This window comes from Gordonia sp. p3-SID1431 (assembly GCF_025143765.1).
In the GTDB taxonomy this organism is placed as follows: domain Bacteria; phylum Actinomycetota; class Actinomycetes; order Mycobacteriales; family Mycobacteriaceae; genus Gordonia; species Gordonia hongkongensis.
Map to the genome: position 1 here is coordinate 1 of NZ_JAMBDT010000023.1, position 56723 is coordinate 56723.

53 protein-coding genes (1 of these 53 running past the window's edge) are annotated in these 56723 nt (G+C 67.5%); 25 read left to right on the plus strand and 28 right to left on the minus strand.

The features are described from left to right. Positions 1-346 precede the first annotated feature (346 nt). Positions 347-1033, plus strand: a complete 687-nt coding sequence (locus M4D77_RS08125; RefSeq protein WP_159371718.1) for an EthD domain-containing protein — start codon at positions 347-349, stop codon at positions 1031-1033. Positions 1034-1042: 9 nt separating this feature from the next. Here M4D77_RS08125 and M4D77_RS08130 read toward each other — a convergent pair whose 3' ends face one another. From M4D77_RS08130 to M4D77_RS08190, 13 genes are all read right to left on the minus strand, one after another. Further along, positions 1043-1690, minus strand: a complete 648-nt coding sequence (locus M4D77_RS08130; protein WP_374193967.1) for a helix-turn-helix domain-containing protein — start codon at positions 1688-1690, stop codon at positions 1043-1045. A 94-nt stretch (positions 1691-1784) separates the two neighbouring features. Next, the gene (locus tag M4D77_RS08135; RefSeq protein WP_159371720.1) at positions 1785-2975 is read right to left on the minus strand and encodes an FAD-binding oxidoreductase; all 1191 of its coding nucleotides are present in this window, start codon (positions 2973-2975) and stop codon (positions 1785-1787) included. Further along, positions 2972-4303, minus strand: a complete 1332-nt coding sequence (locus tag M4D77_RS08140) for an FMN-binding glutamate synthase family protein (RefSeq protein ID WP_159371721.1) — start codon at positions 4301-4303, stop codon at positions 2972-2974. Before M4D77_RS08140 ends, M4D77_RS08135 begins: the two co-directional genes overlap by 4 nt. A gap of 175 nt (positions 4304-4478) precedes the next feature. Further along, positions 4479-5237, minus strand: coding sequence for a protein glxC (locus tag M4D77_RS08145; RefSeq protein WP_159371722.1), 759 nt, complete (start codon positions 5235-5237; stop codon positions 4479-4481). Then, complete coding sequence (locus M4D77_RS08150; protein ID WP_159371723.1) at positions 5225-6121, minus strand: glutamine amidotransferase; 897 nt, start codon at positions 6119-6121, stop codon at positions 5225-5227. Before M4D77_RS08150 ends, M4D77_RS08145 begins: the two co-directional genes overlap by 13 nt. Positions 6122-6185: 64 nt before the next feature. Then, positions 6186-7544: a type III glutamate--ammonia ligase gene (gene glnT, locus M4D77_RS08155; protein WP_374193966.1), complete on the minus strand. Its 1359-nt coding sequence runs from the start codon at positions 7542-7544 to the stop codon at positions 6186-6188. Positions 7545-7770: 226 nt separating this feature from the next. Next, the gene (locus tag M4D77_RS08160; RefSeq protein ID WP_065631120.1) at positions 7771-9141 is read right to left on the minus strand and encodes an ammonium transporter; all 1371 of its coding nucleotides are present in this window, start codon (positions 9139-9141) and stop codon (positions 7771-7773) included. Positions 9142-9197: 56 nt separating this feature from the next. Next, the gene (locus M4D77_RS08165; RefSeq protein WP_159371724.1) at positions 9198-10208 is read right to left on the minus strand and encodes a DUF3445 domain-containing protein; all 1011 of its coding nucleotides are present in this window, start codon (positions 10206-10208) and stop codon (positions 9198-9200) included. Then, on the minus strand, positions 10205-11203 hold the full coding sequence (locus M4D77_RS08170; RefSeq protein WP_065631121.1) for a PDR/VanB family oxidoreductase: 999 nt from the start codon (positions 11201-11203) through the stop codon (positions 10205-10207). Before M4D77_RS08170 ends, M4D77_RS08165 begins: the two co-directional genes overlap by 4 nt. Next, positions 11200-12732 carry a DUF3445 domain-containing protein gene (locus M4D77_RS08175; protein ID WP_159371725.1) on the minus strand — a complete coding sequence of 511 codons (1533 nt, stop codon included), beginning with the start codon at positions 12730-12732 and terminating at the stop codon, positions 11200-11202. The genes M4D77_RS08170 and M4D77_RS08175 overlap by 4 nt, the downstream gene beginning before the upstream one ends. Continuing rightward, positions 12729-13730: a PDR/VanB family oxidoreductase gene (locus M4D77_RS08180; protein WP_159371726.1), complete on the minus strand. Its 1002-nt coding sequence runs from the start codon at positions 13728-13730 to the stop codon at positions 12729-12731. The genes M4D77_RS08175 and M4D77_RS08180 overlap by 4 nt, the downstream gene beginning before the upstream one ends. Next, positions 13727-14311, minus strand: coding sequence for a dimethylamine monooxygenase subunit DmmA family protein (locus tag M4D77_RS08185; protein ID WP_159371727.1), 585 nt, complete (start codon positions 14309-14311; stop codon positions 13727-13729). The genes M4D77_RS08180 and M4D77_RS08185 overlap by 4 nt, the downstream gene beginning before the upstream one ends. 9 nt (positions 14312-14320) lie before the next feature. Beyond that, on the minus strand, positions 14321-14704 hold the full coding sequence (locus M4D77_RS08190) for an ethanolamine utilization protein (RefSeq protein ID WP_068972132.1): 384 nt from the start codon (positions 14702-14704) through the stop codon (positions 14321-14323). Between the two features lie 554 nt (positions 14705-15258). On the opposite strand from M4D77_RS08190, the gene M4D77_RS08195 reads away from it, so the two are divergent. Further along, positions 15259-15549, plus strand: a complete 291-nt coding sequence (locus M4D77_RS08195; protein ID WP_068972131.1) for a WhiB family transcriptional regulator — start codon at positions 15259-15261, stop codon at positions 15547-15549. Positions 15550-15674: 125 nt separating this feature from the next. After that, positions 15675-16007, plus strand: coding sequence for a hypothetical protein (locus M4D77_RS08200; RefSeq protein WP_159371728.1), 333 nt, complete (start codon positions 15675-15677; stop codon positions 16005-16007). A 25-nt stretch (positions 16008-16032) separates the two neighbouring features. On the opposite strand, the gene M4D77_RS08205 is transcribed toward M4D77_RS08200, so the two are convergent. Beyond that, positions 16033-17508, minus strand: a complete 1476-nt coding sequence (locus M4D77_RS08205; RefSeq protein WP_159371729.1) for an MDR family MFS transporter — start codon at positions 17506-17508, stop codon at positions 16033-16035. 122 nt (positions 17509-17630) lie between these two features. On the opposite strand from M4D77_RS08205, the gene M4D77_RS08210 reads away from it, so the two are divergent. After that, positions 17631-18254, plus strand: coding sequence for a TetR family transcriptional regulator (locus M4D77_RS08210; protein ID WP_159371730.1), 624 nt, complete (start codon positions 17631-17633; stop codon positions 18252-18254). On the opposite strand, the gene M4D77_RS08215 is transcribed toward M4D77_RS08210, so the two are convergent. Further along, on the minus strand, positions 18251-19591 hold the full coding sequence (locus tag M4D77_RS08215) for an amylo-alpha-1,6-glucosidase (protein ID WP_159371733.1): 1341 nt from the start codon (positions 19589-19591) through the stop codon (positions 18251-18253). The two genes, M4D77_RS08210 and M4D77_RS08215, sit on opposite strands and share 4 nt — an antisense overlap. A gap of 85 nt (positions 19592-19676) precedes the next feature. Here M4D77_RS08215 and M4D77_RS08220 point away from each other — a divergent pair, with 85 nt between their 5' ends. After that, positions 19677-20357, plus strand: a complete 681-nt coding sequence (locus tag M4D77_RS08220; protein ID WP_065631128.1) for an SDR family oxidoreductase — start codon at positions 19677-19679, stop codon at positions 20355-20357. Positions 20358-20562: 205 nt separating this feature from the next. Here the strand turns inward: M4D77_RS08220 and M4D77_RS08225 are convergent, their stop codons facing one another. Next, complete coding sequence (locus M4D77_RS08225) at positions 20563-20952, minus strand: nuclear transport factor 2 family protein (RefSeq protein WP_065631129.1); 390 nt, start codon at positions 20950-20952, stop codon at positions 20563-20565. Between the two features lie 373 nt (positions 20953-21325). Between M4D77_RS08225 and M4D77_RS08230 the strand changes: the two genes are divergently transcribed. The 5 genes from M4D77_RS08230 to M4D77_RS08250 are packed head-to-tail and all read left to right on the plus strand — an operon-like array spanning position 21326 to position 26547. Next, a complete protein-coding gene (locus M4D77_RS08230; RefSeq protein ID WP_205333799.1) occupies positions 21326-22210 on the plus strand; it encodes a glycerophosphoryl diester phosphodiesterase membrane domain-containing protein in 885 nt (294 codons plus the stop codon). Then, positions 22207-22887 (plus strand): DUF4129 domain-containing protein, encoded by a 681-nt coding sequence (locus M4D77_RS08235; protein ID WP_159371734.1) that lies wholly within the window; start codon positions 22207-22209, stop codon positions 22885-22887. Before M4D77_RS08230 ends, M4D77_RS08235 begins: the two co-directional genes overlap by 4 nt. After that, positions 22884-24176 (plus strand): DUF4350 domain-containing protein, encoded by a 1293-nt coding sequence (locus M4D77_RS08240; protein WP_203235877.1) that lies wholly within the window; start codon positions 22884-22886, stop codon positions 24174-24176. Before M4D77_RS08235 ends, M4D77_RS08240 begins: the two co-directional genes overlap by 4 nt. Further along, positions 24173-25255 (plus strand): MoxR family ATPase, encoded by a 1083-nt coding sequence (locus tag M4D77_RS08245; RefSeq protein WP_259935981.1) that lies wholly within the window; start codon positions 24173-24175, stop codon positions 25253-25255. Before M4D77_RS08240 ends, M4D77_RS08245 begins: the two co-directional genes overlap by 4 nt. Continuing rightward, complete coding sequence (locus tag M4D77_RS08250; RefSeq protein WP_259935982.1) at positions 25255-26547, plus strand: DUF58 domain-containing protein; 1293 nt, start codon at positions 25255-25257, stop codon at positions 26545-26547. Before M4D77_RS08245 ends, M4D77_RS08250 begins: the two co-directional genes overlap by 1 nt. A gap of 946 nt (positions 26548-27493) precedes the next feature. Here the strand turns inward: M4D77_RS08250 and M4D77_RS08255 are convergent. Beyond that, positions 27494-27952 carry an Hsp20/alpha crystallin family protein gene (locus M4D77_RS08255; RefSeq protein ID WP_259935983.1) on the minus strand — a complete coding sequence of 153 codons (459 nt, stop codon included), beginning with the start codon at positions 27950-27952 and terminating at the stop codon, positions 27494-27496. A gap of 683 nt (positions 27953-28635) precedes the next feature. On the opposite strand from M4D77_RS08255, the gene M4D77_RS08260 reads away from it, so the two are divergent. From M4D77_RS08260 to M4D77_RS08270, 3 genes are all read left to right on the plus strand, one after another. Then, positions 28636-28761, plus strand: a complete 126-nt coding sequence (locus tag M4D77_RS08260) for a hypothetical protein (RefSeq protein WP_259935984.1) — start codon at positions 28636-28638, stop codon at positions 28759-28761. Positions 28762-29784: 1023 nt separating this feature from the next. Further along, a complete protein-coding gene (locus M4D77_RS08265) occupies positions 29785-30252 on the plus strand; it encodes a nuclear transport factor 2 family protein (RefSeq protein WP_259935985.1) in 468 nt (155 codons plus the stop codon). Then, a complete protein-coding gene (locus M4D77_RS08270) occupies positions 30252-30818 on the plus strand; it encodes a TetR/AcrR family transcriptional regulator (RefSeq protein ID WP_259935986.1) in 567 nt (188 codons plus the stop codon). The genes M4D77_RS08265 and M4D77_RS08270 overlap by 1 nt, the downstream gene beginning before the upstream one ends. A gap of 259 nt (positions 30819-31077) precedes the next feature. On the opposite strand, the gene M4D77_RS08275 is transcribed toward M4D77_RS08270, so the two are convergent. From M4D77_RS08275 to acnA, 3 genes are all read right to left on the minus strand, one after another. Next, the gene (locus M4D77_RS08275) at positions 31078-31419 is read right to left on the minus strand and encodes a hypothetical protein (protein ID WP_247450687.1); all 342 of its coding nucleotides are present in this window, start codon (positions 31417-31419) and stop codon (positions 31078-31080) included. Positions 31420-31867: 448 nt separating this feature from the next. Beyond that, positions 31868-32161, minus strand: coding sequence for a hypothetical protein (locus M4D77_RS08280; RefSeq protein ID WP_159371740.1), 294 nt, complete (start codon positions 32159-32161; stop codon positions 31868-31870). Positions 32162-32253: 92 nt separating this feature from the next. Next, positions 32254-34851, minus strand: coding sequence for an aconitate hydratase AcnA (acnA, locus tag M4D77_RS08285; RefSeq protein WP_259935987.1), 2598 nt, complete (start codon positions 34849-34851; stop codon positions 32254-32256). A gap of 108 nt (positions 34852-34959) precedes the next feature. On the opposite strand from acnA, the gene M4D77_RS08290 reads away from it, so the two are divergent. From M4D77_RS08290 to M4D77_RS08315, 6 genes are all read left to right on the plus strand, one after another. After that, positions 34960-35640, plus strand: a complete 681-nt coding sequence (locus M4D77_RS08290; protein ID WP_259935988.1) for a GntR family transcriptional regulator — start codon at positions 34960-34962, stop codon at positions 35638-35640. 257 nt (positions 35641-35897) lie between these two features. Next, the gene (locus M4D77_RS08295) at positions 35898-36944 is read left to right on the plus strand and encodes a tripartite tricarboxylate transporter substrate binding protein (RefSeq protein WP_078113905.1); all 1047 of its coding nucleotides are present in this window, start codon (positions 35898-35900) and stop codon (positions 36942-36944) included. Between the two features lie 64 nt (positions 36945-37008). Further along, a complete protein-coding gene (locus M4D77_RS08300) occupies positions 37009-37407 on the plus strand; it encodes a universal stress protein (protein ID WP_259935989.1) in 399 nt (132 codons plus the stop codon). Continuing rightward, positions 37397-37966 carry a tripartite tricarboxylate transporter TctB family protein gene (locus M4D77_RS08305; RefSeq protein ID WP_078113904.1) on the plus strand — a complete coding sequence of 190 codons (570 nt, stop codon included), beginning with the start codon at positions 37397-37399 and terminating at the stop codon, positions 37964-37966. Before M4D77_RS08300 ends, M4D77_RS08305 begins: the two co-directional genes overlap by 11 nt. Continuing rightward, the gene (locus tag M4D77_RS08310) at positions 37966-39471 is read left to right on the plus strand and encodes a tripartite tricarboxylate transporter permease (protein WP_259935990.1); all 1506 of its coding nucleotides are present in this window, start codon (positions 37966-37968) and stop codon (positions 39469-39471) included. The genes M4D77_RS08305 and M4D77_RS08310 overlap by 1 nt, the downstream gene beginning before the upstream one ends. Continuing rightward, positions 39471-40205 (plus strand): RraA family protein, encoded by a 735-nt coding sequence (locus M4D77_RS08315; protein WP_259935991.1) that lies wholly within the window; start codon positions 39471-39473, stop codon positions 40203-40205. The genes M4D77_RS08310 and M4D77_RS08315 overlap by 1 nt, the downstream gene beginning before the upstream one ends. Positions 40206-40450: 245 nt before the next feature. On the opposite strand, the gene M4D77_RS08320 is transcribed toward M4D77_RS08315, so the two are convergent. The 5 genes from M4D77_RS08320 to M4D77_RS08340 are packed head-to-tail and all read right to left on the minus strand — an operon-like array spanning position 40451 to position 49015. Beyond that, positions 40451-41197 (minus strand): TetR/AcrR family transcriptional regulator, encoded by a 747-nt coding sequence (locus M4D77_RS08320; protein ID WP_058253744.1) that lies wholly within the window; start codon positions 41195-41197, stop codon positions 40451-40453. Continuing rightward, the gene (locus M4D77_RS08325; RefSeq protein ID WP_259935992.1) at positions 41194-42795 is read right to left on the minus strand and encodes an FAD-dependent monooxygenase; all 1602 of its coding nucleotides are present in this window, start codon (positions 42793-42795) and stop codon (positions 41194-41196) included. Before M4D77_RS08325 ends, M4D77_RS08320 begins: the two co-directional genes overlap by 4 nt. 10 nt (positions 42796-42805) lie before the next feature. Beyond that, positions 42806-44554 (minus strand): (2,3-dihydroxybenzoyl)adenylate synthase, encoded by a 1749-nt coding sequence (locus M4D77_RS08330; RefSeq protein WP_259935993.1) that lies wholly within the window; start codon positions 44552-44554, stop codon positions 42806-42808. Beyond that, positions 44551-46872 (minus strand): hydantoinase B/oxoprolinase family protein, encoded by a 2322-nt coding sequence (locus M4D77_RS08335; RefSeq protein WP_259935994.1) that lies wholly within the window; start codon positions 46870-46872, stop codon positions 44551-44553. The genes M4D77_RS08330 and M4D77_RS08335 overlap by 4 nt, the downstream gene beginning before the upstream one ends. Before the next feature lie 34 nt (positions 46873-46906). Then, positions 46907-49015, minus strand: coding sequence for a hydantoinase/oxoprolinase family protein (locus M4D77_RS08340; RefSeq protein WP_259935995.1), 2109 nt, complete (start codon positions 49013-49015; stop codon positions 46907-46909). A gap of 264 nt (positions 49016-49279) precedes the next feature. Here M4D77_RS08340 and M4D77_RS08345 point away from each other — a divergent pair, with 264 nt between their 5' ends. The 4 genes from M4D77_RS08345 to M4D77_RS08360 are packed head-to-tail and all read left to right on the plus strand — an operon-like array spanning position 49280 to position 52213. After that, on the plus strand, positions 49280-50035 hold the full coding sequence (locus M4D77_RS08345; protein WP_259935996.1) for a maleate cis-trans isomerase: 756 nt from the start codon (positions 49280-49282) through the stop codon (positions 50033-50035). A 29-nt stretch (positions 50036-50064) separates the two neighbouring features. After that, positions 50065-50727, plus strand: coding sequence for a VOC family protein (locus M4D77_RS08350; RefSeq protein ID WP_259935997.1), 663 nt, complete (start codon positions 50065-50067; stop codon positions 50725-50727). Next, positions 50724-50969: a hypothetical protein gene (locus tag M4D77_RS08355; RefSeq protein WP_058253750.1), complete on the plus strand. Its 246-nt coding sequence runs from the start codon at positions 50724-50726 to the stop codon at positions 50967-50969. Before M4D77_RS08350 ends, M4D77_RS08355 begins: the two co-directional genes overlap by 4 nt. Beyond that, positions 50966-52213: an alpha/beta hydrolase gene (locus tag M4D77_RS08360; protein WP_259935998.1), complete on the plus strand. Its 1248-nt coding sequence runs from the start codon at positions 50966-50968 to the stop codon at positions 52211-52213. The genes M4D77_RS08355 and M4D77_RS08360 overlap by 4 nt, the downstream gene beginning before the upstream one ends. A gap of 22 nt (positions 52214-52235) precedes the next feature. Here M4D77_RS08360 and M4D77_RS08365 read toward each other — a convergent pair whose 3' ends face one another. Together M4D77_RS08365 and M4D77_RS08370 are read right to left on the minus strand one after the other, a co-directional pair. Beyond that, positions 52236-52511 (minus strand): hypothetical protein, encoded by a 276-nt coding sequence (locus M4D77_RS08365; protein WP_065630873.1) that lies wholly within the window; start codon positions 52509-52511, stop codon positions 52236-52238. A gap of 78 nt (positions 52512-52589) precedes the next feature. Then, the gene (locus M4D77_RS08370; RefSeq protein ID WP_259935999.1) at positions 52590-53585 is read right to left on the minus strand and encodes a stage II sporulation protein M; all 996 of its coding nucleotides are present in this window, start codon (positions 53583-53585) and stop codon (positions 52590-52592) included. Between the two features lie 111 nt (positions 53586-53696). On the opposite strand from M4D77_RS08370, the gene M4D77_RS08375 reads away from it, so the two are divergent. Then, complete coding sequence (locus M4D77_RS08375) at positions 53697-54581, plus strand: RDD family protein (RefSeq protein WP_259936000.1); 885 nt, start codon at positions 53697-53699, stop codon at positions 54579-54581. Positions 54582-54641: 60 nt separating this feature from the next. Continuing rightward, positions 54642-55889, plus strand: coding sequence for a lipase family protein (locus M4D77_RS08380; protein WP_259936001.1), 1248 nt, complete (start codon positions 54642-54644; stop codon positions 55887-55889). A gap of 131 nt (positions 55890-56020) precedes the next feature. Here M4D77_RS08380 and M4D77_RS08385 read toward each other — a convergent pair whose 3' ends face one another. Continuing rightward, positions 56021-56723, minus strand: the 3' portion of a protein-coding gene (locus tag M4D77_RS08385; protein WP_259936002.1) for an acyl-CoA dehydrogenase family protein. The gene runs 491 nt beyond the window's last position; the window shows 703 of its 1194 coding nt (coding positions 492-1194); its start codon lies off the right edge, out of view; it ends in the stop codon at positions 56021-56023.

Consider the following 56723-nt stretch of genomic DNA (forward strand, 5'->3'; position numbering starts at 1 on the left):
CTACGACCCACACAAACTCGGATACGACGTCACCATCACACCCCACGGAGCGGCCTGAGCAGCCACCTCACCTAACTCTTCGGATTAGGGAGCAGGGGGCTGTCGCTTGCGCTCCTCACAGCTCAGGGAGCAGGGGGCTGTCGCTTGCGCTCCTCACAGCTCAGGGAGCAGGGGGCTGTCGCTTGCGCTCCTCACAGCTCAGGGAGCAGGGGGCTGTCGCTTGTGCTCCTCACAGCTCAGGGAGCAGGGGGCTGTCGCTTGCGCTCCCCACAGCTCAGGGAGCAAAAGCGCGGATGGATCTGCGAATCGGCGACCGGCGCGCGGAACGACCGGTACCGTCCGCGGGATGACGAGTTCCAAGGTGATCGTCGCCATCCGGGGCGGCGGGCCGAGCCGCACCGACGCCGACGATCTCGTCGAGCGCTGTATGGCAGCGGGGGCAACGCGCGTGCAGGTCAACCTCAGCGACGACGCGGTCTCCGGGGCCATGCGCATCGACGAACTCGACCCGCCCATCGTCGCGGTGCTGTCCTTCTGGGCGCCCGACCCCGACCCGGTCCTTGCCGTCGTCGATGACGAACTCGACGGTCCGATCGCTGCCTGGGCGGTCACCGCGCGGGCGCCGCTCAATCCGGACCTGCCCGCGGACGGGACGCGGATCGACGCCCTGTCCAACGTCGCGTTCCTGCGGCGACCCGACGAACTCGACCACGCCGAGTGGTTGCGCCGCTGGTTGGACGATCACACCCAGGTCGCCATCGACACCCAGGCCACGTTCGGTTACGTCCAGAACATCGTCGAACGACCGTTGACCGAGGACATCCCGCCGGTCGCGGCCATCGTCGAGGAACTGTTCCCGATGGCGGCGGTCAGCGACATCCACGCGTTCTACGGAAGCGGCGGTGATCAGCTGGAACTCGAGCGCCGGATGACCCTGATGCTCGAGAGCGTGTCCCGCTTCGGCGCGGACCGCCACCTCGACGTGGTGCCGACCTCGCGCTACGACTTCGACCTCAGCCGGTCGCGAACCTGAATGGGGCTGTCACACGGCCGAATCCGGGAACGCGATCACCGACAGGAAGCGCACCGGCAGCTCGACGAGTTCGACGGGTCCATGCGCGCCCTCGCCGTCGATCTGTAGCGAGTCGCCTGGATGCATCCGGTACACCGAGCGACTGTGGGCGTAGTCCATCACGCCCTCGAGGACGTACAGGAACTCGGTTCCCGCATGCTGGAACAACGGCTGGGTCACCGACTTCTCCGTCAAGGTGACGAGGAGACATTCCAGGCGTTTGTGCTCACCGCGCAGCGACCCGAGCAGCTCGTACTCGTGACCCTCCCGGGACCCCTCGCGCACGATCTCCGAGCCCTCGCCCGCCTTGACGAACACCGCCGACCGCTCCATCTCGGCGCCGCGGAACAGCGAGGTGACCGACACGTCGAAGCCGTTGGCCAGGCGGGCGAGCGTGCTGAGACTGCACGAGGTCTGGGCGTTCTCGATCTTCGACAGCATCGCCTTGGAGATGCCGACGCGAGTGGCCATGTCTCCCACCGACAGTCCCTGCTGACGTCGCAGGCGACGCACGTTGTGCGCGATCGCCGTCTCGAGCTCCAGCTCCTCGACCGACTGGTCGACAGGTCTCTCTCGCGCGGTGCCGGACTGATTCCGGATCAATGGGTCGTCCGTCACGCCGCCAGCATAGTGAGAAACAACGTTTCCTGACAGTTGACACACGATTCCACCCCTGTCGACGGCCACGGCCTCGGATCATCCGGCGTCCCGGTCAGCGCATCTCGCCGGCTCCCACATACGGGAAGCGCGTCGTCAGCAGGTCGCCTTCGGCGAACCGCGTGAACCGGAAGTCCGACTCCGGAATACGCGGGTCCGCGCTGCGTCCGTCGACGACGAGGTCGGCGATCAACCGGCCGACCGCCGGCGAGATCTTGAACCCATGGCCGCTGAACCCGGCCGCCAGGACGAGCCCGTCCAGTGGTCCGCTGGAGATGATCGGATTCCAGTCGGGTGTGACGTCGTAACACCCGGCGTAGCTCGTGGTGATCGCCGGATCGGTGAACCCGGGGAACCGGGTGCCGACCTTGTCGACGGTGAGGTCGATGAAGTCCGAGTCCGCGCGGTTCCGGTAGTCGTCGGGATTCGCTATGTCGAGCGCCGCGAGATCGCTGTTGCCGAACAGAATCTCGCCGCGGACGTCCGGTCGGACGTACTGCAGCGACACCAGGTCGGAGAAGACCGGCACCTCGCCGAGGTCCTCACCGGGGTGAATCATCACGATCTGTTCGCGGTGCACCTCGATCGGGATGTCGACCCCGTAGGGCGCGAGGAACGGTTTGGACCAGACACCGGTGGCGACGACCACGGTGTCCGCGGAGATCGTCGAACCGTCCGCGAGTCGGACTCCCGTCACCCGGTCGGCGTCGACGATTAGGCCGGTGACGTTGGTGCCCTGACGAATTCGGATTCCTGTTGCCCGCGCCGAGGCCGCGAAGGCCTGCGCGGTCTGATACGCGTCCCCGTAGCCGCCGCGCTCTTCCCAACCGAAGGCCGCGAAGGGTTCGAGGTCGGCGGTGGGCCACATCGCGGCGACATCGGCGGCGTCGATCTCCTCGGTCTGCACGCCGACCGCACGTTGCGCCGCGAGGCTCTTGCGCATGTTCTCGACATTCGGCTCGCCGACGCCGACGACATATCCGGTCTGACGGAATCCGATGTCGGAGCCGAAGATCTCCTCCGCCTTCTCGAAGACCTCGAGTCCGACCGCGGCCATCGCCGCCAGCGAACCGACGCCGTAGTGGCACCGCACGATTCCCGAAGACTTGCCCGTCATCCCGCCGCCGACGGTGTCCCGCTCGCAGACGATCACATCGGTGATGCCGCGTTGTCCCAAGGCCCAGGCGGCCGCCACGCCCTCGAGGCCGCCACCGACGATGACGACCGAGGCGGTCTCGGTGCTCACAGGCCCGCCCCCGGAATCCAACTCGTCCCGGCGAGCGGAACGCGGGCCATCGCCGACGCCTCGATCGAGATGGCGACGAGATCTTCGGGCTCCAGATGCTGCAGGTGCGCTTTGCCGCACGCACGGGCGATCGTCTGGGCCTCCATCGTCATCACGCGCAAGAAGTTCGCCAGGCGCTTTCCGCCGAGGACTGGGTCGAAACGCGCCGAGAGTTCCGGGTCCTGCGTGCTGATGCCCGCGGGATCGCGCCCGTCCTGGAAGTCGTCGTAGAAACCGGCGGCCGATCCCAGCGCCTCGTACTCCGCGGCGTATCGGGGATCGTTGTCGCCCAACGCGATCAGCGCTGCGGTGCCGATGGCGACGGCGTCGGCACCGAGGGCCATCGCCTTGGCGACATCGGCGCCGTTGCGGATTCCGCCCGACACGATGAGTTGGACCTCTCGGTGAACACCCAACTCCTGCAGGGCCTGCACCGCCTGCGGGATGGCGGCGAGGGTCGGGATGCCGACGTGCTCGATGAAGACGTCCTGGGTCGCCGCAGTTCCGCCCTGCATCCCGTCGACCACGACGACGTCGGCGCCGGAATGCACCGCGAGTTTCACGTCGTAATACGTGCGGGTGGCGCCGACCTTCACATAGATCGGCTTCTCCCAGTCGGTGATCTCGCGCAACTCGTTGATCTTGATCGCCAGGTCGTCCGGTCCGGTCCAGTCGGGGTGACGGCACGCGCTGCGCTGGTCGATTCCCTGCGGCAGGGTACGCATGCCCGCCACACGCTCGGAGATCTTCTGTCCCAGCAGCATTCCCCCGCCGCCCGGTTTGGCACCCTGGCCGAGCACGATCTCGATCGCGTCGGCCTTGCGCAGGTCGTCGGGGTTCATCCCGTATCGCGACGGGAGATATTGGTAGACGAGGTGTTTGGACTGACCCCGCTCTTCGGGCGTCATCCCGCCGTCACCGGTGGTGGTGGAGGTACCGACCTCCGAGGCGCCGCGCCCCAGCGCTTCCTTCGCCCCGGCCGACAGCGCGCCGAAGCTCATCCCGGCGATCGTCACCGGGGTGGAGAGATGCAACGGGTACTTCGCATTTCGCGAGCCGAGGACGACGTCGGTGTCGCAGCGCTCGCGATAACCCTCGAGGGGGTACCGGGACATCGATGCGCCGAGGAACAGCAGATCGTCGAAGTGCGGCAGCTTGCGCTTGGCGCCCCAGCCACGGATGTCGTAGATGCCGGTCTCGGCCGCGCGCTGGATCGCGGCGATGGTGGTGCGGTCGAACGTGGCCGACTCACGCAGGCCGCGCTGTTCGATGCTCAGGTTGTTGGTCATCGGTAGTTCTCTTTCGTCGTGTGGTCGTGCGGCGTTGCGGCCCTTCGTGGCTCGTCGCTAACGCTCCTCGCACCTCAGGGAGCAGGTGGTCGGCCGCGCTATCGCTCCTCGCACCTCAGGGAGCAGGGGTTGCGCCTCCGCAAGCTCCGGGCGCTCCTCAGGGAGCGGAGGAGGGTCAGTACGCGGAGGTGTTGTCGACCTTGAAGTGGTAGAGCTCGCGGGCGGAGCCGTAGCGGGTGTAGTCGCGGGGGTCGTCGTCGCCGAAACCGGCGGCCTTGAGCAACCCGGCCAGTTCCTCGAGGTGCTCGGCGCGCATCGGTTTGGCGATGCAATCGGCACCCAGCGAGGCGACCTCGCCGCGCACGTAGATGCGGGTCTCGTAGATCGAGTCGCCGAGACCGTCGCCGGCGTCGCCGCGGACGACCAAGCGGCCCGCCTGAGCCATGAAAGCGCTGTTGTGCCCGACGTTTCCGCCGACGACGATGTCGACGCCCTTCATCGAGATGCCGCAGCGTGCCGCGGCATCGCCCTCGACGACGAGGAGTCCACCGTGCGCGGTGGCGCCGGCCGACTGCGAGGCGTTGCCCTTCACGATCACACTGCCGCTCATCATGTTCTCGGCGACGCCGGTGCCGGCGTTGCCGTTGATCGTGACCTCGGCCTGCTGGTTCATGCCCGCGGCGTAGTAGCCGACGTGGCCGTTGATCGTGATCTTCACCGGCAGGTTGACTCCCGCGGCGACGCTGTGGGCTCCGGCCGGGTTGTCGATGACGATCTCGCCGGAGATGTCCCCGTGCAGCATCGAGTTGATCTCGCGCAACGGGGTTTCGGCGAGGTCGAAGGTGTGATTGGGGTTCATCGTCTCAGCTTTCGCCGTGTCGTTCGAGGCGGGAACGGTAGGGGTGGAGGGAAACTCGGCGGTCATCGAGTCCATGCGTAGACGACCTCCGGCTCGGGCTCCCAGATGCGGGCGTTCTCCACGCCGGGCAGTTTGGCCAGTGCGCGGTACTCACTCGCCATGGCCACCCAGTCGTCGGTCTCGGCGATCACGGCCGGTTTGCATGCGATGGCGTCGCGCACCACCGCGAACGAATCGCGATTCGACACCAGCAACGTGTAGAAACCGTCGAAGTTCGCGCAGACCTCTTTCAGTGCTGTTTCCACGTCCTTGCCCGCCGCAAGCTGGTGTGCGACGAAGCGCGCCCCGACCTCCGTGTCGTTCTCACTGTCGAATTCCACTCCGGCAGCGCGCAGTTCACGCCGGATGGTCGCGTGATTCGCAAACGAACCGTTGTGGACCAGGCACTGTTCGGGGCCGACCGCAAACGGATGTGCGCCCGAGGAGGTGACCGCCGATTCGGTCGCCATCCGGGTGTGCCCGACGCCCTGCCATCCCGACGCCGCGGCCAGGCCCCAGGATTCGGTCAGGTCACGGGGTGCGCCGACGCCCTTGAGGACGGTCAGGTCCGACCCGAAACCGGCCACCAGGGCCTGCGGGTATGCGGCCCGGGCGGCGGCCAGCAGCTCGTCGGCCGGCGCCGGGGCGGAGGCCACCAGCGTCACGTCGATCGTCTGTGCCGCGACCGGCACCCCGAGGGCCGCGCTCAGCGTCGTGGACACCTCGTCGGGAAGAACGTCGAGTTCGAGGAGGGAGATGCAGCCGTGTCCGGACGGTGCCCACGTGGGGTTGCCGTAGACGGCGATACCCGCCGAATCCGCGCCACGGTCTTGCATCTCGCCGAGCATCCCGGCGAGCATCTCGCCCAACCGGGGGTGAAGGTCAGGGTTGCGCAGGTGCAGCCCGACGATTCCGCACATGATCAGTTCCTTACGTCGATCGATGAATCTCGTTGAGAGGTCTTGTGTTCTGGGGGAAGGACGGTCAGAACGCCGTCAGGTACTTGTCGACCTCCCACGGCGTGACCGCCGCGTGCCAGTCGAAGAACTCGTCGCGTTTGAGTCCGGCGAAGTATGCCGAGACCCGCTGCTCGTCCTCGGGCCAGTCCTCGGGAAGCGCGGCGTCGAGCGTGCCGGCGACGACCCCGTCGGCCTCCAGCGCCTCCACCGCGTGCAGGAGGGTGAGCGGGAGTTCGGCGATGTGGCCGGGGCAGTTGCCGACGGCGCCCGGGTCCAGACTCCGCTTGATGCCGTCGAGTCCCGCACCGAGCAGCGCGGCGACGGCCAGGTACGGATTCGCCGACCCGTCACCGCCACGGAGCTCCACGCGCTGCTCGTCGGGCACCCGGATGTAGTGGGTGCGGTCGTTGCCGCCATAGGTGGCCCGCCGCGGGGCCCAGGACGCACCCGAGCGCGTCGCCGTCGCACCGGTTCGCTTGTAGGAGTTGACCGTCGGTGCGATCACGGCTTGGAGCGCGGGTGCGTGTTCCAGAATCCCGCCGATGAACCCGTACGCCGTCTCCGACAACCCCAGTCCTCGCTCGTCGTCGGTGACCTGCGGGAACACCGGGTCGCCCGCCTGCGTGAGGGACAGGTGGAAGTGCAGACCCGACCCGGTGCGCTCTGCGAAGGGTTTCGGCATGAAGGTCGCGATCATGCCCTTCTCCGCAGCCAGGGCGGAGAGCAGGTACCGGAGCGTGACGACGCGGTCGGCGGTCGTGAGCGCGTCGGAGTAGGCGAAGTTCTGCTCGAACTGGCCGTTCCCGTCCTCGTGGTCGTTGGCGTAGTTGCTCCAGCCGAGTTGGTTCATCGCGGTGGACACGGTGGTGAGGTGGTCGTACATCCGGGTGAGACCGCGGACGTCGTAGCACGGCTGGTCGGAATCATCGGCGGCGTCGGCGGTCACCAGCGAGCCGTCGGCGGCCCGTTTCAGGAGGAAGTACTCGACCTCGGCCCCGACCCACGGCTCGAAACCCGCGTCCGCGGTCTGCGCGATGAGCGCCTTGAGGATGTTCCGGGGCGCGAACGGCCACGGCTTGCCCTCGACATGGGGATCGCACTGAACGACCGCGAGGCCCTCCTTGATGAACGGGATGGGCAGGAAGGACCGGACATCGGGGATCGCGATGAGATCGGGATCCTTCGGCTCCTGGCCGATCGCGCCGACCGCATATCCGGCGAAACCTACGCCCTCGGTGGCCAATTCGTCCACCGCTTCCACCGGCACCAGTTTGGCGCAGGGCTTGCCGCGGAGGTCGACGAACATCGCGAGGATGAACTTGGTGCCGTGCGTCGCGCAGAGATCGGCGAGTTCGCCGGTCGTTGTCTCGGTGGTTGTCATCATGTGCTCCGGGGTCGACTCTATGGGCTTTCGTTCCGCATGTCTACTAGCGTGAACCATTGTCTACTATTAGTAGACCCGGTGGATGTTTCGTCCCTGTTTCGACTCCGTGAGCGGTGGGTGTCAATCTGTCCGGCAACGTTTTCCACGTCCTCGGACGCACAGCGCTCGGGGGCCCACCGTCGAACGGTGAACCCCCGAGCAGTTGCCAACCGATGACCGGTATGGATCAGACCCCGGCCGGTGGCGCCGAGGCCGGAGTCGACGGCGGCATCGCCTCCTCCACCTTGTCCGCGGCACGGGCCGGCGACATGGTCGCGAGTCCGCCGGCGTGACCGACCGAGGCGGCGGGGATCTCGTACGCCGTCTCCGCGTGGACCGCGGTGTCGAGGCCGACCATCTCGGTCTCCTCGTCGACGCGCATGCCGATGAGCTTGTCGAGTCCCTTGGCGATCAGCCAGGTCATCACGAACGAGTACGTGCAGGTGATGACGATGCCGGCGAGCTCACGCCAGACGATGTCCACCGGACCGCCGAACAAGATCCCCTGGACACCGGCCGGCGCGGCCTCGGTGGCGAAGAGCACGATGCAGATGGTTCCGACGATCCCGCCGATGCCGTGCACGGCGAAGGCATCCAGCGTCTCGTCGATCTTGAGCTTGCTCTTGAAGCTCAGCAGGAACGCCACGACCGCCGCGGCGAAGATGCCCACGAGCAGCGCACCGAGCGGTGCCATGCTGCTGGCCGCCGGGGTGATCCCGACGAGGCCCGCGACGGTGCCGGTGATCATGCCGAGCGAGGTGACGTGCCCCTCGCGCCACTTCTCGATGATCGCGAACCCGATCATGCCCGCCGAACCGGCCAGCAGGGTGTTCAGGATGACGGCCTGCGCGAGGAAGTTGGCGCCGAGCGCGCAACTGCCGTTGAACCCGAACCAGCCGAAGAACAGGATGCCGCCGCCCATGATCGTCATCGGCACGTTGTGCGGGCGCTCCATCCGCCGCTTGCGCGCACCGAGCACCACCGCGAGGGCAAGGGCCGCGACACCGGCATTCATGTGGACGGCGGTGCCGCCTGCGTAGTCGACGATCTCGAGGTCGTTCAGCAGGAACCCGCCGCTGTAGTTGTCGTCGACGTCGGCCGCGAAGACCCAGTGGGCGACCGGGAAGTACACCACGATGAGCCAGATCGGCGCGAAGACCAGCCACGCCGAGAACTTCATCCGGCCCGCCGCGCCGCTGGCGACGATCGCGATCGTGATGGCCGCGAACAGGATGAACCAGGCTGCGAAGTAGAGCGTCTGGGTGGCGCCGGAAGCGTCGTCGGTGAGCCAGTTGGTCAGGCCGATGTAGTCGGTCGGGTTGCCGATGAGGCCCCACCCGCCCACCGACGGACCGGACACCAGGCCGTGCCCGATCACGACGTACAGGACCGCCGTGATCGCCAGGGTGGACATGACCATCGTCATGATGTTGAGGACGTTCTTCGATCCGACCATGCCTCCGTAGAAGAAGGCCAGGCCCGGGAACATCAGCAGGACGAAGACGAAGGCCGCCAGCATCCATGCCAGGTCGGCATTGGCGGCGAGTATGGGTTCCATGAGCGATCTTTCGGTTCTGGGACTCTACGAGAAGTCGGGTGTTACGGGACCAGGGCTCACGGGCGACTTTGACCGCGGAGGTATGCGACGACGTTGTCGCGATAGTCGAGAAAACCCTTGTAGGCGGCGATGTCCTCGCCGAGCGTCTCGATGACGGTCGCCAATTGACCGGCCCACTCGGGTATGCGCTTCACGTCCTCGAGCGAGGCCATGAATGTCCGGATATTGAACGTCACCGCACCCGACATCGGCAACCGGACGAAGTGTTCCAGCTCGATGCGCAGTCGCGCGCGACCGAAATCGCCGTCGGCGATCATGCCCGCGACGTCGGCCGCCCACTCCGGCAGCTCCTCGAGGCTGACGTCGAGTTTGTGGGAGTCCGACGCCGACAGCGTCCAGTTCACCCTGCGGTACACCTGGTCTGCGGGTAGCCTCCGCAGGAACTGTTCGGCGCGGGCGACGATGCCTTCGCGGAGCATGCGGGGAACGGGCGCGTGGATCTCGTACATGTCCATCCCGACGTCGAAGGACACCGACCACGCGGCGGCGAAGGTGACCACGCCGGCGTCGAAGTACAGGTGCCCGTCGCGTTCGGTGACGAGCAGCAGGTCGTCGGGTACCTCACGCGCCAGGAATTCCATGGGGCCGTAGGGAAGGGTGGCCGGATCACCCAGGACGAACTCCTGATCCGTACCCAGAAGCCGGTTGCACCAACGGAATCGACCGTCACCGTGTTCGGTGAGCTCCATCGCCGCGGGGTAGGCGTGACCGAGATCGCGCAGGTAGTACAACAGCAGATCCCAGGAGGCCAGTTCCATCCCCGGGCGCACACGGACGCGTGTCGGATCGGCGTCGAGGATCCGCCGTCGCTCGGCCATGATCTCCGGATACTCGGCGCCGCCGAGATCGACGAGGTGCCTGCCCCATTCGCCGGCCCGGGTCGGACGCGGGATGCGTGCCGGTTCGACGTTCACGCTGTAGGAGAACTCCTCCATTTCGTCCGGAAACGGCCACGGCAGGTTCGTCAGGTGGTCGACCCGACGGGTCGGGAACGATTCGATGCTCACAGGTCCACCTCGATGTCCTGACCGCGCGAGACACAACACAGCATGGCGTCGCCCACGGTCTTCTCGTCGTCGGTCAGTACGAAGTCGCGGTGCTCGATTCGGCCGCTTCGCACCGGGATTCGGCATTCGCCGCACACGCCTTGGCGGCACAGACTCGGCACCGGGACGCCGTTGTCGAGCAACCGCTGCAGCAGCGACACACCCGGTGGCACGTCGATGCGGAGGCCCGAAGACGCCACCGTCACGGTGAAGGGATCGCCGGGATCCTGTTCGGGGGCGGTGAAACGTTCGAGATGTACTCGCGCGCTGGGCCATCCGGCGTCCTCCGCGAGCCGCGTGTACGCCTCCAGGAGTGACGTGGGACCACAGGCATAGGCGTGCGTTCCGAGCGGCTGCGCCCGCAATCGCTCAGCGATCACCCGCATGGTGGCCGCGGCCCCGGACACCTCGTGCAGCGTCACGGAGGGTTGCATGGCGAGCGCCCGCAGGTCCTCGGTGTGCGCACCGCATCCACGCCGATAGGAGTAGACGATGTCGGCCCGACGCCCGTCCCGAGCGAGGGCACGGGCGTGCGACAGCACCGGCGTGACCCCGATTCCGCCCGCGATCAGCAATGCGCCGCGCTGATCGAGCACCGGCGGGAACATCGAACGCGGACCCTCGATCTCGATGACGGCATCGACGACGAGGTTGTCGTGCAACCAATCCGAACCACCGCCCGCACCACGTCGCAACACCGAGATGCCGTAGCTGGTCGGGTACATCCCGTCGTCGACGAGCGAGTAGGCATTCCGCTGTCCGCCGGCCGAGATGATGAGATGGCTGCCCGGCTGGTACGCGGTCAGGACCGCGTGGGCGTCGTCGACGGGGCCGAACCGGAAATGCGTGACCTCGTCGGTGAGTTGTCGCACGGACATGACACGCATCGGTCGCGGACCGGTGGCATAGGCCGGATGAAGGTGGGCCGGGTACTGCCCTACGGCGACCGCGGTCATTCGTCGCCGCCGACCGCAGAGGCCAGGAAGCTGCCCATCACCGGTGAATGGTGTTCGTGCACCTCGAGATCCCGAGCGCAACCGGGGCACGCGACGACGCCGCCGACAACGGCCTCGGCGCGAAAGGTCTCGCGGCAATGCGCGCAGTAGAGCGGTAGGTCGCGGGTGTGCGTGACATAGCACGACAGTTCGGCCGCCACCGCCCCCGCGTTACGCGCCATGGCGAGTGCCGTCATGACGTCGTACTGCCCGCCGGTGACCAGGACTCGGGTACCGGTGCGGCACTCGTCCAGAGCAGACTGCAACGCCGATCTGTCGACCGCGTCGCCCAGTGAGTCCAGGACCACCAACCGCGTCCCTCCGGCTGCCTCGGCGGCCGCCACCCAGTTCCGTGACACGTGCGCGGCTGCCGGATCGTCGCCGATCGCCACCACGAGGAACGCCGCCCCGGTGGTGTCGACGGCCGGGGGCGAGGCGGGCCACCGCGGCATGCCGGCCCCGGTGGTCTCCGGCGTCGCCGGTGCGGCCGCGCGCAGCCACTGCGCCGCACGATCCCGGAACTTGATGATGCCCTTGTAATCGGCCATGTCACCGGGCAATTCGGCCAACACCTCCGCGGTGCGTCGGCGCCAGACCTCGACGGTGGCGAGTTGCTCGAGCGGAAGCATGTACGTCCGGATGAGGAACATGACCGCACCCGAATCCGGCAGCCGGATGAGGTGTTGCACTTCGACGCGGAGGTGTACCCGCCTGCCGAACTCGTCGTCGGGGACCTGTTGGATGACCTCCCGGTCCGGTCCCCACTTGTGATAGATCTCGGTCGAGACGTCGAGCCTGCGGTCGATCGTCAACGTCCAGTTGGTTCGTCGATACGGCTGATGAGGTTGGAGGCGCTTGAGGAACTCGTGCGCACGGGTGATGACGCCTTCGGGGTGGATGCGCGGCACCGGTCCGTGGATCTCGAGGAAGCTCATCCCGACGTCGAACCCGAAACTCCAATCGGCGGCGAAGGTGACGACCCCGGCATCGACGTGGAGTTGCCCATTGCGCTGATCCAGAAGGGCGATGTCCTCCTGGACCTGAGAGCTGATGTAGCGCAACGGTTCCTCGGGAAGTGACGCCGGGTCACCGTATCGGAAGTGTTGCTCGATCCCGAGGATTTCGTTGTGCCACAACCAGGTGTCGGGTCCGGTCGACGCGAGCCGGAACTCGGGACAGGTCGCGGCGAGCTCACCCATGACGGTCAACATCGCGTCCCACGCGGCCGGGACCATGTGCGGCAACACAGCATGGCGGGTGGGATCGGCGGCCAGGATCACCGCGCGCTGATCGATCTCGGTGCGGTACTCCGAATCGATGTCGACAACCGACGTCCCCCACTCGCCCGCCGCCGTGGTCACCGGGGTCCGGGCCGGCTCGACATTCGTGCTGTAACGATAGCGGTCCTCGGGGAACGGGAACGGGAAGCCCGCGAGGAGATCTGGCGCGACCGTCGTCGTCGCTCCGCCCGGGCCGAGAGTGTCTGTCACAGGGGAACCTCCAGGGTGCTGGCGGCCGCAGCGCGCGAGACGCACGGCATGATGGCGTTGCCCGCGTCCTTCTCCTCGGGGGTGAGGTAGAGATCGCGGTGGACCGGGATACCGCCGGCGAGCGGGATGCGGCACTCACCGCACACGCCTTGCCGGCAGAGATTCGGCACGACGATGCCCTCGTTCTCGAGAGCCTCGAGCATGCTCGTCCCCGCCGGTACATCGACCGTCCGCCCGGAAGCGGTCAGCTCCACACGGAAGGGGTCGCCGGCGTCGAGAGCGTCGATCCCGAACCGCTCGAGATGAATCCGCGATTCCGGCCAACCGGCGTCCACCGCCGCAGCAGTGACCGCGTCGATCATAGCCGCCGGACCGCATACGTACAGGTGGGTACCGATCGGCTGGGTACGCAGGGTCTGTGCGAGGCGATCGGCGAAAGAGTGCCGGTCGGTGAACAGTTCGGCACGGGGTCCGGCGAGTGCGGTGACCTCGTCGAGGTGGGCGGCCGCCGAATCACGGAAGACATACAGCAGTTGCACATCCCGGCGCCAGCGAGCCGCCGACCGAAGGTGGGACATCATCGGCGTGATCCCGATCCCGCCGGCGATCAGGAGATGTTTACGCGCCCGGGCGACCGGAGCGAACGCGCTGCGCGGCAACCCCACCGACACCGTTGCGCCGACCTCGAGTTCGTCGTGCAACCAACGCGATCCGCCCTTGCCGTCATCGAGTCGGAGCACCGAGATCGAGTAGTGCAACGGATGCGCGCCGTCGCCGGTCAGGCTGTAGGCGTTGGTGAAGGCACCCCCGTGCACGACGACGTGACTGCCCGGGATGTAACCGGGCAGCACGTTGCCGCCGGGGTCGGAAAAGGTGATCGCGCGGATGTCTCGGGCGGGGGCGTCGACAGCCGTGACGACGAGTTCCAGCGTCGTCGCGCCGGCTCCGGGACGCACGACGGACTCGGGGCTGCTCATGTCGGCCACTCCGGTGTTCATGAGGGATCCTTCGTGAGGGTGGGTACCTCGCCTGGTCCGGTTCCCGGACAGGCCGACTGGGCGGTCTCGGCGTCGGCCATGAAACCCAGATATTGTCCGGTTCGACGCGAGACGTGGTGGTACACGAGCAGGTCGCGACGGCAACCGACGCACCCGACGATGTCATCGACGGCCGCGGCCGCGCGGGTGACCGATCGGCAGTGTGCGCAGAAGATCTGCACGACCGACTGCGGCGCGGAAGTCACCGGGACGACGGCGATCTCGTCGTCCTCGAGTCCGGCACCGAGCGCGACCGCGCGCAGTGTCAGTGCCGATCCCGGCTCCGCTGCTATCCAGACTCGCACGCCGACAACGGCTTCGGCGAGGGTGCTGCCGAGCTGGGCGGCGACCGAGTCGGTATCCCCGTGGATACGTGTGGTGGCACGCGGAGGTAGTGATGACTCCCAGCGAGCCAGGGTCTCGGCGACATCCCCGACACCGACCAGCACGTACGAGTTGCCGGTCGGTGGGGGCGTCGTCGCCTCGATCGGTACGCCGGGACGTGCCCACGTCGGCACGCTGGAGAAGTCGATCTGCGACATGGCAGCGACTCAGAGGAGGGTGGCGTCGCGCAACCCGGTGTAGAAGGCGAGCGCGTAGTCGGGGGTGCTGAAGTAGATCTTGGACCCCTTCGGGAAGAAGATCGCGTCCTTGGCCTTGGCCACGGTCTTCTGCCCGGTCTCCCTGTTCTCCAGGAGGAACTCGCCTTCGAGCACGACCTTCATCTCGTCGTATTCGTACTCGTAGTACAGCGGCTCGTCGGTGTGGCGCAGCTCGAAGTACCCGCTGCACATGGGGCTTCCGTCCGGGTTCTCGTAGACGTCTCCGATGAAGCCCTCGGTGCCCGGGTACTCCGCCTCGGGCATCTTCGGCAGATCCTCGTATCCGCCGCTGGTCACGCGGAACTCCAGGGCCTTGGCACTCTCGATGGTCACGATGCTCCTTCACAGGTTCGATCTGGGCGTACTCGCGGGCGGCGGTACGTCGACGACATCCGGGGTCCGCGACCCATCGGCGCGACTCCCCGTAGTGGACTTTGTTCCCTGTTATGAAACAAGCGTCGTGTTTCGTAGGTGTGACGGCACTGTAATGGCGTGCTACGGAACCGGCCCGTCCCGGACAGGGTGATCGGTCGGGCACGCAGACATCGACCCGCAGGTGCGCACCGTTTCGGCCCCTGGTCGGTCGGGTACCGCGGTCGGCAAGCCGGTTCCGCCGCATGCGAGCGCCCCGGCCCAGGCGCCCGGTTGAGAACCCAGCCGGGCGCCGTCTCATGACTCGACTCCGCGGGCCTGCTCGGCACGACTGCGACCGCGCCGCAACGTGATTCGCGATCAGTGTTGCACCTTCGACCAGACTCTGACAACATACGTTCTCAGTTTGATCGGAGGGATCAATGGGCCATCGGCGTCAGTGGGTGACGGTTGCCGGCGCAACCAGCACGACAGGTCGTGCACGAAGTGCGCGCGATGTCGGCGGAGTGCCTGACATGCAACCCACGTGTACCTCGAACCCGGACGCCTGGTTCCCGGAGCAGGCCGCCGGTGCCCGGAGCCTGGCCAACCGGCACGCTGTCGACGGGTGCGTCCGCTGTCCGATCCGCTCGCGCTGCGCCCGCCTCGCACTGGACGATCCGACTCACCTGACCGGGATCTGGGCGGGTGTCTACGTGCCGCCGCCGGGCAACCAGCACCGGGCCCGTACCCATGCACTGAATCGACTGCAATCCATCGGCTTTCCGCACGCGCACCCGAACGAAGAGCACCGGACGACGGCCTGACCCGACGATGCGGTGGCACTCGCACACGACATCGGCCCGGGTGCGGCGACTACCTGAGAGGTAGTGGCTCTCACGACGTCTGACGCCGACACTGGGATCACGACGATCCGCAGAGGAGGTGTCCGATGACCGACCGACCGACCGCCGTCGGCAGAAGACCCGCTGCTCTCCGCGCGCCCACGGGCTCGTGTCCGCGGTGGCTGACCGCGGTCATGCGGTGCGACCGCGCCCTGTCCTCGTGGTTCATCGGGGCGGGCTTCTTCTTCGCGCCGGTCTTGTTGATCCTCGACCCGTGGCCGGCCGCTGTCGTGATCGCCTGGGTGACGATCTCGATGTCCGGGCTGTGGCTTGGTCTGCTCGGCGTCTTCATGGCCGCCGGCTTGGCGCAGGTGCTGCGCGCCGGCGACGAGATCCCCGACGAGTTCTGGTCCGGTCTGCTGGATTACCGGACCCGGTGAGCCGGCCGGGCCGACGGTCGAGCGGCTAGGCCGACTCGGCGGCCCGGGCCGCCGGCGCACCCGTTCGGCCACGGACGAGCGCGGCCGCTGCGATGAGCACAAGCGACAGGCAGGCCGCGACGACGAAGGCCAGGTAAATGCCGTCGGCCCCCGCCTGCAGCGGGTTCACCCCGTCGTCGATGGCCGACTGTGTACCCCGGGACATCAGCGTGATGAACAGCGCGGTGCCTGCCGCTCCCGCGACCTGCTGGATGGTGCTGACGGTCGCGCTGCCGTGCGAGTACAGCTCGGGACTCAGCAATCCCAGCGCTGAGGTCATGAGCGGCGTCAGACCGAAAGCGATACCAGCACTGAGGATCACGTGAGCCGCGATCACCATGCCCAACGACGACCCGGCGTCGAGCGTGGTGAGCAGCCACGTGCCGGCACTGACGGCCAAGGTGCCCGGTAGCACCAGTGGTCGTGCACCGACCTTGTCGAACAATGCACCGACGAAGGGCGCCAGCAGACCCATCACCAGGCCACCGGGCAGGAGCACGAGGCCGGTGGTCAGGACGTCCTTGCCCATCACGTTCTGTAGGAAAAGGGGAAGCAGGATGAGCGCGCCGAAGAGCGTCAGCATGAACCCGGCCATCAGCACGACGGCCAAGCGGAACGGTGCGATCGCGAAGGTCCGCAGGTCGAGCAGTGCCAAGCCGCGGTCGGCGAGTTTGAGCTGTCGCACGACGAACAACGCGAGCGCGACGGCGCCGATGACGAGTGGCACCCACGGTGGGATCGGGGCGTGCCCACCCGCCGACTCCCCGATGCTGCTGAGACCGTAGACGACACCGCCGAAGCCGAGAGCCGACAACGGGACCGAGATGAGGTCGAGCTGCGCGGGCCGCCGTTCGGTGACGTTGCGGACGAACACCCCGCCGAGGATCAGCGCACCGATCGCGATGGGCAGCACGATCCAGAACATGGCTCGCCAGCTGAGGGACTGCAGGATCAGGCCGGACACCGTCGGACCGACGGCCGGCGCGACGGCGATGACGATGGAGACCAGTCCCATCGTGCGGCCCCGATTCTGCTCCGGGACGACGTTCAGGATCGTCGTCATCAGCAGCGGGACCATGAGCGCGGTGCCGGACGCCTGCACCACGCGGGCGACGATCAGGAGTTCGAAGCCCGGCGCGAGGGCGGCGGCGAGGGTGCCGATCGTGAACAACGTCATCGCCGCGATGTAGATCGACCGCAGGGTGAAGCGCTGCATCAGGTAGCCGGTGATCGGGATGACGATCGCCATCGTCAGCAGGAACCCGCTGGTGAGCCATTGCGCGGTGGCGGCGGTGATCTCGAGGTCGGCCATCAGGGTGGGCAGTGCGACGCTCAGGATCGTCTCGTTCAGGATCACCACGAAGGCCGCGACCAGCAAGACCCCGATGAGCAGCACGGCGCTGCGATCCGTGCCGGTGTCGGTGCGGTTGTCGGTGCCCGGGAGGGCGGCGTTCTCGGTCACTGTCGTTCTCTCATCGCTGTGGTGGTCCGGGTCGATCACACGGCGACGCTACCGAAAAATGGCAGGGACTGCCAGGCTGGCACCGACTGACACCTGCGCCGGTCGACCGCTAGTCTCGACCCATGCCGGAATCCTCCGAGACCGGCGGGTTGCGGGCCCGCCGTCGAGATGCGACGCGCCTGGAGATCCACGAGGCCGCAGTGGATCTGTTCGAGCGCAACGGATTCGACGAGACGACGGTCGACGAGATCGCCGCTGCCGCCGGGGTCTCCCCGCGCACGTTCTTCCGGTACTTCCCGACCAAGGAAGAGTGCGTGCTCTTCGACCGCTTCGGTTTCGACCAGGCACTCGACGACCATCTGGCCGGCACCGACCCCGATGCCCTGTCGCTCGCCGACATCGAGGGCGTCTACCGGCAGCTGCTGGAGGGGTTCGGTGATCGCAGCGACGACGTGTCCGCCCATTTCATGCGCGTGCAGAAACTCGTACTCGCGACACCCACCCTGAGCCGAGCCGCCCTCGGCCGCTACGCCGACAAGTCACGCCGACGGCCCGAGGCCCTGGGCGACCGCAGCTCGGCGCGAACTCGCGGTCAGCTACGGATGATCCTGGAGATCGCCAATCTCGAGGTGCAGTGCGCCTTCGAGGAATGGGTAGAGATCAACGAGCGTCCCGGGTCGTCGGGGACGCCCCGGCCACTCGTGGACGTCTACGACGACGTGTGCCGTCGGATGCGGGAGCTCTAGTCGAGCCAGTCGAGCACCGACGCCGCGGTCCAGCTCTGCTGCATGCTGCCGAGCGGCTCCCCGGTGAACGGCTCGTAGTACTCGGCGAACGTCCCGTCGGTGGCCTGGCGGAGTCCTTCCTCGCGCAGGCGCGCCGACCGCTCGGTCCAGCCACGGCGGGCGAACGCCCAGCTGAAGAGCCAGGTCATCACCGGCCAGACGGGCCCGCGCCAGTACTCGCGCGGGCGGAAGTCGGCCGAGATCGGTGACGTCGACGGCGGGACCGCATACCGCAGATCCGGGTGGCCGCAGTACCGCGGACCGTCGAAGAGTCGCAGCAGCGCGCGTTCGCGGTCCCGGGAGAGGCCGCCGCATAGCAGCGGCGCGAACACCGCGATCGTCTCGGTGTTGATCCACGAGTTGGCGCGCAGGTCGAAATCCCGTGCGGCACCGTTCCGGTCGTTGGCGGCGGACACGACCCCGGCCCGGAACCGGTCAGCCCACGCGCGGAGATCCCGCACGTCCGACCGCGGCTTGGAGTAATCCTCGCCGATCGTCGCCAGCACGTCGCAGGCAACGGCGAAGATCGCGCTGACGAACACATCCTCGACGGCGAAGCTCATCACCTTCGGGAGCAATTCGTCGTCGTAGTTGGCGCGCTTCATCTGTTCGACCAGCCAGATGTAACGGTCGTACTCGAGGTCGGTGGGCCGCATCGAGAAGTCGTCGACGTGATCGAGGTCGGCGCGTTGGTACGGGGGGAGGTCCACCCCGGGGATCACGTTGGCGTACGCGGAATCCCAGCGTGGCGAGTTGTCCATCCCCGACTCCCAGCCGTGGAAGATGGTGATCCGCCCGCGCCCGTTGGGGTCTCGCGCGTGTGCCAGCCACCGGTGCCACCGCACCAGCGAACTCCAGCGCCGGTCGATGAACTCGTTGGCGACGGCGCGGGTGGTGCGACCGTGGCGTCGGGAGTGATCGAGGATGCGCTGCACCGCGATCGCATGCACCGGCGGCTGGGTGATACCGGACGTGTCGGGGAAGTCGGGCGCGCACTCGGCGAGGCGGGCGCACTCCCAGCGAGCCGGCCCCGGGAAGTAGCCGTCGCGGCCGTTCGCGAAGACGATGTGCGGAATCATCCCGTTGCGCCACTGCGCCGACAGCAGGGTGTCCATCTCGATGACGGCCCGCTCGACCGACAACGGTGCGAGACCGACCGTGACGAACGCCGCATCCCAGCTCCACATGTGCGGATACAACTTGGGCGCAGCGCTTGTCATCGTGCCCAGGTCGTTGCCTCGAAGCAGGTACGCGGCACGTGCCGACAGCTGCGTTGGGGTGAATCCGTACCTGGCCACGTCGACGATTGTGCCCCGCGACGTCGGCGTCTGCTCATCGAGCCCGACGGGGCTGCCGCCCACGGATTCGCAGTAGGGTCGAGAGGTGCCCACCGCGTTGATCACCGGGGCGAGCCGCGGCCTCGGAGCCGAGATCGCCCGCCAGCTCGCGCCGACCCACGACCTCCTGCTCGGCGGACGACCCTCCCCCGAACTCGATCGGCTGGCGACCGAACTCGACGGCGCGAGCACCTTCGCCGTCGACCTCACCGACTACGACGAGGTCGAAGCCGCGGTCGAGGCGATCACCGAGCTCGATGTCCTCGTCCACAACGCCGGAGTAGCCAGCAGTCTCGAGCACGTCGCGGAGACGCCGGTCGAGGAATGGCGTCACATCCTCGAGGTGAATCTCATCGCGGCCGCCGAGCTGACGCGGCTGCTGCTCCCCGCTCTGCGAGCGGCTGCGGGCCACGTCGTGTTCATCAACTCCGGCGCGGGACGTCGGGTCAACCCCGGATGGACCCCCTATGCAGCAAGCAAGTTCGCGGCGCGGGCGCTCGCCGACGGGCTGCGTGTCGAGGAACCGACCCTCCGGGTGACGTCCGTCTTCCCCGGCCGCATCGACACCGACATGCAGCGCGACATCGTCGCCATCGAAGGAGACGAGTACGACGGGTCGCGGTTCCTGCATCCCGCGACCGTCGCCCGAGCAGTCGTACACGCCATCGCCACCCCGGCCGACGCCCACCCCGAAGAAATCGTGCTGAGGCCGACGGGGCGGGGCTGACCCTTCCTGAGCGTCCGTATTCTCTGCTCCCTGAGGTGCGAGCGAAGCGAGCCACGAAGGGCCCGCAAGACGTCTGGGGGATCGCTAGAAACCGCCGTCCACCAGGCCCTTCGTGGCTCGTCGCTTGCGCTCCTCGCACCTCAGGGAGCAAGGCTGACTCGCCCTCCGCAAGCTCCGGGCTCTCTCAGGAGCGGAGGGATCGCGGTCAGAGTTGCTTGAGATCCGACTGCTGCCAGACCGCGCGCATCGTCGACACCTTGCCCTCGGCGTCGAAGACCATGATGTCGACGGGGGTGATCTCGAAGGCGAGTCCGGCGGTCTTGGTGACCAGGGTGAACTCGAAGACCGCGGTGTCGCCGGCGATCTTCTTCCACTTGAGCGTCGCGGTGCGCTCGTCCATACCGGTGATCACCGAGTAGAACTCCACCAGCTGCTCGCGGGTGTCGCGGATGTCCGCGCCGATGGGGTCTTCGACGGTCGCGTCCGCGGCGTAGAGGTCGGCGATCTGCTCTGCGGTACCCGAGTTGAGCAGCTCGATATAAGAGTCGACGGCCGCGTCGATCTTCTCGGCGAGCCCGGCTTGTTCCACGGTCATGAATCCTCCAGAAAAGTAGAACGTGTTCTAATTCGGCACGGTAGCACGGCGTCCGTCAACCGGTGGATGATTTCGGTGCCCGGTCGGAGTTGTTTGATACGTTCGCCGCACAGTTTCCCCGCGTGCGGAAAGGCCGGTGCACCTCTCGATGACCGAGCCGCCGCGCGTACCTCCACCACCGTCCGGCGAGCCCCCGTGGCAGCCGCCCGTCGTCTCCGACGAGTGGAGCCCGGTGCCAGATGCGGGACCGCCGCAGGGTCCACCCACACCGCGGCCGCCTACCGTGCCCGGACCGCAGCCGCAATGGGGTTCGGCGATGTCGACCCCACCTGGCTCGAGTGCTCCCCTTCCGGGGAACGGGTGGGCGGGGTGGATGCCGCCACGACGGCCGACGCCCGTCAGCGCACTGCTGCAACAGATCTTCTCGACCACGTTCGCGGCACCGCGTGTCTTCCTGGGCCTCGTCGGCGTGAGCTGGGGCGCGGCGGCGGCACCAGTCGCGCTCATCACCTGGTGGCTGGTGAGCGCCGAACCGACCCTCGACGACCCGGACGACTGGGCGAGCCTGGCACCGGTCACCGCGTTCGTCCTCACTGTCTTTGCGCAGTGGGCCGTCATGACGGGCGCACTCAGCGGTCTCGCCGCCCGTCCCCTGGCCCGCCTGCGCGCCGGGTCCGTACCGACGCTCGACGACGCCCTGCGCGCGGGTCGCCGGTCCCTCGCCCGACTGTCGGGGTGGACCGCCCTCCTGGGACTCGCCGTCGCGGCGGCGTTCACCCCGGGCATCGCACTCCTCGGTCTGGGAGTCAGCTCCGACGGAATCGTACTGATCGCCGGGAGTCTCCTCCTCTTCCTCGTCGCGCTCATCCCGGTGACGTGGCTGCTGGTACGCACGGTGTTCACGGCGCCTGCGATCGTGGTCGACGGCCTCTCCGTGCGAGGCGCGATCGCCCGCTCGGGGTCGTTGTCGGCGGAGCGGTTCTGGCGGACCTTCGGCATCCTGGCGGTCATGGTCGTGCTGGCGTGGGTCGCGATGACGACGATGATGTACCCCTTCGATCTTCTCGGATCGATCGCCGGCGTGTGGTTCGCCGACGGGGACGCCCGTGGCACCGAGACCGTCGTCGCGGTGATTGGCATCGTCGTGGCGTCGATGGTCGTGCAACCGGTACTGACCGTCGTCCCGGCCGTCCTCTACGACGATGCACGCGCCGAGGCGGCCCCGACGCCGTTCTTCTCCGGACAGGGCGACCGGTGATCGGAGTTCTCGCTGCGCCATTGGACCCCGGCAACGACGAAGCACGCCGGTGGGCCGAGGAGGAGCTGTCCGACTCCGAGTATCAACCGCCCGAACCGTCGTGGTTCGACCGCTTCGGTGAGCGGCTCTGGGAGTGGATCGCCGACAACGTCTTCAGCTGGTTCGGCGGCTCCGACACCCTTCGGGGCATCGTGATCGTCGTGGCGATCGCCCTCGTCCTCGGGCTCGTCGTCGCGGTCGTCCGGCATCTCCGACGCAACCCACGAATTCCTCGCACCAGCGCTGGCCCGCCAACGGGGTCGGTGCTGACAGGTCCGGCCCGGTCCGCGGCCGACTTCCGGTCCGACGCCGACGCCGCCTTCGCCGCAGGCCGGTACGACGAGTGCGTGCTCGCCGCCGTGCGTGCCGTGGCCCGTCGCGGTATCGAGCGCGGCCTGCTGGCCGATGAGCCGTCCCTGACCGCCCACGAGGTCGCTGTCGACCTCGGACCCCGCTTTCCCACCTACGACTCCGGATTGCAGACGGCGACAGACATGTTCGACGCCATCGCCTACGGCGACCGACACGCATCGGCCGAATCCGCGCGCGCGGTCCTCGACATCGAGCGCGGGGTCTCGTCCGCACGGCCGGTCGACGAGGACTCGGTCCGGTCGAGGCGACTGGCGGTGCCCCGATGACCGACACCGTGCAGGCGACGCCACCCGGACCCGTCTCGTCGACGCCGATGCGACCGGCGCCCGGGAAGAGCAAGACGCCGGCGTGGATCTGGGTGACCATCGTGCTGGTGGTGGTCGTCGTGGTCGCCGGCGTCGGACTCCTCGGTGTCACGGCACTCACCGGGGTGCAGGGCACGCCCGGTCCCGGCGTCAGCTACGACCCCGACAACGCCCAGCCCACCGGATCGCGCGCTCTCGCTCAGATCCTCGACGACCACGGGGCCGACCTCCGGCAGGTGCGCGGACTCGAGGAGTTCACCGACGCCCCTCGTCCCGGCCACGGGACCACGGTGGTGGTGAGCTCGACCTCGTCGCTGAATCCCGGTACGACGCAACAGTTCCGCGAGCGTGTGCAGGACGCCGACCGCGTGATCCTGATCGCGCCGGACACCACGGTGCTCACCGCGCTCGACCTGCCCGTCACGTCCGGTTACGGCGCCGGCCCGGCAGCGGTTCCCGCGGGTTGCCGCACGCCCGGCATCGACGAGACCGACGTCGTCGATTTCAGTCCGTTCGGATACTCGCCGACCTCCCCCGCGGCCACCGCCTGCTTCACGTCCGACGGGACATCGAATCTCGTCGTGGTGCCCCGCACCGCCGACCGCCCCGAGTTCGTCGTGGTCAGCGGCACAATGCTCTCCAACGAGCAACTCGCACAGCAGGACAACGCCGGCGTCGCCGTGCGGGTCTTCGCGAGCTCCGACGAGATCCTTTGGTACGTGCCCTTCGTCACCGACCAAGTGGCGACCGAGGAGGAGGAGTCCGACATCCCGGCCGCGGTCGGGCCGCTGATCGTGTTGACCGTCTTCGCGGTTCTGGCCCTGATGTTGTGGCGGGGCAGGCGATTCGGTCCGCTGGTCACCGAGCCGCTCCCGGCGGTCGTCAAGGCGGTCGAGACCACCCGGGCGCGGGGCCGGATGTACCACCGCGCCCGTGCCGACGCGCGCGCCGCGGCGGCGCTGCGCATCCACACACTGGGTTCGCTGGCGTCGTATCTGGGACTTCCGTTCGACGCCGCCCGTGCCACCGACGCACTGTCCCGACCCGACTGGGACACCGTCGTCGCGCCGACCGAGAACTCGGACCCGATGGTGTCGGCGATCGTCCTCGCCGTGGTGGGGGCGACGCACCGCGATCTGGGCGAGGTCCGGTCGCTGCTGTCCGGCCCGCTCCCCACCACCGACGCCCAGCTCGTGCATTTCACCGCCGAACTGACCAACCTCGAGAAGGAAGTCCGACACACGCCATGACCGTCGACCCGTCGCGCAACCCAGGCCCCGGTCCGTTCGCCCCGGACGCATACTCACACGCGGACCCGTTCGCCAAGGCACCGGCCGGGCCACCACCGGACCACACCGACCACCGACCCGGCGGAGGGCCGAACCGCGCCCGCGATGCACTCGGGGCCGTCCGCGGCGAGGTCGGGAAGGCCGTCGTCGGCCAGGACCCGGCGGTGGCGGGCATCCTGATCGCGCTGCTCTGCCGTGGACACATCCTGCTCGAAGGCGTTCCCGGCGTCGCCAAGACGCTGCTCGTCCGGTCGGTGGCGGCCGCGCTCGACGTCGAGACCAAGCGCGTGCAGTTCACGCCTGACCTCATGCCCGGTGATGTCACCGGCTCGCTCGTGTTCGATTCCGCCAGCTCCGAATTCACGTTCCGCGAGGGACCGGTGTTCACCAATCTCTTGCTGGCGGACGAGATCAACCGCACGCCGCCGAAGACCCAGGCATCGTTGCTCGAGGCGATGGAGGAGCGACAGGTCACCGTCGACGGGGATCCCCGACCGCTGCCGAGCCCGTTCCTCGTCGCGGCGACGCAGAACCCGGTCGAGTACGAGGGCACCTACCCGTTGCCCGAAGCCCAGCTCGACCGCTTCCTGCTGAAGGTCACCCTGCCGCTCCCCCCTCGCGACGACGAGATCACCGTCCTGACGCGGCACGCATCCGGATTCGATCCGCGGGATCTGTCCGCCGCCGGCCTCCGTCCGGTCGCCTCGGCCGCCGACATCGAGGCCGGCGCCGAGCAGGTCCGCCGGGTGACGGTCGCCCCGCAGGTCACCGCCTACATCGTCGACATCGCCCGGGCCACCCGATTCTCGCCGTCACTGGCCCTCGGCGTCAGTCCGCGCGGCGCAACCGCACTGCTCGGCACGAGCCGGGCATGGGCGTGGCTGAACGGCCGCGACTTCGTGACCCCCGACGACGTGCAAGCGCTTGCCCAGTCGACGCTCGCGCACCGCCTGTCGTTGCGCCCGGAGGCCGAACTCGAAGGGGTGTCGGTGGGTTCGGTGCTCGACGCCGCGATCAACTCGGTGCCCGTCCCCCGCTGATGTTCCTCACGGGCCGCTTTCTGATCCTGGTGCTGCTTGGTGCGGTACCCATCCTAGTCTGGCCGAATTACGCTGTCCCCGTGCTGTGGGCGCTGTTCTGTGCCCTGCTCGTGTGCCTCGATATCGCGCTGGCAGGGTCCACGAAGTCGATCACCATGTCGCGGTCGGCACCCGGCCCGATCCGGCTCGGCCAGAGCACGACGTGTTCGATCGCCGTCACCAACCACGGATCCGGTACGTTTCGCGGAGTGTTGCGCGACAGTTGGCAACCGTCGGCGGGTGCGTCGTCGAACACCCACCGGGTTTCCGTTCCACGTGCGGAGACCCGCTCGGTGACAACGACTCTCACCCCCACCCGGCGCGGTGACCGTCTCGCGGTCCGGGTTGCCGTTCGACGCGTGGGCCCGCTCGGCCTCGCCGGACGCCAACGGTCGGTGCCGTTGCCGGGCCGCGTCCGCGCACTCCCGCCCTTCGATTCGCGGCGGTTGCTGCCGTCACGGTTGGCCCACCTGCGTCAGCTCGACGGTCGGTCGGCGGTGCGCGTGCGTGGTCAGGGAACCGAATTCGATTCCCTGCGTGACTATGTCGAGGGTGACGATGTCCGCAGCATCGACTGGCGGGCCACCGCCCGGCGTCGTTCGACCGTGGTGCGCACGTGGCAACCGGAGAAGGATCGGCACATCGTCATCGTCCTGGACACGTCTCGGACGTCGGCCGGGCGTGTGGGCGACACACCTCGACTCGACGCCGCGATGGATGCCGCACTATTGCTTGCCGCACTCGCGTCGCACGCCGGCGACCGGGTCGATCTGATCGCCGGTGACCGGCGGGTCCATCGACGGGTGGTCGGCGTCGGTCGCACGATGCTGCTCAACAGCCTCGTCACCGCGATGGCAGATCTCGAACCCGCTCTCCTAGAAGCCGATTGGCCACTTCTCGGTGCCGAGGTCGCCAAGATCGGGCGACAGCGCGCACTGCTGGTCCTACTCACGCCCCTCGAGCCCGCGGCCGTCGAGGAGTCGCTGCTCCCCCCGCTGTCGGTGCTCGCGCAACGCTACAAGGTCATCATCGGCTCGGTCGCCGACCCCGCCCTCAACGCCATGCTCACCGAGCGCGCCGACGCCGCGCAGATCTACGACGCCGCCGCCGCGGCACGCACACTCACCCTGCGGGACCGAACCGCCACCGCGGTGGGCCGGCTCGGCGTCGACGTGGTGGATGCGCCGCCGGACAAGCTGCCCGCCAAGCTCGCCGATCACTATCTGTTACTCAAGTCGCGAGGGTTGCTCTGACCGGCGCGATTGATGGTCTCCGTCATGACCGTGACTGCTCGACAATCGTTTTCAATCTTGTGTATGCCAGCGGCGCCGACCACGCGAGGTGTCTTCGCTGGCACCGGTGTCGTTGCATTCCCACAGCTGTGTCGCGCGTCGCCCGAGACGTTGTGAAGTTGGTCTTAACAGACAGCCTTCATCCTCTGCTCTCAAGGCGAGACGACGGACACCGACAGTCGAGAGCAACCGACACGCTCCGCTACCACTGCACAGTCACTCGTTGCTGCTTTTCGCGTCCGATGCATCACTATGTTCCCGACACTGACCATGGTCTCGAACACCTTGCTGGCATGGCATTCGAGGAGCCGATCGATCACAGCTTCGGCGCGACGCGGACGATCAGACTGCACTCAGTCTGTGACAACGTATGCGACTGTGCCACTAACCAAGACAACTAGCGAGCAGCATCGACTGTCGGGCTGTTCAAAAGTGTCGGGCTCGTCATGAGACACCCGAATGAACCTGGGCCGCCCACCTCACTCGGGTCATGCCACGTCACGCTCGATGCGTGACAGCGATCGCCCAGAGCCCGAGACCGCCAACCCCTCCGGCTCCCGGACGCAGGCGTCTTTCAGAAGCTCTCAGATCGAGGTGGGCGGGCCACGCTGCCGCCCACCTCGCCTCACCACTCGGTGTCGCGGCCGCAGGTGCGCGATGCGAGCGGCGATCCGGCTTGAACCAGGTACCCGGCGCCGAACGGTGGCGACCCCGCACGTGAGGGTAGGTAGCACCTGTTGCGGATCGCCGACCTGCGCGAAGACAGCATCGATTTCAGCGGCCAGCCAGGTGTCTTCGGCGTCGATCACGTCGACACATCCGGCTGGCGACGCAGCCGTGACGCAGCCCATCATCATCTCAGACCTCCCGGTACTGGGGTGACGGTGACGACCACCTCCCCGGTCAGTCAGCCCGAGGCCGCCTCGGAACCGGCGGTGATCTCCTGACGTCCGTCGCCGGAATGCTCGATGGCCACCTTGCGAGGCTTGGCTCTCTCGGCCACCGGGATCGTCACCGTGAGCACACCGTTGTCATAGGCAGCAGAGATCTTCGCCGGATCGACACCCTCACCCAGAGTGATCTGCCGACGATAGGTGCCGGCGAAACGCGCGTTGGCCAACCACTGCACACCCTCATCCGAGAGTGCGCTGCGATGCGCCGACAAGGTCAACACCCCGTTGTCGACGTTGAGATCGATCGAACCAGGATCAGCCCCAGGCAGGTCGGCAATCAACGAATAGTGGTCGTCGACCTTGTACACATCGATCGGCATGAATCGCGGTGTACGTCGGCCAGCGCCGGACTCGCCGGTGAGAAGCCCTCGAGCCCAGTCATCAACCATGGAGAACGGATCGATACCCAGCATCGCAAACACCTCCTTGATCCACGGGTGCCGCCACGCTGACGGCACCACATCAACCATCACTGCGCGCCATCAGATTAGCACTCAACGCCAGTGAGTGCCAAGCATCTTTTCGATGATCAACGCACTCAGTTCTCCACCGGCACAACAGCACTCGACCCAAGAGCAGAGCAGTAGCCCGCTTTCGGCACAGGGTGGCGATTCACCCAGACGAGTGCTATCTAGGAACACGACGTTCACCCCCGGCACGTTCCGGCGACATGACCCAGGAAGGACCCAACCGATGTCGGCCCCCGCCCCTGAACTTCACCCGATCGTCTGGCCCGACCCCAGCCCGCTGCAGCACTGGTGGACCCACATCATGGGCCGGCGACGTCACCACCCGGATCAATCCGAACACCGGTACCAGCCACACCGGACACCCGTAGAACAGCAGCGACGCACGCCCGGCCCGGCATTGACCGCCAGCATGGGTGCCCGCGGCCGCCACAGCATGCCTCGACAGCAGCTGGCTTCCGCTCGACGGCGCTGACCGCGTCACACACCTCTACGGCCGGGCCACGCCTCCCAACGCACAGCGACATGACCCCCGACCTCAGGGTGCGTTCTGTTCACGCGCGGGACGGGCATTGGCCCTACGACGACTCTTGCTGTCCCACAACGCCAACTTGATCGAACTTGCAGTCATGACATCCCGCAGCCTCACATTTCACCGTTACACCCCGCCCACCCCACATCACGACCTACGGTGGGCCCTGGCCTACCTCATCACCCTGGCCGCCATCCTTGTATTCCTCACCACGTTGCAGTGACACCTCGATCTCCTGGCGGGCTGGGCAACCCGACAACGGGTGACGGCAGCGGCGTACCCGCCGCGACACTGTCACGCCGCACACGTAACGTCCGATGACCGGTCGTAGATCGGTGTCGCATCGGCCCTAGTAGATCCCGAAACACACTGCGCTAGAGCACTTTCGAAACACATTGAGCAGGACATCAGAAGGAAGGTCAGACGCGTATGGTGAGCCTGGGTGGTCTTGTCATGCCGGTCGCTGTGATGGTCGCCGCGTTGGTCATGGAAGCAGTGCAGAAACGCATACACCCCTATTCGCCCGACGACGACGTCCCACGCCTCTGACAGACCGGGCGCGCCCATCCTGGCCACGGCCTTTCTGCCAGCAGCGGCGGGACCACCTCTGGCAAAGCGGTTTCGGGGCCGGCTTCCGACTGATCTCCGCAGGACGACTCTGGCACTGAGTGTCTAATACCCTGTCCAGCAGCGATTCACAACCACTGGCTACGACGATCAGGAGGAGTGGCCAGGCTGACACATCTGGGAGATATGCAGGCTATTGCTGCGGGTAACACTGCATATCCGCTTGCTGCGTTGGTCCTGCGTTGATGGCTCACTGTCCGATGACACCGTAGTTGGGAGTTGTGACAGCTAATTGGTGAGTCACTAACCCGCGTTTGCGGCACCCGGATTGCGTAGTTCGCTGCCAACTGAATCGAGATCGCGGGTTCGGCACAGGCGTGGCCCCGACGGCCGGCCTGCTGACTCCTGTCGAAATACGCTGTGCGAGAACGAATACTCTGATTCGATGGTGCCCAATGTGCTAGGACCAATGGAAGGTCGGGGACGTTCAGAATGCCTAGCGAGAGACCGGACAGGTTCGGCCCCAGCCACTCCCACCGAAGCCCTCGCCCCGGGAGCAGCGTAGGGGCCTGGGTCGGGTTGACCGGCGGCGGGACAGTCTGTACCGTTTGGTACATCGCATACTATTCAGTACACGCTGAACCGATAGGTACACCCGTGCTCTTGAAAGGAGCTTGTCATGTCTCGTCCTCCGCTGCCGCCGTTCACCGAGGCCACCGCTACCCAGAAGGTCCGCGCCGCAGAAGACGCGTGGAACACGCGTGACCCCGAGCGCGTCTCCCTCGCGTATAGCGAGGACAGCTGGTGGCGGAACCGATCGACTTTCGTCCAGGGCCGTGCCGCGATCGTCGAATTCCTCACAGACAAGTGGGACCGCGAGCTCGACTACCGACTCATCAAAGAGCTGTGGGCATTCACCGGCGACGTCATCGCGGTGCGCTTCGCCTACGAGTATCGTGATCTCACCGGCCACTGGTTCCGCGCATACGGGAACGAAAAATGGCACTTCGACAAGGACGGCCTGATGACCCACCGCCACGCGAGCATCAACGACGTCGCGATCACGGAGTCCGACCGCAAGTTCTTCTGGGACGCCTCCGGTCCCCGGCTGGCCGACCACCCCGGCTTGAGCGACCTCGGACTGTAATGGCCCGAACCGTCCTCGACCGATCCGACGCGGTCCGCGCGCTGGCCGGCGTCTTCCGCAAGCGAGGCTTCGAAGCCGGCTCGCTGTCGGTCATCCAGCAAGAGACCGGACTCGGCCGCGGCAGCCTCTACCACTTTTTCCCTGACGGGAAAACGGACATGGCGCGTGCCGTTCTCGACGAGGTGAGCGAGTGGTTCGAGGAACGGGTCTTCGTGCCACTTCGCACGACCGAGAGCGCAACTCAAGCGGTCGAGGCTGTGTCACAAGAGGTGGCCGACTACTTTATGTCCCGCGAGAGCGTGTGCCTGTTCGCGGCAATGACGTTGGGCCAGGAGAAGGAGACATTCGCTGACGCGGTCCGCAGCTACTTCAGCGACTGGGTCGACGCTCTCGCGGAAGCGCTACGGCGCGGCGGGCTCACCAACCAAGAGGCTTCAGACCGTGCCCTGGACGCGGTCGCGGCGATCCAAGGCGGGCTGATCTTGGCCCGTGCCTACGACGACAGCGCGACCTTCCTTCACATCGTCGACCGCACCCGGCAGCGCCTACTCGCCCCCGTTCCCTGAGCGGACGCTGACAGTAGGCCGAGCCGCCGTCACTCTCGGCTGCCGGACTTGCCTCATCGCGACGCCCGACGGTTTCATCGGATCGACAGACAGACCCTATGTCACCCAACCGTGAAAACTGTTCTTTGTCAGCGTCATTCATCGAGGTCGGCGCTCGGTCGCCCCCTGACATCGAGACGTCCGCCTCCCGCCCCACGCCGGACAACTTTCTGGAGGAGGCACTTAGGAGCGCGGGGCTGGAGTGAAGGCGTGGGGTGGCTCAGAAGTAGTAGCTCTTGTTCGCGACGACGGTGACTCGCTTGATCGCGGTGCGGTACGCCCCTGCGCCGTACCAAGTCTTGCAGAACAAGTTGGCGGTGAGCTGAACACTTGCACCGGCGGGCGCGGTAACGGCTGTCCAACGTCCGGGACGCCAGTTCGTGGAGTTTCCTGGTGTGGCCGCGACTTGCAGGCTGCTCACAGACCCCCGCCCCAGACAATTGGCGTCACTATAGTTGGGATAGATCGTCACCATCGCCGCGTCGGCGGTGGGTGCGGTGAGCAGTCCGGCGCCACACACCATTGCCGCAGCCGCGGCCGATACTCCCAGTCGATGCTTCATTCTCATGCGGTGTACCCCTTGTCTTGGTCAGAAATACGAAATGCCAGCTGCCTCGACGACGGCGGCAAATGCACTATCGCAACGATTTGAGGGTGTCGGCACCCGACCTGCGAGAATTCACCCGTACGGGCCAACCGATTCCAGCGTTTGGCCCGCACCGCCGTGCCTTGACCCCCGATTCATACTCCGGAGTACTTATCCGACTTCGTCGTCGGTCGCCGACGAGGCGGGCGCTGATTCAGGATCGCGACGGCCAGGCATCGCCTCACCGCACACCGTTGCGACAGAGGACATTCCGGGGCGCACCACCACCCGACTCGCCGCAAAACTGGCCCCTCCCCGAGCCGAGCGTGCCCGCGATCGGAGGCTGCGCGAAGCCACGCAAGAAGCCGAACGTCATGACCTTCTGGAGGACCGCCGCCGGTCCGATCTCACTCCTCCACGACACTCACACCGCCACCGCCGGAATGTCGGCCGCGTAGCGGATGACCGAACCGACTCGGCCGAAACGGCGTTCGATGATCACGATCGCCTCCGCGAGCTGGTCGGGGTCGTCAACGTCGGCGACGAATGCCGCGGTCTGCCCGTTGTTGCCGAGCATGAACGGCAGGACTGCGGAGTACTGACTGCTGACGACAGCCAGCGGGATGTCGCGACGGAACAGGTCGTACGCGTGGTCGATGGCAGCAGGGTCGTCGAGGACGACGAGCGGGACCGAGGAGATGTGCTTGTTCTTTCTCATGTATCGAGAGTGAACTCGCAGGTTATGAGGGGGTTGACCGATCACTGTGAATTCGCTGGCAGCTACGCGTTGCCACCCCCCGGCCCGCGAGGTCACCGCACGAGTTGCTCGTCGAGAATGCTGGGGATGACTCCGCCGCGTCGGAGAAGCCGACGATCCAGATCGGTCTCGGCGGCCACCTGGGCGTCGAAACGCATTTCGGAACCGTCGACCCGTCGGACCACGACTGCCACCGTCCCGCGCTCGACGGCGTCGGCAGTCCCGACGACGTGCAGTCGGTCTCCGGGCCGGAGGTCCTGCAGCCCGCCGTCGACGTCAGCGGGGATGAGCAACGGCAGGACGCCGACACCGATCAGATTGGACCGATGAATCCGCTCGAAACTGCGCGCGAGCACGGCCCGCGCTCCGAGCAGACGCACCAGCTTCGCCGCCCAGTCGCGCGAACTGCCCATGCCGTACCGTTCCCCGGCCACGATCACCACCGCGTCGCCGTCGCTAGCGTACCGGCTAGCGGCCTCCGGGAGGGACACGACGTCGCCGGTGGGCGCATGCACGGTGTGCGCGGGAGCCGCATCCGGTGCGAGCGCGTTGCGGACGTTCTTGTTCTGAAAGCCGCCCCGCAACATGGCTTCCCAATTGCCGCGCCGGGACGCGTAGACGTTCAGGTCGCCCGGTTCCGCACCCCGCTCCACGAGGTATCGACCGGTCGGGCTGTCGGGCTTGATCGCCCCGGCCGGGGAGATGTGGTCGGTGGTGATGTCGTCGCCGAGCACGAGCAGGGGCTGCGCGGTGTACTCCCCGAGCCTGGTGTGCGCGTAGCCGTCATCGGCGAAAGGAGGACGCCGCAGGGCCGTCGACGACGGGTCCCAGGGAAACAGCGGCCCATCCGGCACATCGAGTGCGTCCCACGCCGGATTGCGGGACGCGGAGACGAAGTCGTCGACGACATCACGCGGACGCCACGCTGCATCGGTGAGCGCGTCGATCTCCTCCGGGGCGGGCCACAGATCAGCGAGCAGCACGTCATGTCCGTCGGCGTCGACGCCGATCGGTTCCGAGGTGGGATCTATCGCCGCATCACCCGCGAGCGCGAAGACGATCACCATCGGCGGCGACATCAGCAGGCCCAGTTCGAGGTCCGGGTGGACGCGGCCGGGGAAGTTGCGGTTGCCGCTCAGCACAGCCACCGGCTTTCGTGTGTGCGCCTCGGCCACCGCGGTGATCTCCGCCGGCAGCGTTCCCGAGTTGCCGATGCAGGTGGCACAACCGAATCCGACGATGTCGAAGCCGACCGCGGACAGGTCGTCGGTGAGACCGGCCCGCTCGAGCACGCCGGCGGCAGAGGGCGAACCCGGCGCGAGGGAGGTCTTCACATACTCCGGCACCCGCATCCCTCGCTCCCGTGCGCGGCGGGCGACCAAACCCGCCGCGATGAGGAGGCGCGGGTCAGAGGTGTTGGTACAGCTCGTGATCGACGCGATGGCGACGGGGAACGCCGGCATGTCGACGCCGTCGTCGCACTGCGCCGGTCCCTCGGCGTCGAAGGTCGACGGCAACTCGGTCACCGGGACCAGGTCCTGCGGGCGACGCGGACCGGCCACCGACGGGACCACCGCACCCAGGTCGATGTCGATCGTGCGGGTGAAACGCGGCTCGGCATCGGGGTCGAACCACAGCCCGAGCCGTCGTGTCACCGACTCGACGAGCTCGCAGTGTTCGGCGGTACGTCCGGTGTCGGCCAGGTATCGGACGGTCTGTGCGTCGACGGGGAAGAACCCGGTGGTGGCACCGTATTCCGGGGCCATGTTGGCGATCACCGCCCGTGCGCCCACCGTCAGTGCCGATACGCCCGGCCCGTAGAACTCGACGAACTCACCCGTGACCCCGATCTCGCGCAGACGGTGCGTCACGACCAGCGCGAGATCCGTGGCCAGCACGCCCGCGGAGAGCGTCCCGGTGAGGCGGACTCCCACGACCTCGGGGATCCGCAGTGTGGTCGGCATGCCGAACATCACCGTCTCGGCTTCCAGACCTCCTATGCCCCAGCCCAATACACCCAGCCCGTTGATCATGGGCGTGTGGCTGTCCGTGCCGAGCATCATGTCCGGAACCGCGTGATCGATGCCGTCCACCGACTCCACCGTCACCACGGTGGCGAGCTGTTCGAGGTTGATCGTGTGCATGATCCCGGTACCCGGCGGGTTGATGTGCACGGTGTCCATCGTGGTCGACGCCCAGGCCAGGAAGCGATACCGCTCCGCGTTGCGGCGCATGTCGTGGGCGAGATTGGCCGCGGCGGCATCGCGGCGCGCGAACGACTCGACCGCGAGCGAATGGTCCACCGAGACCTCCACCGGCAGGCGGGGACTCAACGCCGTCGGATCCCCACCTCGGGCGGCAACCGCGTCACGCATCGCGGCGATGTCGACGAGGGCGGGCGTGCTGGTGGTGTCGTGCATCAGCAACCGGCCCGGCACATACGGGATCTCGGCGTCGCTGGTGCCGGCCCGAAGCCAGCGGGTCATGTCGTCCAGAGCTCGATCGCGCGTCTCGGCGTCGGCATGGCGGGTCACGTTCTCGGCGAGTAGACGGACCACCGTGGGCCACTGCCGGTACACGTCGGACCCGACCCGCCGCTCGACATCGACGACCGGCAGATCGGGTTGCGCGCGGCGTTCAGCTCCACTCATGGGTCCCACCATAGGTTATAACCTATAACTTGCACCACCGGTGCTATCATCGCGACGTCCGGCGCTGCCGGATCTCGACGTCCCATGACCACTGCCGGGAGGCCCGCCATGACTGCACCAGGCGGGATGTTCACCAAGAACGATTACGCATACGCCGAGCTCCAGCGGCGAATTCTGACCGGGGTCCTGCCTGCCGGCGCGGTGATCCCCCAGGCCAAACTCGCGGCCGAGATCGGCGTCAGCACGACTCCCCTCCGCGAGGCGATCCGCCGTCTGTCCGCCGAGGGCATGGTCGAACTCGAGGCCCACCGAGACGCGCGCGTGACCCCCGTATCGGCCGATGAGGCGCGCCACCTCTACCAGGTACGCGAGAACCTGGACCCGCTCGCGGCGGCGCTCGCCGCGCGGACGCGAACGGCGGCCGACATCGCCGCCATCAGCAATGCCTTCGATCGCCTCTCGCCCATTGCCAGTGCGTCCGATGTCGATGCCCTTGTCCGACACCGGGAATTCCATCGCACGGTGTACCGCGCTTCGGGCAACCCCGTTCTCATCGACATCCTCGAACGACTCTGGGACAAAGCAGATCGTTACCGAGTCATCGGCCTCTCCCACCGGGGCGATTCACCCGACGACCGGTCGCGGGTCACCGCCGAGCACCGGGCGATCATGGAGGCCGTCGCCGACGGTGACGCCGAGCGTGCCGACGCGGTGATGCGCGAGCACATCGGCAACAGTCTCGGACGTCGTGCCATCGATGCGCTCACCGAGGACCCCGTCGCCGGCTGACCTGGCCGCTGCCACTTTTCAACCCCTGTGTCATGCGTCACCGTCATAGGTTATAATCTATAACTGTACGACGCCGAGCGCGCGCGAAAAGCGCAAAACGATTCTTATGCGCCCAAGCGTGACTGTGACGACGGTTACGCCAACACTTCCGATGTGACCACCGACGTGGTTGTCCTCACATCCGCAGCAGAATCGAGTCAGACGATGTTGGTAGCTCTCGGCCTCGGGACCCGACCCCGAACGAAAACGAGGACCGCATGACCGCACCATCCCCCGGCACCGACGAATCGACAGAGCTGTCCCGCACGTCTCGTCCGCCGAAACGTGTTCCCACGCTCGTCAAAGCACTCGGCGCACTGGTCGCCGCGGCGATCGTCGTCGTCGGCGTCGTCGACGCGGCCGGGAGCGAGGGCGGCGCCGACGCGCGATCGCAATTGACCCTGATCGCGCCCGCGGCCGCCGGTGGTGGTTGGGACGGTGCGGCGCGCGAGATGCAGCAGGCGCTGCGAGCCCAGAACATCGTCAACAACTCGCAGGTCGTCAACATCCCCGGTGCCGGCGGCACGATCGGACTCAGCCAGTTCGCGGGGATGACCGGCGACGCCACCACGATCATGGTCATGGGCATCACGATGCTGGGCGCGATCAACATCAACGGGTCCGACGTGGATCTCGGAGACGTCACCCCCATCGCGCGGCTCGCCGACGATTACGACGTCGTCGTCGTGCCGGCTGATTCTCCGATCACGACCATCGAAGAGCTGATGGCCGAATGGAAGAAGGACCCCAAGAACTTCACGTTCGGTGGCGGTTCGCTGGGCAGCGTCGACCAGATGATCATCAGCCAGATGGCTCGGGAGAACGGTATCGACCCCGGCGCGGTCAACTACATCGCCTACTCCGGTGGTGGCGAACTGGCGACCTCACTCATGTCCGGGACGATCAAGGCCTCGGTCAGTGGTTACGAGGATTTCGTCGACCAGATCACCGCCGGAAATCTACGCGCGCTGGCGATCTCGGCCCCCGAGCCGGTCCCGGCCATCGATCTGCCGACCCTGTCCGAACTGGGTTACGACGTCACCCTCACCAACTGGCGCGGGGTGGTCGCACCGCCGGGCATCACCGATGACCAGCGCACCGAACTCGAGGCGATCGTCACCGAGGTCGTCGAATCACCCGAGTGGCGAGATGCACTGCAGCGCAACAACTGGTCCGACACGTTCACGCCGGGCACCGGATTCAACCAGGTCATCGACCAGCAATCGGAGTTCGTCCGCGGCATCTGGGCCGACCTCGGGTACTGACTGACCGGCGGTCGCCGAACCTGCACTGCACAACTTCTGCCCCACACGACATCACGGAGAACCCATGCCCATCCTTGTCGCTTTCGCCCACACCCCCGAAGGTCGAGCGGCCTTCGAACACGGCCGGCGCCTCGCGCGCAGCGAGAGCTCTCAACTGATCGTCTTCGACATGGAAACCCCTGCTGTCGACGACGACGGTGGCATTCCCGAGCCCGACTTCGCCCCTATCGAGAACGCCGGCAACGACACCGTGATTCGCTGGCTCGGCCATCGTCGCGAGGATTCCGATCCGGCCGCCGAACTCATCGACGTCTCAGAAGAACTGGCCGCCGATCTCATCGTCGTCGGACTGCGCCGCCGGTCCCGCGTCGGGAAACTCCTGCTCGGCTCGAACGCACAGCGCATCCTCATCGACGCCGAGGTCCCCGTACTGGCAGTGAAGGCAGCCCATCATGACGACTGACAATGCGGCGGTACAGCCCGCCGGCACGACGCTCGACGACGGACACGGATCGGACCGCGCGCGCCGACCGCTCACCGGCCGAAGCGGTCTGGTCGTCGCGGGCCTCATGCTCGCACTTGCCGTCTACCTGACCGCCGGCATCATCGGGATGGACATCCCGGGTAGCGCAGCGACTCCCGGGCCCGCGTTCTTCCCGATCATCCTGACGATCTGCGCCTACCTGATCGCCGGACTCCTGACCGTGCAGACCCTGCGTCACCCCGACGAGCCCGATCCCGACATCGTGCCGCCCGCGACCGGTCAGTGGCGAACGCAGAGTGACTGGCGTGCACTGGGTCTCGTCCTGGCCGGACTCATCGCCTTCACCGTGCTGCTGATCCCGCTGGGTTGGATCCTGTCCGCTGCGCTGCTGTTCTGGATCGTCGCCTACGCCATGGGTTCCACCCGTCCGGTCCTCGACATCGCGGTGTCGCTCGTCGTCTCCTGTGCGGTGCAGGCGTTCTTCTCGGCGGGTCTCGGGCTGAACCTGCCCGCCGGCATCCTGGGAGGGCTGTTCTGATGGACAACGTCTCACTCCTGTTCGAGGGCTTCTCCCAGGCGCTCACCCCGATGAACCTGCTCTGGGTCTTCATCGGCGCGCTGCTCGGCACCGCGGTGGGTGTGCTCCCGGGCCTCGGTTCGGCGATGGCCGTCGCACTGCTGCTGCCGGTGACCTTCACCCTCGACCCCACCGCCGCGTTCATCATGTTCGCCGGCGTGTACTTCGGCGGCCTGTTCGGTGACTCGACCATGGGCATCCTGATGAACACGCCCGGCGGGTCCACCGCCATCGCAACATCATTCGAGGGTCATCGGATGGCCAAACGCGGGCGGGCCGCCCAGGCACTCGCCACCGCCGCGATCGGCGCCTTCATCGGCGGCATGATCGCGACGACCATCGTCGTGTTCTTCGCGCCCAAGCTCGCCGATCTCGCCATTCAATTCGGTCCCGCCGAGTACTTCGCCCTCGCCGTCTTCGCCTTCATCGCGATTGCCTCGGTGGTCTCCGACTCCGTTATCAAGGGCCTGACCGGACTGCTCATCGGGCTGATCCTCGCGGTCATCGGGATCGACGGCATCTCGGGCACCCAGCGCTTCACGATGGGCGCGCCCGAGTTGTTCGACGGCATCAGCATCATCGTCATCACCGTCGGCACCCTGGCCCTGGGCGAGGTCCTCTACGTCGCCTCCCGCATCCACCGCACGCGTGCGCCGGACGCGGACGCCGTCATCGGGCGGCCCTTCCTCAAGCGCGCCGAGTTCCGCGAGGCGCTTCCGGCGTGGTTGCGCGGCACCGGCTTCGGCGTCCCCTTCGGCGTCATCCCGGTCGGCGGCGCAGAGGTGCCGACGTTCCTCGCCTACGGAACCGAGCGTCGTCTCGACCGCAAACGACCCGACCCCCAGTTCGGTCACGGCGCCATCCGCGGTGTCGCCGGTCCGGAGGCGGCGGGCAACGCGACGTCGGGCACCGCGATGGGTGCCCTGCTCGCGATGGGTCTACCCACCTCCGCCACCGCGGCGATCATGCTGGCCGCATTCCAACAGTACGGCCTGCAGCCCGGCCCCCTGCTCTTCGAACGCAACGCCGATCTCGTCTGGACACTCATCGCCAGCCTGTTCATCGGCCTGGTCATGCTGCTGATCCTCAACATGCCGTTCGCCGCCATCTGGGCGAAACTGCTGCTGATCCCCAGGCACTACCTCTACGCGGGGATCGCGGTGTTCTGCGTGCTCGGTGTCTACGCGACCTCGGCCGCGATCACCGACCTCATCCTGGTCATCGCCATCGCCTTCGTCGGATATCTGCTGCGACGCTATGGTTTCCCACTCGCCCCCGTCATGATCGGCGTCGTCCTCGGCCCCCTTGCCGAGACCAGCCTGCGCAACGCGATGATGTCGAGCGGCGGCGATCCGAGTGTGCTGGTGGGCAGCGCGATCACATGGGTCCTCTACGGAGTCCTGGCCGTCGTCGTCCTGTTCACCGCGTTCCGCCGCCTGCGGATGCGCACGCGCCAGGACACCTGATGCGACAGCAGTTCGTCCCCCGCTCCTCGCCCGCCCTCACCGAAAGTCAGCCGCCGATGCCCATGCGCACCACCACCGACCGCGCACTCATCCGCTCCCGCTTCCTCGCCGTCGACGTCGCGAACGTCGCCGACGTCCTCGACGACCTGGGCCACCGTGATCAGGCGCTCAGCACCGACTTCACGTGTGCGGCCGGACGCGAACGGCTGGCCGGCTGGGCGTTCACCATCTCGGGCGCGACGAGCGCCGCCCCGGGACGGGACCCGCTGAAAGCGCAGGCGTGCAGCCAGATCGGCCCGGACGAGGTCTCCGTGTGGCAGGGGAACGGCCGGGGCGTCTGTTACTTCGGTGAACTCGTCGCGATCGGCATGATGCAGCGGGGCTCCGTCGGCGCAGTGGTCGACGGCGGTGTGCGCGACAAGAGATGGCTCCACGAGATCGGTTTCACGACGTTCTCCCGCTATCCGACCTCGGTGCAGACCAGCGGCCGTTGGCGCGTCGAGACGTGGCAGCAACCCGTCACCCTGCCGGGTGCGTCCGGACAGCCGGTCGTCATCGAGCCCGGGGACTTCATCCTCGGCGACGACGACGGTGTCATCGTCATCCCCGCTGGAATCGTCGACGTCGTGCTCGAGGCAGCGGAGACCATGACGGAGAAGGAGATCGACGTCCGTGCCGCGATCCGCAACGGCATGACCCTCGCCGACGCGATGGCGGAGTTCGGACGGATCTGATCCCGCACTCGGCGGCAGGCGCGAGAAGAATTCCCTAGTCCGAAAGGAGGACAGAACCATTGCTCCCTGAGGTGCGAGGAGCGCCAGCCGCCGGGCCGAGCAAGCGACGAAGGAGCGCGTCGAGGTCGACGAGCCTCGAAGGGCTGGCGACGCATCTCACCAGGACCCTTCGTGACGGCCTCCGCAAGCTCCGGCCTCCTCAGGGAGCAGAAGTAGACGTCGCCTCCGTAAGCTCCGGGCGCTCCTCAGGGAGCGGAAGGGGGTGACGTGCGCTCCCGGACCTCCCGCTCCAGGTAATCGAGGTTCTGCCGCATCTGCGCGATGAGTCGTTCTGCGCCCGACACGGTGTTGTCCGCATCGGGGTCGACGACCGAGTTGACCGCCATGTCGGCCAGCTGGCGCGCGACCTTACGGTCGCTCTCGCTGTCACCCGGGTGATGCCACCAGGCCAGCCAGTTCAGCATGCCGACGATGCCGAGCGCGGAGATCCGTGGATCGGCGGCACGGAACCGGCCCCCGGCGATGCCTTCCTCCATGACGGCCACCAACTCCTTGAGGACCCGCCGGCGGCTCTGCCGGTAGGTCTCGGCGAGCGCGGGCGGCAGCTCGGCCTCCGAGCGGATCAGCAGCCGGAACCGATCCAGGGTCTGGGTCTGGTGGAGCGCGATGGACATCGCCATCTCGTGGATCTTCCCGACGGGATCGAGGTCTGTTCGTTGATTGATCTCGTGGAGCAGGATGGCCGGTTCCTCGGCGATCTCGCTGACCAGCCGGGCGAACAGCTCGTCTTTGTTGGCCACGTAGTGGTAGAGCGCCGGACGCGTCAGGCCGGTGGCGTCGGCGATGTCCTGAAGAGTGGTGCTCGCCAGCCCGCGTTCGGCGAACAACCTGGTGGCCTGCTCCATGATCTCGCGTTCGACCAGCTCACGCCGTGAATTGCTGCGGCCGGTGCGCCCGGCGGTCGGCGACTCCTGGGGCGTCGAGCTGGTCATAGGCGAAGAATAGTGCGTCCGGCCCCCGCGCCGCGCCCGACCTCCGGGACGTCGTCCGGGGCGTCGCCGTCGGTCACGGCGACGAGATCGGTGCGCAGACTCACCAACCCGGCGACGAGATCGTCGTAGGAGCCGGTGGGCGCCTCCACGACGACCAGCGCGTCCGTCTCCTGACGCAGGCGCTCGCCGAGGTCCAGGCGCGTCAGCACCGCGTCCCGGTCGCCTCGGCCGGTCAGCCACACTGCGGACGCGCCCGTAGCTGCAGTGAGAAGAGGTACCGCGGCCTCTCCCCAGGCGGAGTCGATGTCGACCTCGAGCCGGGTGGTTCCCGGGTCGAGCAACAGCTCGGCGGGGGCCTGCCGGGTCGGGAACGTCCAGGGCCCGTGTGACAACGGTTGTCCGACCACCCATGTCGACAATCCGCCGGCGGGGACGGCAGCATCGTCGACGCCGGCATACGCGGCGAGCCCGCGGCGGGCCACTTCGGGCGCCGAGGACGCGAAGCGGTCGAGTCCGACCTTCCCGGCACGGGTCATGTACGCGATCATCAACTGGTCCACCGGGATTTCGGTGCGGCGGGGGAACGACTCCCACCACTGTTCGCTACGCGCCGCGATCGACTGCAGATACTCGACGTTCGGCCGACGCGCCGACTCGTACGCCGACAGCGCCTCGTCGAGCGTCGTCGCACTCCGGACCGCGTGATCGAGTTCGATCGCATCCTCCATCGCGAGTTTGGTTCCCGAACCGATCGAGTAGTGCGCGGTGTGTGCGGCGTCCCCCAGGAGCACGACGTTCCCGGAGTGCCACCGGGCGCAGGTGACGGTGCGGAACCGCAGCCACCGCGTGCGGTTGCCGATCAGCCGGTGCCCGCCCAGCGTGTCGGCGAAGGCGTCTTGAAGATACGCCAGCGCGGTCTGGTCGCTGTCGGTCATCGGGGTGTTCTCGGTGGAGAGATCGAAACCGGCACGACGCCAGGTGGTCTCGTCGGTCTCGATCAGGAACGTACTCCGGTCGGACGCGTAGGGGTAGGCGTGCGCGACGAAGGTGCCGTCCGCGGTGGTGACCGGTGTGAAGATCGCGCTCGGGAGGGCGACGTCGGCTCCGCACCACAGATACAGTCCCTCGCCGGTGGAGATGGCCGGCCCGAAATCGTCGGCCATGTCCGTCCGGGTTGCACTGTTGACACCGTCGGCGGCGACGATGAGGTCGGCGTCGAGGTCGGCGACCGACCGCCGCACACCGAACTCGAGCCGTACACCGGCGGCCACGGCGTGCTGCTGGAGAACGTCGAGAAGTGTCGTACGCGCGATCGCGAGCAGCTCCCCGTGCGACAGACGGGCGACGTCGTCACCGACCTGCATCGACATCTCGTGCGGATGCGACACCGCGACGATGGCGTCGAGAGACGCGGGGTCCGCCTCGCGCAGGTTGCGTTGCGTACGGGATGCGAGTCCGACGCCGAACCCGAAAGTGGTGTCGGGCGAGCCCTGTTCGCAGACGGTCACCTCTGCGTCGGGATGACTCCGTTTGAGAAGTCGCGCGGCGTACAGCCCACCCGGACCGCCACCGAGCACGGCGATTCGACTGAGTTTCATGGATTGTTCCTCACTGGTCTGCGCCCGAGGGCGCGGCGGCGGACCCGGCGTCGGCGTCGAGCTTGGCCACGACATCGGCGCGGAGTCGTTTCTTGTCGATCTTCCCGACGTTCGTCTGGGGCAGTTCCGGCACGAGCTCGAGTCGCTCGGGCCACTTGAACTTGGCCACGCCAAGCGATTCCAGGTGGGCCTGGACGCTCTCCATCGACACCTGCCGGTCGTCGGCGGTCACGAGGTACGCGCAGGTCCGCTCTCCCAGACGCGGATCCGGCATCGCGACGACCGCGGCGTTGCGCACCTGCGGATGGGTGACGAGCAACTGCTCGACCTCTTCGGCGTTGATCTTCTCGCCGCCGCGGTTGATGAGGTCCTTGATCCGTCCCTCGATGGACAGGTGGCGCACCCCGTCGATCACCACGACCTTCGCGAGATCCCCGGTCCTATAGAAGCCCTCGGACGTGAACGCGGTCCGATTGTGTTCGGCCGCATCGAAGTAGCCAGGGATGGTGTACGGGCCTCGGCACGACAATTCGCCGACCTCGCCGTCGGGCAGCTCGGTCTCCGTTCCGGGTTCGAGGATGCGGATCTCGTCGCCGGCCGCGATCGGGGTACCGACGGAGGTCCGGCGGGCCTCGTCGGACGAGTCGCGTGGGGACACCGTGAACAGGCCTTCGGACATACCGAAGAGCTGTCCGACCCAGCGCTTCTCCCCGCCGGCTCGGTCGAAGAGCTCACGACTCGGCTTCGCCCCGGACAGGATGACGGTGCGCAGGAAGGTGCTCGGTGCGTCGAAGTCCGGACCGGCGACGGCCTGATAATGCCCGTGCCCGATCAGGACGTCCGTCGCCTGTTCACGTGCCATGAGCGGGAACGCCTTCGACACGTCCGCGGTCGCGAGGACGAGGCAGCCACCCACCGAATGTGCGGCGTGCAGGCCGCAGCTGATGCCCGCGTTGTGGATGATCGGGATCAGATGGGCCACCCGGGTCTCCTCGGTCCACCCGAGGCGCCGGGCGTACAGCAGGGCGTTGTCCCAGTACTCGACGTGCAGCCGCGGAATGACCTTCGGCACACCGGTCGTGCCGCCGGACAGCTGGAACGCACACACGTCGAGCGGATCGACGTCGGCCTGGATCGCGTTGATCCGCGCTCGTGCCTCCGCGGGCGCGATTCCGGAGCCGAGCGCCTCGACCGGGTTCACGTCGTCCCCGACGCCGTCGGGCGCCCCGATGGTGAGGATCGTCCGCAGCGTCGGATGTCCCTCCGCCTGCCGGCGTGCGAACTCGACGAGGTCGAAGCCGAGCCCCGCCTCGACGACGTGGCCGACCGCCCCGACCGCACGGGAGATGTGGCCGATCTCGTGTGCCCGATGAGCCGCGAGTGTCGCCACCGGGACCAGGCCCGCTTTGATACACGCGTACCAGACGAGCACCGTCTCGATCCGATTCCCCGTCTGAAACAGCACGGGATCACCGGGTCGCAGCCCGAGATCGAGCAACCCGGCGGCCAGCTGATCGGAACGAACTCCAAACTCGGCGTAAGTCATCGATGCCACATCGGTCACCACGGCGGGACGATCGGGGAAACGGTCGACGGTGTCCTGCAACCGGTCGGCCAGTGGGCGATCGGTCCACTCCCCCGCCCGCCGGTAGGCCGCCGCGCGATCCGCGGGATACCCGACCAGGCGATCACCCCACCGGGCCCGACCCGGTGGGGCCGCGCCGTCCGAGGGGCGGTCGGGGATGGAGGTCACCGTCATCGACCCGCCACCGCCGGGATGAGCTGGGCGAGTTCGGCGACGCGGTCGGGATGGTCGACCGGCACGATGCCCGAGTAGATGGCCGTGAAGCACCCGGGACAGCACTGCTGCCGGAAGACGACCTCGGTGTCGACGTACTCGCCCGGATCGGAGGTGACCTGCGGACCGGCGTCGCTCGACGGACCGTCGTAGCGCGCCAGGTCGAGCCGCCCGGACTTGCTGTCGCCCAGCAGTCTTCCGCAGTGGGCGCATCCCACCACGCGGGAATCGCCGATGGTGACCTCGACCAGGTTGTCGTCGAGTCGTCGAGCGGAACTCAGATCGAGGGTCGCCTCTTGTCCGCTGGGGATCTCGGAGCGGGTACGCCGCATCTCCAGCAATTCCGCCCGCTTCCGCTCCGTGCCCGAGTCGTCGACCTCGCCGGCGGTGAGCACGACGCCGTACGCGTCTTCGGCACCCGCGGGGGTCACCTTCCCGTTGCGCACATCGGCGGCCACGGCCTCCGGTTCCCGGCGAAGCGGATCGCCGTAACCGCCGCCACCCTGCCAGTGCATGTACAGCACCTCACCGGGGGCGAGGTAACTCTCGTCGTAGCACGCGCCGATCTCCTTCGCACCGGCCAGCTCGTCGAGCGTGCCCGGAATCCGGCCCTGCGCCAACAGTTCCTGTACGCCGGAGTCGCGTGCCAGGATCTCCAGGCCGGTGTTGCCGGGCAGTCCGCCGGCGAGTCCGGCGTTCTGCGCGACGGCCTTGCCCGCCGAGGCGAAGACGAGACCCATCGGCAGACTCGTCCCGTACGGGGTGACCGCCAACGACGCCGACACCCCGCCGCGATGGCGCCCCGGGCCGCCCGAGTCGGGCTCCTCCCGGCGCCACAGCGTGAGCAGCGGGTAGAGGAACTCGGTCATCTCGGTGTCGGGGATGCGCCCCATCGGGATGCAGAAGAGGCCGCCCGTGTCCATGCCGTCGGCGACAGGTCGCGCACCGTACCCGCCGGCCATCGGCTCCATCATGATGTTGAGGAACGGCACCGGTTGTTCGCCGCGCTCGTCGAGGCCCGCGACCACCGCGGTGTCCCACGTACCGCAGCACGATGCCTGCACGTTCTTGCCGAACTCGAGGTGGCGATCCAGCATCTGGGCCAGACACTCGGCGATGAGGTTGCCGGTGAGCCACGCCGGGCCGATCGGCCCGCGACTCACCGCCGCCGGGAAGGTGGCGTTGTTGATCGTCCCCTCTTCGGCCACGAGGTCGAAGCACCGCATGAGACCGCCTGCCGACCACGGGATGTCGCCGGCGAGGATGGGGAGCAGCGCCAGCATCACCCCGCCGCGCATGCCCGCATACGTGCAGTTGATGACGCCCGTCTGCGGGTCGGTGCCGGTGAAGTCGAATTCGAGGTGATTGTCGGTCTTGGTCATGGCGACGGTGATCTTGTGGACGCCACGGTCCCCGGCCTGCGACTGGTCCTGATAGCCGGTCGCGTGCCACGTTCCGTCCGGCAGATCGGACAGCTTCGACCGCAGCCGCCCCTCCGCGTCGGACATCATCCGCTTCATGACGGCCTTGACCGTGTCCGCGCCGTACTGCTCGATGACCGCGAGCAACCGGTCACGTCCGACGCTGTTCGCCCCGATCTTGGCGCGCAGGTCGAGTCCGACCAGCATCGGGACCCGGCTGCGCCGCACCCAGACGTCGGCGACGTCCCGCTGCAGTTCGTAGTCGCGGACCACCTTGATCGGCGGCGTCGGAAGTGATTCGGAGAACACGTCTTTGGCGGCCGGATCAAACGAACCCAGTCCCGACCCACCGAGGTCGGGTTCGTGACAGATCGCGCTTGTCCAGGCGAACAGCTTCCCGTCGTGGAAGACGGGCTGGTAGACGATCACGTCGCTCTGGTGGAGTCCACCGCCGACCCACGGGTCGTTGCAGAGGAACATGTCGCCCTCGGCGATTCCCGGATTGAGCGAGCGATGCTGCAGTGTCCAGTAGATGGCGAGGTCGACGGCGCCGACGAGCATCGTGTTGTACAGCCCGACCTGGACCTCCTGGCCGAGTTCGTCGCTGATCGCGAAGTCGAAGTCGTTGGCATCGGTCACGATCGGTGATCCCGACATCCGCTTGAGGGCTTCGCCCATCTCGTCGGTGACCGACCACAAGCGGTGCCGGATCACCTCGTAGGTGAGCGGGTCGAGCGCGTCGATCTGTTCCTGGGAGACGGTGTGCACCGGCAACGACGGCGGCAGGGATCTGGCCAGCGCGTCGATGTCGGCGGGTCGGCTGGAGAAGACCTCCGAGCCGGGAATGGGTGCGGTCATGAGAGCGACTCCTGTGGTTGCTGCTGGTGATCGATCATGCGGGATCGACGGTGATGTTCAGGTTGCCGAGGCGGTCGATCTCACCGGTGGTGTCGTGGGGGACGACGACGGTCGTGGTGGGCACCTCGATGACCGCCGGTCCGCGGACGACGTGTCCGGCGCGCAGGCCGGCGTAGTCGTAGATGTCGGTGTCGACGAAGCCGCGCCGGCCGTCGAGACAGACCTTGCGCACGCCCACGTGTGCCGAAGCCGGGTCCGAGGTGTCGGCGGAAGCGAGTTCGGGCAGTTCCGGCGAGAACGGCAGGACTCCCGTGCCGCGGACCCGGTAGGTGATGGCCTGGATGCCCGCCTCGCGGAACCCGCTGTCCTTCCCGTACAGGTCGGCATACTTCTTCTCGAACGCTTCCGCGGCGGCGACGATCTCGGTCGAGGTCAGCGAACCGTCCGGCAGCGGGGTCGCGACCTCGGCCAGCTGCATGGTGTAGCGCATGTCGATCTCGCGCTCGATCTCGACGGAGGCGAACTGCAGGCCCTGCCGGTCGAGCTGACCCCGCACCTGCTCCTCGAGCAGCTTGAAGTTCTCCTCCACCCGGGCCGGGTCGAGTGGCATCGCCGCCGGGTCCGACAGTTCCTTGGCGAGAACGATGTTCGACGACGCGAGACCGTAAGCCGAGAACGCCGAGGCCACCTGGCCCAGCGGGACGACGACCCTGGACACCCCGATCTCCTGCGCGTACAGCCCGCAATGAGCGGGACCCGAGCCGCCGAAGGCGTAGATGATGAAGTTGCGGGGGTCGTGGCCGGCCTCGACGACGGTCTTGCGCAGGAGATCGCCGGTCTGGGCGTTCTGCACCGCGTAGATGGCCGCGGCGGCGTCCTCGACCGAGAGGCCGAGCGGTTCGGCGATGCGCGTACGGATGGCTTCGCGGGCGAGATTCAGGTCCAAAGCCTTGCGGCCGCCGAGAAGGCCGCGCTCAGGCAGGATTCCGAGCACGAGGTTGGCGTCGGTGTTCGTCGGTTCGGTACCGCCCTGTCCGTAGCAGGCCGGGCCCGGCACGGCTTGCGCGCTGTGGGGGCCGATCTGCAGGTTGCCGCCGGCGTCGAGCCAAGCGATCGCGCCACCGCCGGCGCCGATCGCATGAACCTCGAGGGTGGGCACGTTGATCGGATGGTGATTGATGATCGTCGTCGACGATCGCACCGGCTCCCCGTCGACGACGAGCCCGACGAGGAACGTCGTGCCGCCCGCGTCGGTGGCGATGATGTTGTCGTGCCCCAGTTGCCGACCGAGGGACACCGATCCGACCACGCCGCCGGTGAGCACCGAACCCACCGTCGAGATGGCATTTCCCGGGGCCTCCGATGCGGCCACTGCGCCGCCGTTGCTCTGCATGACGAGCAAGGGGCCGGCCAGCTTGTGCTCCCGCAGTCTGCCCTCGAGCTCGCCGAGATAGTCCCGGAGGCCCGGACCGATCTGGGTGCTCATGACCGTGGTCGCGTTGCGGGCGAACTCACGGATGCGGGGGCTGACCTCGCTCGACAGCGAGACGAAGACGCTCGGATCGATCTCGGCGACGATCTCGCGAATCCGCTGCTCGTGTACGGGGTTGCGGAACGACCACAGCAGCGACACGGCGATCGCGGAGATTCCGTCGTCGAGCAGCTGCCGGACCGTGGTCCGGACCTCGTCCTCGTCGAGTGCGACCACGACGCGGCCGTCCCGGTCGATTCGCTCGGTGACCTCGAGAGCATGCCGTTTGTGGATCAACCCATGAGACTTGCTCTGCGCGAGCACATTCTGCAGTTGCTCCGGCGAACGACCAAGGTAGCGACCCTCGACGTTCATGATGAAGATCGAGTCGCGGTGCCCCTTGGTGGTGATGAATCCGACGTCCGGCACTCGGCCCATGACCAGCGCGTTCAGCGACGACGTGGTGCCGTGCGCGATGTGGTGGGTGTCGGCGAGCATGTCGTCGAGTGGACGGCCCAACTGCTCGGCGAGAACGGTCAGGACATCCATCACCCCGGCCGAGTAATCCGGCGGAGTGGATGGCGCCTTCCCCGCGACGACCAAGCCGCTGCCGTCGTCGAGGACGGCGTCGGTGAACGTCCCGCCGACGTCCACACCGATCACGTATGCCATGGCCAGGTACTCCTTCGTTGTCCGGGCTGCGAGGCCCCTTCAGGTCTGTTTACGTTGGCGTTGAGTATTCGACGCAATCGACCACCTGTCAAGCATTAGTTATGAGCTGGATCACCATCGAGTGTCCCCCAGTCACCTATCCCTGCAGGTCAGGCCACCCGTGACAGACGCCTTGACGAATCATCATCCGCGTCGACTAATCATCGTCAACGTCAACTTGGCGTGAACGGCCCTCCGCGGGCCGCGATCGAAAGGACCGGACCCATGGGTGTCCACCGCATCGGCCTCGTCGTGCCGAGTTCGAACGTCACGGTCGAGACCGAGATGCCTGCCCTCCTGAACCGGCACCCGACCTCGCAGTTCTCGTTCCACTCGACCCGGATGAGGATGCACACGGTGTCCCCGGAACAGCTCGCCGCGATGAACGCCCAACGCGAACGCTGCGTTCTCGAGATCGCCGACGCCTCCCCGGAGGTGATCCTCTACGCCTGCCTCGTGGCGCTGATGGTCGGCGGACCGGGCGAGCACCAGCGCGTCGAGGGCGCCGTAGCGGAGCAACTGGCCACCGGCGGCTCCGACGCGATCATCCGGTCGAGCGCCGGCGCACTCGTCGAGGCACTCCGCGCCCTCGACGCCCGGCGCATCGCCCTGGTGACCCCCTACCTCCGGCCGCTCGCCGAGAAGGTCGTCGAGTACCTGGACGCCGAGGGTTTCGAGGTGATGGACTGGCGCGCCCTCGAAGTCGCGGACAACGCCGAGGTGGGCTGCATTCCCGGCGAACGCGTCATGACCGCCGCCCGGTCCCTCGACCTCGACGGCGTCGACGCGCTGGTGCTGTCGTGCTGCGTCCAGATGCCATCGCTGAGCCTGATCGACGATGCCGAACGCGAGTTCGGCGTGCCCGTGCTGTCGGCAGCGACGGCGGGCGCCTACAGCATCCTGCGCGGACTCGGACTCCCTGCGGCCATCGAGGGCGCGGGCAGTCTGCTACGCGCCGACATCGCCACCGTCCCCGCCTGATCACCCACCCCGATCCTCCTGGAGTCCTCATGAATCCACTGCCCCACAAGGTCCGCGGCGTCGATCACGTCGCCTATCCCACCTTCGACCCGGCGGCCACGGTCCGCTTCTACCGCGACGTCCTCGGCTTCCCGGTCGTGCACTCGATCTGCGCGGCCGGCTGGGGACCCGACAAGCATCCCGACTTCATCCACTTCTTCTTCGACATCGGCAACGACGACCGGCTCGCGTTCTTCTACTACTTCGGACTGGAGCCGTTCGACGGTGGCCCCCAGGGTGATTCGTACTCACGCTTCGCCGAGGACGTACCGATCTGGTTCATCCGCTCGCGTCACCTCGCCATACACGTCGACGACGAGACCGATCTGCTGGAGTACCGGCGACGGCTGGATGCCAGCGAATGGCCGGTCGAGATGCAGATCCAACACGAGACGATCGAGTCGATCTACACCCATGACCCGAACGGGTACATGATCGAGATCACGCGTGCGATGCGGGCCGTCACGCCGCAGGAGGACCTCGACGCCAACCTGACCATCGAGGCTCTCATCGACGTGGTCTCGCAACCGAATCCGAGCATGGACGCGCTTCTCATGCGCAAGGCCGAGCGGATCGTCGAACGGGCTGCGGCCTGGCAGGACGAGCACACCGCCGGCGACGTACTCGCCGCCGAGGAGGCGACCGTCCGATGACCACGCTGTTCGTCCTCGACGTCCCGGAGAACAAGGCCGTCGCGGCGGTCGCCGGCGAAGCGCCGGGTGTTTCGGTGGATCATGTCGGACCCTATTTCCGGATCACCGCCGACGACACCATCGTCATCGACCGGCGGGCCACCGGGTGTCGCCACGCCGTCTGGTACAGCAGCGTCGCCGGGCTCCTCGATTCGCGAATAGTGCAGTGGGACAAGGACGCACTGAAGGTCGCACCGCGATGACCGCCCCCACCGCCGCGGGCACGAGCCGACTGGGAGCGGGTCGTTACATCGACGCCGCCGAGCAACCGGCGAACACCACGACCTCCGTGCACGAGCTGACCACCGCCGACGGCGCCAAGGTCACCGGGGTTCTGCGCACTGGCCCCGGCGCGACCGTCGTCGTCGCCCTCATGCATCCGCGGCAGGACCTGACACACCATGTACTCGTCCCCGAACTGCTCGCCCGCGGGTTCGCGGTGTGGACGCAGGGCACGCGCTCGGTCAACAACGACCTCACCCTCGTCCACGAGCAGGCCATCCTCGACGCCGCGGCGGGACAGGTCTTCCTTCGCGAACGTGACTTCGGATCTGTGCTCACATTGGGCCATTCGGGTGGCGGTGCCCTGTTCGCCTTCTACCACGAGCAGGCCGGACTGGCGCCCGGCGATCGGCTGACCACGACTCCCGCCGGCCGACCCGTGGACCTGGCCGGTGCCGACATGCCGGTCCCCGACGGCGCCATCTTCCTCGCGCCTCATCCCGGTCAAGGCGAACTGCTGCTGCGCCTCATCGACCCATCGGTCACCGACGAGGACGATCCGCTCGCTGCCGACCCCTCGCTGAATCCGTTCGAGCCCGCCAACGGCTACGCGGAGCCTCCGGAGAGCTCCTCGTACGCACCGGATTTCGTCGAGCGGTACTGCGCCGCCCAACGCGCCCGGGTCGAACGACTCGACACCGTCGCGCGGGATCTGGTCGCCGAAACCGCGCGCGCACGAGCACGTTTCGCAGAAAGCGACGACCCGGACGACCGACGGGCCTCGCTCGCCCCGCGCATCATGACTATCTACCGCACCGACGCCGACCTGCGGTTCCTCGATCAGTCCCTGAGCCCCAACGACCGGCCCTACGGGTCGCTGTTCGGCCGGCGTCCCGACCTCACGGATTACGGCCTGGTCGGGTTCGGCCGGCTGGCGACCCCCGACGCGTGGCTGTCCACCTGGTCGGGCCTGTCGAGCAACGCCGGATTCCTCCGATGCGCGCCCGGTGTCCGGGTTCCCGCGCTCTTCGTCGAGCTCACCGGCGACCAAGCGTGCTTCCCCGAGGATGCGGTGGCGATGGTGAACGCCCTCGGCGCGGACGATGTCACGCACGTCCGCGTCGAGGGAACCCACTTCGGCGGTCCGATCCGCCGAGGGGCTCCGACCGGCGCGAGCCTGGCCGCCGCCGAGATCGGGGGGTGGCTCGCGCAGCGGTTCACCTAGGAGGACGCATCGTGGGCCGGCGTCACTTCTTCGCGAGAGCCGCCCGGTAACCGAGGAACCCGACGTAACCGGCCAGCCCGGCCAGGCCCAGCCGGCGGGTCCGCGGCGACACCAGTGCGAGGCCGATAGCGGTCTCGCAGGCACCGTTGCGGTAGGTCCAGGTGGTGGTGTCGTCGGGGAACACCGGCTCGGTGATCGGGGCGAAGATCTCGGGCTTGATGAAGTGCGCAACCCCGGTGGCGGCCAGTCCCCCGCCCAGCAGCGAAACAGCGTCGAGTGATCCCTTGCGAGTTGCCATCAGAGTGTTCCCCTTCGTCGTCGACCCTTTCCGGTGATCGTAGGCGTCGTTCCATTCCGGCTCGACGTCGACGGGCCGCTACCTCACCGTCGGGACGGTGACCCCGCGGTTGGCCTCGTCGAGATCTCCGGTGTCGCCGTACTCGTACGCGCGGCGCCCGGCGACGAAGACGTACGCCATGAACAGCGTCCACGCCGTCACACCGATGCCGATCCGGGCCCAGGTCGGTAGCGGGGACGGCGTGACGAACGCTTCGATGACCCCGCACAGCAGCAGCACGACGACCAGACCCAGCGCGACACCGACCGCTGCCCGGCCCTCCTCCCCGAGAGCCGTTGCACGCGTTCGATTCCCCGGGGCCACCCAGGCCCAGAAGATCCGCAGGCCCACGCCCGCGGCGACGAACAGGCAGGTCAGTTCGAGCATTCCGTGCGGCAGGATCAGTCCGAAGAACAGGTCACCACGACCGTGCCGGATCATGATCGACGCCACGACGACCAGATTGAGGATGTTCGTGTAGAGCATCCAGATCACGGGGAACCCGAAGACCCCCAACGCGATACACAGCGCGGCCAGCCAGAAGTTGTTGGTCCACACGCGAGCGGCGAACGACGTCGCCTCGTATTCGCTGTAGTAGTTCTCGAAGTCGTTGGTGACGAGACGCTCGATCTCCGCGGGCGATGCGAACGAACTCTCGATCCGCGGGTGGGCCAGCACCCACCACGTCATGATCACGGCCGCACCGAGCGATCCGCCCATCACCGAGAGCCACCACCAGCGCATCCGGTACAGGGCCGCGGGGAACGACCGGGTGAAGAACTCGATCACCGTCGCCGGCGTGCTGACCCGGGTTCCGGTTGCGCGACCGCGGGCGCGGGCCAGGAGGCCCGACAGGTATGCCACCAGCGAGGCATCGGGCGCCGTCGACCGGATGACCGACAGGTGGGTGGCCACCCGCTGGTAGGTGTCGATCATCTCGTCGGCCTCGGCACCGGTGAGTCGGCGGCGCCGCGAGAGCGCGTCAAGCCGCTCCCACGTCGCGCGGTGCGCGGACACATAGGCGTCGAGATCCACTCGGCCAGCGTATCGGGCATTCTCACCTCCGCGGCACGTGTCATTCAGCGGACGTCGGGTCTGTGAGTTCCCGATGCCCTGTCGACGAATTGCGTCGTAGGGTGAGGCGTGATGTCTCGTCCAGTGCCGCCTCGGCCCCCCGCGGGCCCGGGCGCACCCGTCGCCGGCCGACCCGGTCCGGTCGCGTGGGGCGCGGGCGCCACGACGACAGTCGGCGTCGGACGCAACGACCTCGTCTCCGGAGAGGCGGTCGCTCTCGCACTCCCGCCGGCGAACCTCGGCTACCGGATTCTCTCCGGCATCATCGACGTCCTGCTGGGGTTCGGACTGTGGTTGTTCCTGTGGTGGATGTCGTTCAAGGTCGCCGGCGAGGCGAGCGAGGCGTGGCGGGGAACCATCAACACCCTGATCCCGATCGTCGCCGTCGTCGCACTCCCGACGCTGCTGGATACCGTGACCCCGGGGAAGACCGTGGGACACCTCGTCCTGGGCCTCCGAACAGTCCGCGATGACGCGGGCCCGACCGGGTTCCGCCACTCCCTGACCCGAGCACTCGTCGGCTTCGTCGAACTGTATGCGTGCCTGGGACTCCCAGCGCTGATCTCGGCGGCCATCTCGCGCAAGAGCAAGCGCCTGGGCGACCTGCTCGCCGGGACCTACGTCATCCGCGACCGCCACCGACTCGTCGAGCAGGCACCCATCGAGATGCCACCCGGCCTGCACTCGTGGGCCGTGTCCGCCGACATGGCCGCCCTCCCCGACCCACTCGCGGTGATCATCCGCCAGTTCCTCAACGGCCGCCACGGCATGAAGCCCGAGCCGAGAGCCCATGCCGCCCGGAGGATCGTGTTCGACGTCGCGCCGTTCGTCGCACCCGCTCCCCCGCCCGGCGCCCCGTTCGAAGACGTGTTGTCGGCGATCATGGCCGAGCGCCGCCGCCGCGACGCCGAACGGCTCGCGCGCGAAGCCGCACTGCGCCAACGTCTCCTGCGCTGATCTGTGCTGCGACCCGCCGAGGCGGCGCGGCGCACCCGAATCCCGGTTACTCTGCTACGGGTGACGTTGCCCACCCTGCTTGCGAAGGACACGAGATCGATCGGCGGCCGACGGCTTCTCGCCGCAGTCGTCGGAGTCGCGTTGACCTTCGCCACGGTGCTGACCGTGCAGGCTCCCGCCAGGGCGGGAGGTCCAGGGCCGGATTCGGCGGCCGGTGTTCACGTGGTCCCGCGCATCGTCGACTCAGAAACCGTAACGGATCCGATCGTCGCACTCCCCCAGGCGGGTTCGACACTGCGCGTGCGATACAGCTCGACGTCCATCCGCGGTCTCCCGACGGAGATGACCGGCACGCTGCTCACACCGTCCACCCCGCCGCCCGCCGCGGGTTGGCCGCTCGCCGTCTGGAATCACATGACGGTCGGCGCCGCGGACCGGTGCGCGCCGTCACAGGCCCATACCGGTCATTCCGAACTGCCCCGCATGACGTCAGGTGACGGCATTGTCGGCCGGTTGCTCGACGCCGGATTCGCCGTGGCACGGCCCGACTTCGAGGGCATCGGCGGGCCCGGGCCGCACCCGTACCTCATCAGCGACTCGCTGGCGCGATCGACGGTCGACATGGCGCTGGCCGTCGCGGATCACGACCGACGGATCGGCCGCGACGTCGTCGTGGCCGGGCATTCCGAGGGCGCCGTTGCCGCCTTGGCCGCGGCGGCGCGGCCGTCATCGGAATGGGGTGACCTCCGACTCCGCGCGGTGTCGGCACTCGCACCGCCGACGCAGGTGGCCGCGCTCCTCGACGGGGCGTCCTACGTCCCGGTGTCCGGTCCCGCGATCAACGAACTGATGGGATTGGCCGCTCTCATCGGATATGGCGCGGCCGCAGCCGATCCCGAGTTCGACGAGTTGATGTCCAACGGCGGGCTCAGCGCGGCGGCGAGCAGGCTCCGTCCGCAGGTCGAGGCCCGCTGCTACGCCGACCTGACCTCACCGGACTCGTTCGGCGGCCTCGCACCGGCCCAGCTCCTGGGACGGCGCGGCGACGAGATGAAGGTCGCATTGTTGAAAGTGCTGCGCGACAACGACGTCGACCGTCTGCGTTTTGATCGGGGGCTACCGGTCCGCATCGACTCGGGCACCGTCGACACCGTGTCGCCGCAACCGCTGGTGTCCGGTCTGGTGCAGACCTATCGGCGCGCCGGGGTGCGCGTCACGTACTCCGACCGGTTCACCGGGCATGCGGGCGTGGCCACCGACCGCGCGAACGCTGCGACGATCGCGACGTGGCTCATCGCGCAGGTCTGAGGACGCTCGACGACACCCAGACTTCAACTCGACCGCAAGACCTCGATCGAGGTCTGGCGGTCGAGTTGAGGTCTGCAGATGAGTTCTTCGGCGGTCGCGACCGGTGGGCTCGCGGCCGACTCTCGAGAGTCTTACGTCAGATCGGTTGAGCTCTTCCCCAACACGCGCCGGGCGATGATCAGCTGCTGGATCTGCTGGGTGCCCTCGAAGATGTCGAGGATCTTCGAGTCACGCGCCCACTTCTCCACCAGTGAGGTCTCGGAATAGCCTGCCGTGGCACCGATCTCGACGGTCTTGTTGGTGATGTCGGTGACGGTCCGGCCGGCCTTCGCCTTCGACATCGATGCCTCGGTCGAGTTGGGCTGCTTGTTGTCGGCCATCCACGCCGCCCGCACCGTGTGCAACCACGAGGCCTCCCAATCGGATTCGAGGCGGATGAACTCGGCGACAGTGGCGTGCTGCGACGACGCCGGACGGTCGTAGTCGATCTCGTGACCCGCCTCCTCCAGCATCCGACGCAGCTCCTCCAGGGAAGCGCGACCGAGCCCGATGGCCATCGCGGCGACCACCGGACGGGTGTTGTCGAAGGTCTGCATGACCCCGCCGAAGGCCTTCTTGGTGTCGATCTCCGGCGAGCCGAGCAGGTTCTCGGCGGGGACCCGCGCATTCTCGAACCGGATGACCGCCGTGTCGGAGGCCTTGATGCCCAGCTTGTGCTCGAGGCGGGCCACGGTCACGCCCTCGGTGGTCATCGGCACGACGAAACTCTTGATGGCCGCGCGTCCGACGCTCTTGTCGATCGTCGCCCACACGACGACGTGGTCAGCGCGCGAA

What these genes read in the sequence shown, in the direction of transcription:
- M4D77_RS08350 (WP_259935997.1), top strand. Translation starts at nt 50,065, where the DNA reads ATGAATCCACTGCCCCACAAGGTCCGCGGCGTCGATCACGTCGCCTAT.
- M4D77_RS08305 (WP_078113904.1), top strand. Translation starts at nt 37,397, where the DNA reads ATGACGACTGACAATGCGGCGGTACAGCCCGCCGGCACGACGCTCGAC.
- M4D77_RS08200 (WP_159371728.1), top strand. Translation starts at nt 15,675, where the DNA reads ATGACCGACCGACCGACCGCCGTCGGCAGAAGACCCGCTGCTCTCCGC.
- M4D77_RS08240 (WP_203235877.1), top strand. Translation starts at nt 22,884, where the DNA reads ATGACCGACACCGTGCAGGCGACGCCACCCGGACCCGTCTCGTCGACG.
- M4D77_RS08185 (WP_159371727.1), bottom strand. Translation starts at nt 14,311, where the DNA reads ATGTCGCAGATCGACTTCTCCAGCGTGCCGACGTGGGCACGTCCCGGC.
- M4D77_RS08325 (WP_259935992.1), bottom strand. Translation starts at nt 42,795, where the DNA reads ATGAAACTCAGTCGAATCGCCGTGCTCGGTGGCGGTCCGGGTGGGCTG.
- M4D77_RS08340 (WP_259935995.1), bottom strand. Translation starts at nt 49,015, where the DNA reads ATGGCATACGTGATCGGTGTGGACGTCGGCGGGACGTTCACCGACGCC.
- M4D77_RS08260 (WP_259935984.1), top strand. Translation starts at nt 28,636, where the DNA reads ATGACATCCCGCAGCCTCACATTTCACCGTTACACCCCGCCCACCCCA.
- M4D77_RS08295 (WP_078113905.1), top strand. Translation starts at nt 35,898, where the DNA reads ATGACCGCACCATCCCCCGGCACCGACGAATCGACAGAGCTGTCCCGC.
- M4D77_RS08315 (WP_259935991.1), top strand. Translation starts at nt 39,471, where the DNA reads ATGCGACAGCAGTTCGTCCCCCGCTCCTCGCCCGCCCTCACCGAAAGT.
- M4D77_RS08265 (WP_259935985.1), top strand. Translation starts at nt 29,785, where the DNA reads ATGTCTCGTCCTCCGCTGCCGCCGTTCACCGAGGCCACCGCTACCCAG.
- M4D77_RS08250 (WP_259935982.1), top strand. Translation starts at nt 25,255, where the DNA reads ATGTTCCTCACGGGCCGCTTTCTGATCCTGGTGCTGCTTGGTGCGGTA.
- M4D77_RS08345 (WP_259935996.1), top strand. Translation starts at nt 49,280, where the DNA reads ATGGGTGTCCACCGCATCGGCCTCGTCGTGCCGAGTTCGAACGTCACG.
- acnA (WP_259935987.1), bottom strand. Translation starts at nt 34,851, where the DNA reads ATGAGTGGAGCTGAACGCCGCGCGCAACCCGATCTGCCGGTCGTCGAT.
- M4D77_RS08160 (WP_065631120.1), bottom strand. Translation starts at nt 9,141, where the DNA reads ATGGAACCCATACTCGCCGCCAATGCCGACCTGGCATGGATGCTGGCG.
- M4D77_RS08320 (WP_058253744.1), bottom strand. Translation starts at nt 41,197, where the DNA reads ATGACCAGCTCGACGCCCCAGGAGTCGCCGACCGCCGGGCGCACCGGC.
- M4D77_RS08375 (WP_259936000.1), top strand. Translation starts at nt 53,697, where the DNA reads ATGTCTCGTCCAGTGCCGCCTCGGCCCCCCGCGGGCCCGGGCGCACCC.
- M4D77_RS08245 (WP_259935981.1), top strand. Translation starts at nt 24,173, where the DNA reads ATGACCGTCGACCCGTCGCGCAACCCAGGCCCCGGTCCGTTCGCCCCG.
- M4D77_RS08225 (WP_065631129.1), bottom strand. Translation starts at nt 20,952, where the DNA reads ATGACCGTGGAACAAGCCGGGCTCGCCGAGAAGATCGACGCGGCCGTC.
- M4D77_RS08145 (WP_159371722.1), bottom strand. Translation starts at nt 5,237, where the DNA reads ATGGACTCGATGACCGCCGAGTTTCCCTCCACCCCTACCGTTCCCGCC.
- M4D77_RS08280 (WP_159371740.1), bottom strand. Translation starts at nt 32,161, where the DNA reads ATGAGAAAGAACAAGCACATCTCCTCGGTCCCGCTCGTCGTCCTCGAC.
- M4D77_RS08300 (WP_259935989.1), top strand. Translation starts at nt 37,009, where the DNA reads ATGCCCATCCTTGTCGCTTTCGCCCACACCCCCGAAGGTCGAGCGGCC.
- M4D77_RS08195 (WP_068972131.1), top strand. Translation starts at nt 15,259, where the DNA reads ATGCAACCCACGTGTACCTCGAACCCGGACGCCTGGTTCCCGGAGCAG.
- M4D77_RS08310 (WP_259935990.1), top strand. Translation starts at nt 37,966, where the DNA reads ATGGACAACGTCTCACTCCTGTTCGAGGGCTTCTCCCAGGCGCTCACC.
- M4D77_RS08335 (WP_259935994.1), bottom strand. Translation starts at nt 46,872, where the DNA reads ATGACCGCACCCATTCCCGGCTCGGAGGTCTTCTCCAGCCGACCCGCC.
- M4D77_RS08255 (WP_259935983.1), bottom strand. Translation starts at nt 27,952, where the DNA reads ATGCTGGGTATCGATCCGTTCTCCATGGTTGATGACTGGGCTCGAGGG.
- M4D77_RS08150 (WP_159371723.1), bottom strand. Translation starts at nt 6,121, where the DNA reads ATGTGCGGAATCGTCGGGCTGCACCTGCGCAACCCTGACCTTCACCCC.
- M4D77_RS08275 (WP_247450687.1), bottom strand. Translation starts at nt 31,419, where the DNA reads ATGAAGCATCGACTGGGAGTATCGGCCGCGGCTGCGGCAATGGTGTGT.
- M4D77_RS08180 (WP_159371726.1), bottom strand. Translation starts at nt 13,730, where the DNA reads ATGAACACCGGAGTGGCCGACATGAGCAGCCCCGAGTCCGTCGTGCGT.
- M4D77_RS08270 (WP_259935986.1), top strand. Translation starts at nt 30,252, where the DNA reads ATGGCCCGAACCGTCCTCGACCGATCCGACGCGGTCCGCGCGCTGGCC.
- M4D77_RS08125 (WP_159371718.1), top strand. Translation starts at nt 347, where the DNA reads ATGACGAGTTCCAAGGTGATCGTCGCCATCCGGGGCGGCGGGCCGAGC.
- M4D77_RS08365 (WP_065630873.1), bottom strand. Translation starts at nt 52,511, where the DNA reads ATGGCAACTCGCAAGGGATCACTCGACGCTGTTTCGCTGCTGGGCGGG.
- M4D77_RS08290 (WP_259935988.1), top strand. Translation starts at nt 34,960, where the DNA reads ATGACTGCACCAGGCGGGATGTTCACCAAGAACGATTACGCATACGCC.
- M4D77_RS08140 (WP_159371721.1), bottom strand. Translation starts at nt 4,303, where the DNA reads ATGACCAACAACCTGAGCATCGAACAGCGCGGCCTGCGTGAGTCGGCC.
- M4D77_RS08210 (WP_159371730.1), top strand. Translation starts at nt 17,631, where the DNA reads ATGCCGGAATCCTCCGAGACCGGCGGGTTGCGGGCCCGCCGTCGAGAT.
- glnT (WP_374193966.1), bottom strand. Translation starts at nt 7,544, where the DNA reads ATGATGACAACCACCGAGACAACGACCGGCGAACTCGCCGATCTCTGC.
- M4D77_RS08230 (WP_205333799.1), top strand. Translation starts at nt 21,326, where the DNA reads ATGCCGCCACGACGGCCGACGCCCGTCAGCGCACTGCTGCAACAGATC.
- M4D77_RS08330 (WP_259935993.1), bottom strand. Translation starts at nt 44,554, where the DNA reads ATGACGGTGACCTCCATCCCCGACCGCCCCTCGGACGGCGCGGCCCCA.
- M4D77_RS08360 (WP_259935998.1), top strand. Translation starts at nt 50,966, where the DNA reads ATGACCGCCCCCACCGCCGCGGGCACGAGCCGACTGGGAGCGGGTCGT.
- M4D77_RS08170 (WP_065631121.1), bottom strand. Translation starts at nt 11,203, where the DNA reads ATGACCGCGGTCGCCGTAGGGCAGTACCCGGCCCACCTTCATCCGGCC.
- M4D77_RS08355 (WP_058253750.1), top strand. Translation starts at nt 50,724, where the DNA reads ATGACCACGCTGTTCGTCCTCGACGTCCCGGAGAACAAGGCCGTCGCG.